The organism is Streptomyces sp. NPDC059828, from assembly GCF_042731955.1.
In the GTDB taxonomy this organism is placed as follows: Bacteria; Actinomycetota; Actinomycetes; order Streptomycetales; family Streptomycetaceae; genus Streptomyces.
Genome location: NZ_JBHWIW010000060.1, coordinates 1 through 45,925 on the forward strand (window position 1 = coordinate 1; position 45,925 = coordinate 45,925).

The following is a 45,925-nucleotide window of genomic DNA, read 5'->3' on the forward strand; positions in this document are numbered from 1 at the left end:
GGTGGACGACACCCACGTGTGGGGATCCGCCGGCGTGGTGGGCTTATTTTGGTTGTTCTGGGCGGGGGTGTTGGTCGTCGTGCCCGCCACCCGGGGCGTTGTGCTGGCCACCCCGCACCCCGCCCCCACCAAGGCGTTCCTGTCCAAGGTGCTCTAGCGGTTCCGTCACCGAGGGCGGGTACCGGCGCGCGATGCGCCGGTACCCGCCCTCGGTGCGTTGCGGGTCATCGGCTCACTTCAGGGCGAGCACCATCGAGTCGGACGGAGACGCCCAGACCCCGCGTGCCTCGGCGAAACCCGCCTCGCGCAGGGTGCGGGCGTGCCAGTCGAGTGAAGGGAACCCGCCGTCGGCATGCTCCCCGTAGATCTCGAACCGGCGGGCGGTCGGGGCGGCGAGCACCGGGTCCTTGGCGGCCAGGGCCCACCACTCGGCCCAGTCGAGCACCCCGGCGGCCTTCTCCCGGTCCATGGCGGCATGGCGCTGGACGTGCTCGGCGGCGTTGATCCGGGGCGTGGTCTCGTCCTTCATGTGATCGGCGTTCATGAAGACCCCGCCATCGCTGACCAGTCCGGCGAGCTGGCCGTACAGGGTGGCCAGCGGGTCCAGGCGCAGCCAGTGCAGGGCGGTCGCGGTGAGCACGGCGTCGTACGAGTCGTACGGCAGTTCCGCGGTCCAGCCGGGGTCGGTGAGATCCGCGGTGACGAAGGTGACGCGTTCGTCGTTCGCGAAGTACCCCTCGGCGATGGTGAGCAGGGCCGGGTCCTGGTCCACCCCGACGCTCACCGCGTTGGGGAACCGGTTGAGCAGCCGGTCCGTGATACTTCCCGTACCGCACGCGAGGTCCAGGACCCTGGGCTCGGGGCCGACCACGGCCTCGACCATGTCCAGCATCACCCGGAAGCGCTCCTCGCGGTCGGGCAGGTACCACTCCTGCTGACGGTCCCAGCTCTCCTGCCAGGCCCGCCAGTCGGTGCTTGTTTCCGCGTTCGCTGCGTCAGACATGGAAACCCCTCCCCTTTGTAATACCCTGTTGGGCGAGGCATCCATTACCTCCCCGACGCCGACACTAGACCCCATCTGTAAGGACTACAAGTGGAACTGGCCTCTTACTCGGACTATGCCGTGCGTCTGGTCAACACCGAAGAGCCTGCCCGCAGCAAGGACTCGCTCACCTCCGTGGAGGCGGTCCGCGAGCTCTTCGGCGCGTCCACCCAGGCCGCCCGCCGCGCCACGGACGCGGACGTGACCCGGTTCCGCTCCGTACGGGCCAGGCTGCGGGCGGTCTTCAACGCGGCCGACGCGGGCGACCACACCCAGGCCGTCGACCTGCTCAACTCGCTGCTGCTGGAATTCCCGGTCAGCCCCCAGGTCTCCGGCCATGACCATTTCGACGACGAGGGCCGGCCGCGCTGGCACATGCACCTGGCCGAGCATCCGTCCAACGCGACCGCGGGCTACGCCGCGATCGCCGCGATGGGTCTGGCCTTCCACCTCACCGAGTTCGGCGTCGACCGGCTCGGCCTGTGCCAGGCCGCACCCTGCCGCAACGCCTATCTCGACACCTCCACCAACCGCTCGCGCCGCTACTGCTCGGACCGCTGCGCGACGCGCGCCAACGTCGCCGCCTACCGCGCCCGCAAGCGTCTGGAGACCGAGCGGTCGCAGAGCACCGGCCGGACGGCGGACACCAACCAGGCCGTACGGGAGCGCAGCGAGCCCTGATCCCCGCCGCGCGGCCGGTAGCGCACCCTGACCCGCCCCAGGAGCAGCTCGTCGGGCACCACGCCGAACAGCCTGCTGTCCCCCTCCGTGTACGGATTGTCGCCCAGCACCCACCAGCCGCCCTCGCGGCGCTCGGCGAGCCGTTTCACGATGAGCAGGTCCTGCTGCAAGGGATGCCGCATCACTGCCACGTCCCCGCCCCGGAGCGCGGCGCCGTAGTGCACCAGCAGCCGGTCGCCGTGCGCCAGCGTGGGGTACATGGAGGGACCCGTCACCTCCGCGACCCCGAAGCGCGCTCCGGGCTCACGCCCCAGGTCGGTCATCGTCCACCTCTCGGCTCTCACCGTACGTTCCGCAAGGTCCCGGCACGCCCCGGACTTTTGACCTAAGCCCCAGGGGCACTCGCAAAAACCCGTCTGCCACGGAGTAATGTCCTACCTGAGAAGACGATCACAAGGAAGGACGGCTCAAATGCTCTCCCGCCTGTTTGCCCCCAAGGTGAAGGTCAGCGCCCACTGCGACCTGCCTTGCGGTGTCTACGACCCCGCCCAGGCCCGTATCGAGGCCGAGTCGGTCAAGGCCGTCCAGGAGAAGATGGCCGCCAACGACGACCCGCACTTCCAGGCCCGCGCGACCGACATCAAGGAACAGCGCGCCGAGCTCGCAAAGCACCACGTGTCGGTGCTGTGGAGCGACTACTTCAAGCCGCCGCACTTCGAGAAGTACCCGCAGCTGCACCAGCTGGTCAACGACACCCTGAAGGCGCTGTCCGCGGCCAAGGCGTCCACCGACCCGAAGACGGGCGAGAAGGCGCTGGAGCTCATCGCCGAGATCGACCGCATCTTCTGGGAGACCAAGAAGGCCTGAAGCCCTTCGTCCCCCTCGCACCACCACCGCACCCGGTCCGCACACGGACGCCGATCATGGCGTCCGCGTCGGTCCGGGTGCGGTCTTTTGCCTCCGGTCCGACTGCCCTTCCGTCAGAAGCCGTCAGGGGCCGAGGACTCTGGCGGTGAAGTCCGCCAACTGCGCCCGCATCGTTGCCCGCGGCACGCGTTCGTCCCCGGCAGATGCTCGACGAGATCGGCCCGGGCCGCGGCCAGCAGGGCACGGGCGGTGAAGTCGGCGCCCGTGAAGCCCGGGATCTGCTCCGGTACGGACCGGAGCAGGCCATGCCACCGCTCGTAGTGCTCCGCCAGGTAGGGGCTGCTGCTGCTTGCGGCGCCTCACCGGCCGGCCCGCGCGAACCTTCCGTGCCCTGCTCGCGGATGAGCGCAAGCGGGCCTGAGACACGCCAGGGCGGGAGCGGGAGGCCGTTCCCGGTCCCGCCCACGGGTGCGTCGCCCGGCACGTTTCGCGGTCAGGCGCGTTCGAGCAGCCGGTGCCCGAAGTCCGCACCGTGGGGCAGCTGGCGCCGGATGCGCACGAGCGCGTCGTCGAAGTCCCCGCCGGCGATTCCGGACGTGTACGCCGCCCCGCCGAAGTGGAGGGTCAGACTCAGGTCGACCCGGTCGGGGCGCCCGTCGGATCCGCGGTCGCCGAGGGTCAACAGGCAGCACAGTGTGGCCTGGTGCTCCGCCCCGGCCAGGGCGACGGGCAGCGGCAGATCCCACTCCAGCACGCAACCGGCGAGCGCCTCGCCCGAGCCCACCGCGGCCAAGGCGGCGAAACCCGAGCCCTGGTACTCGATTCCCCTGATGCGGGTGTGCACGTCCCGCCCGTTCACAGCGACCGCGATCGCTTCCGCACCCTGGCGGTCCCGGTACCAGCCGGTCCATACGTCCGTCGACTCCGATGACATGGCGCGGACTGTAGCGGTATGACTGGCTCCGCCGTACAGCCGGTCACCCCTTCGAATGCATCGAACGCCCGAACGGCCCACCCTCAGGGGTTGCGAGCGGCGGCGAGACGGTCTCCCGGACCCGCCTCACGACCCCTCGGGACGGGACGACTCGGCGCCCAGCGCACAGCCCGCGTTGCGACAGGGGCCCGGCACCCACTCCGGGACGAACGCCCCGAGGACCTTGCGCCGCTTGATGACGGTACCGACAGGCTTCCCGCAGGCCGGGCACAGGTACTCGGCCTCCGGGCGGCGGACGGTCCGACGTACTTCGCTGCCCATGCGTTCAAGGATAGGTCGGCACGCCGGGGACGGACACCGCTCATCCCGGCGCGGTCGGCGCCCCTACCGCCGCCTGGTGTACTGCCGCACGAGCGCGCCGTTACCGAAGGTGCGCACGGTGTCCAGGGTGAAGTCGGCGAGGGTGAATCCGGAGCCGAACATCGGCATCCCCGACCCGTACACCTGCGGATAGGTCTTGATCACGAGCTCGTCGATCTCCTCGAACAGCTCCCCTGCGATCCCCGAGCCCCCGCACAGCCAGATACCGAGCCCGCCATCCTCCGCCTTGAGCTCACGGACCGCGGCGACCAGGTCACCTGACAGGATCCGCACATGCGGATCAGGCGACGCGGCAAGGGTGCGCGAGGCCACGTACTCGCGCAGATGGCCGTACGGGCTGGTCATCCCCGCGTCCAGGCCCACTTGATAGCTTCCGCGGCCCTGGATCACCGTGTCGAAGCGCACGTTGTCGAGTCCGTCCAGGCCCAGCATCCTCCGGCCTTCGGCCGAGATGGTCTCCGGGTACTCGACCTTGAGGAACTCCAGGAACTCCGTGTCCACGTAGGCGAACATGGACGACGCGTCGCCTTTCGGATCGCCGATGAAGCCATCGATCGAGCAGGCGATGAAGTAGGTGAGTCTGCGCAAACCGGTTCTCCGCTTCCCTGGGGGTCTGTCGTAGCTCCCTCACGGAACCACGACAGATAGAGTACTCCGCGTGTAGTGGTTGTGGCAGATGGTTTTCGGACAGAGCAATGGATCGCTGAGAGGTGGCTGAGGGGATGGCCAGAAACCCCGAGCGCAGAAACACCCTGGTGGACGCCGCCATCGAGGTGCTCGCCCGGGAAGGGGCGCGCGGCCTCACCTTCCGGGCCGTCGACACCGAGGCCGGGGTACCGGCCGGGACGGCGTCCAACTACTTCTCGAACCGCGATGACCTGTTCACTCAGGCGGGTGCCCGGATCCATGTGCGGATGACCCCGGACCCCGACCAGGCCGAGGCGGCGATGCGTCCGGCGCCGTCCCGCGAGCTGTACGTCGATCTGATGCGTTGGCTGGTACGCCGCATGGCCGCCGAACGCACCGGCTATCTCGCCCTGCTTGAGCTGCGCCTGGAGGCCACCCGGCGCCCGGCGCTGGCGGCCGAGCTGAACAGGGCGGTCCGTGCCGAGCTCGACGCCAACCGCCTGCTGCATCTCCACTCGGGCCTGCCCGGCGACGCGGACGTCTTCCTGACCTTGTATCTGGCCATGACGGGCCTGATGCTCGAGCACTTCACGCTGCCCGAGGTGCTCGCCGACCGGGAACTCGACTCGCTCGTGGAGACCGTGGTCAGCCGGATCATCCCGGAGAAGTGACCGGCGACCGGCCCCTGGTGGTCCGTCAGCCGCCCACAGGGCTGGTGGCGGGCTCCCGCCACATGGGCCACATGCACGGGCCGTCCGGCAGCTCGACCGGGCGGTCCGTGCAGGCGAAACCGAGGCGCTCGTAGAGCCTGCTGCTGCGGGCGCTGCTGGCCTCCAGGTAAGCGGGTATCCCCTCGCGGTCGCATCGCTCCAGCACCGGGGCGATCAGTGCGGTGCCGAGCCCCTGGCCCTGGCGCTCCGGAGAGACCGCGATGAGCAGCAGATACTCATGGGCTCGGTCGTGCGGGTGAACGGCGCCGGTGAGTCGGCCGACCAGTTCGGCGCGCTCGTTGTCCGGATCCGCCGCCTCGCGCATCCGGGCCGGTGTGTCGTCGTCGGCGTCCGCCGGCCCCGCGGGCACCTGGAGCCAGAGCGCCGCGGCCGTTCCGTCCTCCGTCATGTCCACCCGCCCCTCGGCGAGTGCGGTGTCGAGGAAGACGCCCATGAAGACCCCGTGCACCTTGCGGCGGTGGTTCTCGTCGGGGAACACCCACCTGCTCACCGGGTCGTCGGTGAAAGCCTCGTCGAGCAGCCGCGCCACGGTGTCCCGGTCTGCTGACCCAGCCTGCCGTATCCGTACGTCCATGTCCGGACCTCTCCGCACTCGTCAACAGGTCGTGGAGATCCTAGAGTTGCACCCCCGGCCCGACCCCGTGGCATGGCCGGAAACCGTCCCTGCCCCGGGATCACGCGGCGGGCCGTTCCTCAAGGCCCCGAACAGACCGGGTGCCGTGGCCGGAGATGCCGCGGCACTAGCGATTGCGGCGAGTGACGAACTCGGCGAGGGCCAGGAGATCGCCTGCCGCCGCGAGGTCCGGGACCGCCCGGGACAGCTGCTGCACCGCCCGCGCCATCCGGTCCGCGGCCTCGAGCTGGGCCCAGTCCCTGCCCCCCGCCCGCTCCACGGCGTCGGCCGCGCGGCGGATGGCTTCCGTGTCCATCGGGCGTCCGTACAGCTCGGCCAGCTCCCTGCCCGCCACCGTGCCCGAGCCCAGGGCCGCGACGATCGGAAGGGACTTCTTGTGCGCCACGAGGTCGGCCCCGGCAGGCTTGCCCGTGCGCTCCGGATCGCCCCAGATCCCGATCAGGTCGTCGATCAGCTGGAACGCCAGCCCCGCCTCCCGCCCGAAGGCGTCCATCGCCGCGATCTCCTCCTCCTCCGCCCCGGCATAGAGCGCCCCCAGGGCGCAGGCGCAGCCCAGCAGGGCTCCTGTCTTCGCCGTGGCCATGGCGAGGCACTCGTCGAGGGACACCTCGTGCGGGTCGAGCTCCTCGAAGGCGCAGTCGGCCTGCTGTCCGGCACACAGCTCGATCACACAGGCAGCGAGCCGGGCGGACGCCGCCGCGGCCGCCGAGTGCCGATCCTCGGCGAGCAGCCGCAGGGCGAGGGCGAGCATCGCGTCGCCCGCGATGATGGCGTCGGGTGTGCCGAACACGGTCCAGGCGGTGGGCCGGTGCCTGCGGGTACGGTCCTCGTCGATCACATCGTCGTGCAGCAGGGTGAAGTTGTGTGCGAGCTCGACCGCGGCGGCGGCCCGTACCGCATGCTGTGGATCCCCGCCGAGCGCCTGGGCGGCGGCGAGCACCAGGGCGGGGCGGATCGCCTTGCCGGCCGAACCGGCGGCCGGGCTGCCGTCGGCGTGCTCCCAGCCGAAGTGGTACATCGCGATGCGCCGTATGGATCCGGGAAGGGACTCCACGGTGTCCCGCAGTCGTGGTGTGACGGCGGTCCGGGTGCGTTCCAGAAGTGCCGCGGCCTCATGGCCGTCGGTGCCGGTGTCCGTACTGGTCATCGTCACGGTGTCTCCCTCTGTTCAAGGGTGGGGCGGGGGCGGCCGGCGGGGCGCGGCGGCCGCCCCCGCGGGTGGGGGTGTGGCTCGTGCCTGACCGGTGCGGCGCCTGGGGTCCTCTGCTACCGCGGAGGACCCCGGGGGGACTGCGGGACGCACCGGATGTCCAGCGGGACACCTATCGCCAGCGGCTCACTTCGACGTTCTCCAGCACGCCGAGGGCGTCGGGCACCAGAACGGCCGCCGAGTAGTAGGCCGTGACCAGGTAGGAGATGATCGCCTGCTCATCGATGCCCATGAACCGCACCGACAGGCTCGGTTCGATCTCGTCGGGGATGCCGCTCTGCCGGAGCCCGATCACGCCCTGGTCGTCCTCGCCGGTGCGCATGCAGATGATGGACGTCGTGCGGGAGTCCGAGATCGGGATCTTGTTGCAGGGGAAGATGGGCACTCCGCGCCAGGCCGGGATGCGGTGCCCGCCGATGTCCACGGTGTCCGGGTAGATACCCCGCTTGGTGCATTCGCGTCCGAAGGCCGCGATGGCGCGCGGGTGTGCGAGGAAGAGCTTGGAGCCGCGCCGTCGGGACAGCAGCTCGTCCATGTCGTCGGGTCCGGGCACGCCGTCGTGCGGCTGGAGTCGCTGCCCGTAGTCGCAGTTGGCCAGAAGTCCGAACTGCCTGTTGTTGATGAGCTCGTCCTCCTGGCGCTCGCGCAGCGCCTCCACCGTGAGCCTCAACTGCTGCTCGGTCTGGTTCATCGGCTGGTTGTAGAGGTCCGCGACCCGGCTGTGCACCTTCAGCACGGTCTGAGCGACACTCAGCTCGTACTCACGGGGCGCCGCTTCGTAGTCGACGTAGGTGTGCGGCACGACGGCCTCGCCGACATGACCCGCCGACAGGTCGATGGCGGCCTCGCCGTACCTGTTGGTCCGCTGATGGGGCAGGGACACCAGCGACACCAGATGGGCGGCCAGCGATTCGGACCGGTCGGCGAGGGTCAGCACGTCCTGGCGGGTCAGCTGCAGCACCACACACGAGGTGGCGGCCCTGACCGTCGAGTCCCAGACCGCGTCGCCGTCGACGAGTGACCGGTCGCCGAGATAGGAGCCGTCGGCGAGGACGCCGAGCACCGCCTCGTCGCCATAGGGACCGGTGCCGATCCGCTCCACCCGGCCGTGGGCGATCAGGAACACCCGGTCCGCCGTCTCCCCCTTCGTGGCCAGCACCTCACCGGGCGCGAACTCCCGCTGCCGGCACCGCTGTGCCAGCTCGGCCAGCACGGCCGCGTCGTCGAACCCTCGCAGCGAGGGAAGCTCCCCGAGCTCCGCCGGGATGACCTGGACCTGGCCCCCGGTCTGGATGAAGGTGACCCTCCCGTCGCCCACGGAATAGCTGAGACGGCGGTTCACCCGGTACGCACCGCCCTGAACCTCGACCCACGGCAGCATCCGCAGCAGCCACCTGGAGGTGATCTCCTGCATCTGGGGCGCCGACTTGGTGGTGGTCGCCAGGTTCCGCGCCGCAGCCGTACCAAGACTCTGTTGCGGCAGGGCCGCGTCCTGGCCGCCATCGCGGACCTCGTCACCAACCGAACCGACCGAACCGACCGACATGCGTCCTCGCAATCACGACAATCATGGACTGACCTGCGCGAAGAAGCCTTCCATCACGCAGAGTGGGCGCGCCATTACACAAATGAGTGGGACTAGTCCCGTACCAGCGGGGCATGGCCGGCGCGTTTCCACCCGCCCGGCCCAGCCCGGGAGCGCAGGCTGACGCGGGCGCGACAATGACTGGGTGAACGCGATCGACCTCGGCACCCTCCGCCCCCGGCTCCCGTCCCCTCTGGAGCCGGTCGAGGACGAGCGCTTCGCCCGGCACGGCGTACGCCTGCTGCTCAAGCGCGACGATCTGATCCACCCCGCTCTCCCCGGCAACAAGTGGCGCAAGCTCGCGCCGAACCTGACCGCCGCGGCCGGCCGGCCGGTGCTGACCTTCGGCGGGGCGTACTCGAACCATCTGCGGGCCACCGCTGCCGCCGGCCGGCTGCTGGGCTTCCGCACCGTCGGGATCGTCCGCGGCGAGGAACTCGCCGACCGTCCCCTCAACCCCTCGCTCGCCCGGTGCGCGGCGGACGGCATGCGGCTGCGCTTCGTGGACCGGGGCACGTACCGCCGCAAGGCCGACCCCGACGTACTGGCGTCACTCGTCGAGCGATTCGGAAGCGGGCACGGAGCACCCGGGGACTGCCGCGTCATCCCCGAAGGCGGGAGCAACGCCCTTGCCGCACAGGGCTGCGCGGAGCTCGGCAGGGAACTGCGCGGCGTTTCGGAGGTGGTCGCCGTGGCCTGCGGCACGGGCGGGACCCTCGCCGGGCTGGCCGCCGGACTGGCCCCCTCACCCGAGGCACCGGATGAGAGGCCCGCGAGAGCCCTCGGGATCCCCGTGCTCCGGGGCGGATTCCTGGGCGAAGCGGTCGCCGCCCTCCAGCGGCAGGCCTTCGGCGGCCCCGCGGGCGACTGGTGGCTGGACGAGCGCTTCCACTTCGGCGGCTATGCACGGACCACCCCGGCACTCGACGCCTTCGCCGCGGACTTCGAGCAGCGGCACGGACTGCCCGTCGAACGCCTCTACGTCGCCAAACTGCTGTACGCCCTCGTCACCCTCGCCGACGAGGGCGCGTTCCGGCCCGGAACGTCCGTGACCGCCGTGATCACAGGATGCCCCGACCCGGTGGCACAGCCACCGGAACGGTCCGCTCAGTCCTGACCCTCCCGGTAGGCGGCGGCCTCCTCGAGGTCGAGCCGCCGCAGCAGCGTGCGCATCATCTCGTCATCGATCCGCCGCTGGTCGCGCAGTTGCACGAAGACCGCCCGCTCGGCGTCGATCACCTCCCGCGCGAGCCGCCGGTAGGTGTCGTCGGCGGACTCCCCGGTGATCGGGTTGCCCGCGCCCAGCCGCTCCCACACGGCGTTCCTGCGGCGCTCCAGCACCCCGCGCAACCGGTCGGCCAGCGGACCCGGCAAGGCGTTGCGCTCGTCGGCCAGCAGCGCGTCGAGACGCTCCTCCGCCTTGCGGGACGCCTCGCTCTGCGCTTGGGCCTCGGCGAGTGTCTCGGCCTGCGCGTCGCGATCGGGCAGTTTCAGCGCCCGGATCAGCGGCGGGAGCGTCAGACCCTGCACGACCAGGGTCCCGATCACCGTGGTGAAGGTCAGGAACAGCACCAGATTGCGGGCGGGGAAGGACTCCCCGCCATGGATGGTGAGCGGGATCGAGAAGGCGATCGCCAGGGAGACCACCCCGCGCATCCCGGCCCAGCCCACGATCACGGGGGCCTTCCAGTTCACCCCCGGCTCGCGCTCCCTGATCCGGCTCGACAGCTTCCTCGGCAGGAACGTCGCGGGGAAGACCCAGACGTAGCGGATCACGACCACCATCACGAACACGGCGCAGGCGTACCAGACGGCCTCGGCGACGCTGTAGGACCCGAGCCCCTGGACCACGTACGGCAGCTGCAAGCCGATCAGCAGGAAGACCGCAGACTCCAGGAGGAAGGCCACCATCTTCCACACGGCCTCCTCCTGGAGCCGGGTGGCGAAGTCCACCTGCCAGGCGCGGTGCCCGAGGAAAAGCGCGACGACCACGACGGCGAGCACGCCCGACGCCCCGACCTGCTCCGCGGCGGCGTACGCGACGAACGGGATGAGCAGGGACAGGGTGTTCTGGAGCAGCGCCTCCTTCAGATGCGTGCGCAACCAGTGGATCGGCACCATGAGGATCAGCCCGACCACGATCCCGCCGACGGCCGCGAGCAGGAACTCCCCGATGGCTCCTGCCCAGGTCACCCCTTCACCGATGGCGGCAGCGAGCGCCACGCGGTAGGCGGTGATCGCGGTGGCGTCGTTCACGAGGGACTCGCCCTGGAGGATCGTGGTGATGCGGTGCGGCAGCCGGAGGCGGCGTGCGATCGCGGTGGCGGCCACGGCGTCCGGAGGGGCCACGACGGCCCCGAGCACCAGGGCCGCGGTCAGCGGCAGTTCGGGCACGAGGAGGTACGCGAGATAGCCGACGGCCAGGGTCGCGAAGAGCACGTAGCCGACGGAGAGCAGGGCGATGGGCCGGATGTTGGCCCGGAGATCGAGGTACGAGCTCTCCACCGCGGCCGTGTGCAGCAACGGTGGCAGCACCAACGGCAGCACGATGTGCGGGTCGAGGGTGTACGACGGCACGCCGGGTACGTACGAGGCGGCCAGTCCCACGGCCACCAGCAACAGCGGCGCGGGCACCGGTGTCCTGCGGGCCGAGGCGGCGACCACCGCACTCACCGCGATCAGCGCCACCAGGGGAAGTGCGTCCATATCAGCGGCCTCACGTCGTCACGCTCGTCGTAGTCTGGCAATCATGAGCGAGTGCCTGCATGTTCTCGACCTGCCGCGCCCCGAACCCGCACAGCTGAGCGATACCTGTCGGGAGTGCCTGGTGGACGGAACACACCCCGTGCAACTGCGGCTCTGCCTGAGCTGCGGGCATGTGGGCTGCTGCGATTCCTCGGTCAACCGGCACGCCACACGGCACGCCGAGGAATCAGGGCACCCGATCGTCCGGACCCTGGAGCCCGGGGAGAGCTGGCGGTGGTGCTACCCGGACGGTTCGATCGTCTGACGTCTGGGTACGTCAACCCTCCGCCGAGTTATCTCAATTGGGGGGCGCACACCTCTAGCCACTGTGCGTACCCATGGGCTTACCATGAGTGACAGCGTCGGGTAAGGGTCCCGGCGACACGGCACCATGGATCGCGATAGCGTCGCCAGTCCAGGTAACCGACTGCGTACCGACGCGCAGCAATCGGCTCCGGGACCGTCTACCCGGAGCCTCGATCGACCTTGTGCCACCTTGGAGGTGAGGGTGTCCCAGATCGCAGGCGAGCCCGGGACCCAGGACTTCGTGGAAGTCCGGCTGCCGGCTGCGGGTGCCTACCTTTCCGTGCTGCGTACGGCCACAGCCGGCCTCGCCGCACGCTTGGACTTCACCCTCGACGAGATCGAGGACCTGCGCATCGCGGTCGACGAGGCCTGCGCGATCCTGCTCCAGCAGGCCGTTCCGGGATCCGTCCTCAGCTGCGTCTTCCGCCTCGTCGAGGACTCCTTGGAGGTCACGGTCTCGGCCCCCACCACCGACGGCCGCGCGCCGGAACGCGACACCTTCGCCTGGACGGTGCTCTCGGCGCTGGCCGGCAAGGTGGAGTCCTCCGTGGCCGACGACCGCACGGTGGCCATCAGCCTGCACAAACAGCGCGGCGCGGGACCCGGGCCGGCGTGAGGGACGAGGACGGTCCGGTGCGGGACGAGGAGCGCGTTCCCGGAACGCCGCACGATGGATGTGCGGTTCCGGCCGATCCGGTGTACGCCCCCACGGGCATCCCGGAGCAGCAGGCCAGGCCCCACCCCGCGGTGGATGGCCGTGACGGCGTGTCGGCCGCGGCACAGGCGGCGGAGCAGGCGCAGGCTGGGGGTACCTCCCAGGCGCAGGACTGGGGGAGGGCGGCCCATATGAGCGAGCAGCACGAGCAGCACTCCAAGAACCACGCGGATCCCGCTGGCCAGGCGGTTCACGCGGAGGCGAGTCATACCCACTCCGGGGCGAACGACCGGAGCGAGGCCCGGTCGATGTTCATCACGCTGCGCGAACTGCCCGAGGGCTCCCCAGAACGCGCCGAGCTGCGCAATCAGCTCGTACGCATGCATCTGCCCCTGGTCGAGCACCTGGCCCGCCGGTTCCGCAACCGCGGTGAGCCACTGGACGACCTGACCCAGGTCGCCACCATCGGTCTGATCAAGTCGGTGGACCGGTTCGACCCGGAGCGCGGTGTCGAGTTCTCCACGTACGCGACGCCCACGGTCGTCGGCGAGATCAAGCGCCACTTCCGGGACAAGGGCTGGGCAGTGCGGGTCCCGAGACGGCTGCAGGAGCTGCGGCTGGCGCTCACCACGGCGACCGCGGAGCTGTCCCAGCAGCACGGCCGCTCACCCACCGTGCACGAGTTGGCCGAGCGCCTCGGCATCTCGGAGGAGGAGGTCCTGGAGGGCCTGGAGTCGGCCAACGCGTACTCCACGCTGTCCCTTGACGTGCCCGACACGGACGACGAGTCACCCGCGGTGGCCGACACCCTCGGCGCGGAGGACGAGGCGCTGGAGGGGGTCGAGTACCGGGAGTCGCTGAAGCCACTGCTGGAGGACCTGCCGCCGAGGGAGAAGCGGATTCTGCTGCTGCGGTTCTTCGGGAACATGACGCAGTCGCAGATCGCGCAGGAGGTCGGCATCTCGCAGATGCATGTGTCACGTCTGCTGGCGCGGACGCTGGCACAGCTGCGCGAGAAGCTCCTCGTCGAGGAGTAGGCGGTGCGGGGTGGGCGGGTTTCCCGGCGTGCCGCACCCCGGGAGCCCGTTACCCCCGCCGGAGGCCAAGCTCGCGGGTCGTTGCCGGGTTGAGCAGCACCACCAGACCGATCACCGCCACCAACGCGAGCGCGATCCCCGCGGGGATCAGGGCGCCCGATGAGCGCAGGAGGGTCCAGGCCACGGGAAGGGCCATCAGCTGGGTGATGATCGCCGGGCCACGGCTCCAGCCGCGGCGCAGCAGCAGGCCGCGGGCGGCCAGCAGCGGGATGAGTCCCAGGGCGATCAGCGTGGCGCCGCCCGACTCCGCCTGGGTGGTGCTCTCGGGGGTACCGACGAGTCCGGTCACCAGCAGGTACACACCACCGGCGACGAGCGCCAGGGCTTCCAGCCCGCAGACGGCCGCCGCGGCGGTGAGCCGGGGCGGGCGGGGGCCGGACACGGCCTCGGCGGACTGTTCGGGGGTCTGGTCAGCACTGCTCACCCCTGAAGGGTAGCCGTCGGGCACCGGGGCCGGGCCTGACCGGGTGCCCCCGGCAGGTACGCCGGGTACCCCCCGGTAGGTACTCTGGCGGCCATGCGCGCACTCCTCGTGGTCAACCCGGCAGCAACCACCACCAGTGCCCGCACGCGTGACGTACTGATCCACGCCCTCGCCAGCGAAATGAAGCTGGAAGCCGTCACGACGGAGTACCGCGGTCACGCCCGGGACCTCGCGAGGCGGGCGGCCGAGTCCGACGACATCGACCTGGTCGTGGCGCTCGGGGGTGACGGCACCGTCAACGAGGTCGTCAACGGCCTGCTGCACGCCGGCCCCGATCCGGACGCACTCCCCCGGCTCGCGGTGGTCCCCGGCGGCTCCACCAATGTGTTCGCACGGGCGCTCGGGCTGCCGAACGACGCGGTCGAGGCGACCGGCGCCATCCTGGACGCGCTGAGTCTGCGCAGTGAGCGCACCGTCGGGCTCGGGCTGGTGTCCGGCACGCCGGGGACGGATGACGAGGGAGCCCCGGCCCGCTGGTTCACCTTCTGTGCCGGATTCGGCTTCGACGCCGGAGTCGTCGGGCGGGTCGAACAGCAGCGCGAACGTGGCAGGAAGTCGACGCACGCCCTCTACATACGCCAGGCCGCCCGCCACTTCCTGGACGACCCGCACCGCAGGCGGGGAGCGATCACCCTGGAGCGCCCCGGCATGGAGCCGGTGCGCGATGTGGTGCTGTCGATAGTGTGCAACACCTCCCCCTGGACCTACCTGGGCAATCGCCCGGTGTACGCCGCCCCCGACGCGTCGTTCGACACCGCTCTGGACGTCCTGGCTCTGCGACGGCTCTCGGCCCCCGCGCTGGCTCGTTACGCGACTCAGCTGCTCACCTCGACCCCGGAGCGCGGGCCGCACGGCAAGCATGTGGTGTCGCTTCATGATGTAGCGGACTTCACCTTGCATTCGAAGGCTCCACTGCCCTTCCAGATGGACGGAGACCATCTGGGGTTGCGTACGAGCGTGACGTTCACAGGCGTACGCCGTGCACTGCGTGTGATTGTGTGAGTGGAAGGCCCCGATCTCCTTACAGTCGAACGTTTAGACGCGGGTCCACCCCATGGAAGTACGGCTGTGATCTAGTCGACACCAAGGAATCAAAAAAAACTTTCCGGAAGGGGTTGTATCCGCCGCCGAGGTTTGCGAATCTCTACGTGGCGCTCGGGACGGCCCGCAGGATCGGCCTCCCAGGGAGCCAGAACCCCTCCTCATCTCAGGACAGCAACCAGTTCAGCTGGGCGTTGACCCTTCCCTTGCGGGGGGATTCGTGAAAGCGTTCACATTCACAAGCAATCAGTAAGTCATACCAAGAGAGGTAGCAGCCATGGACTGGCGTCACAACGCCGTTTGCCGCGAGGAAGACCCCGAGCTGTTCTTCCCCATCGGCAACACCGGTCCTGCGCTGCTGCAGATCGAGGAAGCCAAGGCCGTCTGCCGCCGCTGCCCCGTCATGGAGCAGTGCCTGCAGTGGGCGCTCGAGTCCGGTCAGGACTCCGGCGTCTGGGGTGGCCTCAGCGAGGACGAGCGGCGCGCGATGAAGCGCCGCGCTGCTCGTAACCGGGCGCGCAACGCCAGCGCCTGATCGCCACCGCTATGAGCCTGAGGCCGGCGGCGCGTACGGCGAGTACGCATTCACCGCCCCCGAGCCGCAGCGCGCAGCAGTAACTCACAGCGTTCGAGCCCCGGACCGTTGATACGGACCGGGGCTCGCTGCTGTGCGCGCTCGGAAGGGGCGGCTACTTCTCGCTCTGCACCGGGATGTCCAGGACCACATGAGTGCCGCGCCCCGGGGCCGGCTTCATGTCGAAGGAGCCGCCGAGCTCCCCTTCCACCAGGGTCCTGACGATCTGGAGCCCGAGGTTGCCGGCCCGCTGCGGGTCGAAGCCCTTGGGCAGCCCGCGGCCGTCGTCCTGCACGGTGATCAGCAGCCGCTCCGCACCACGCGGGCCGCCGCGTACCGCCGTGACATCGACCGTGCCCTGCTCCCCCGGGGCGAAGGCGTGCTCGAGGGCGTTCTGCACCACCTCGGTCAGAACCATCGAGAGCGGGGTGGCCACCTCGGCGTCGAGGATTCCGCAGCGACCGCTGCGGCGGCAGACCACCTTGCCCGGGGCGATCTCGGCCACCATGGCGAGGACCCGGTCGGCGATCTCGTCGAACTCGACCCGCTCGTCGAGGTTGTGGGACAGGGTCTCGTGCACGATCGCGATGGAGCCGACCCTGCGGACCGCCTCGTTGAGCGCCTCCTTGCCTTGTACGGAATCCATCCGGCGGGCCTGGAGCCGCAGCAGGGCGGCCACGGTCTGGAGGTTGTTCTTGACCCGGTGGTGGATCTCCCGGATGGTGGCGTCCTTGGTGATCAACTCACGCTCGCGGCGCCGGAGTTCGGTGACGTCCCGGAGCAGCACCAGGGAGCCGATGCGCGGCCCCTTGGGCTTGAGCGGAATGGCCCGGAGCTGGATCACGCCGCCGTTGCCCTCGACCTCGGCCTCCCGGGGTGCGTAGCCGCTGGCCAGCTTGACCAGGGCCTCGTCGACCGGCCCCCGGGACGGGGCGAGTTCCGCGGTGATCCGCCCGAGGTGCTGTCCGACCAGGTCGGCGGCCAGACCGAGACGGTGGTACGCGGAGAGCGCGTTGGGCGAGGCGTACTGCACGACCCCGTCCGCGTCGAGGCGGATCAGTCCGTCACCGGCGCGGGGCGAGGCATCCATGTCGACCTGCTGGTCCGGGAACGGGAAGGCGCCCGCGGCGATCATCTGGGCCAGGTCGGACGCGGACTGAAGGTAGGTGAGCTCCAGCCGGCTCGGTGTGCGGACCGTGAGGAGGTTGGTGTTCCTGGCGATCACGCCGAGCACCCGGCCCTCGCGCCGCACGGGGATGGACTCCACCCGGACCGGGACCTCCTCCCGCCACTCCGGGTCGCCCTCGCGGACGATACGGCCCTCGTCGAGCGCCGCGTCCAGCATCGGGCGGCGCCCGCGCGGAACCAAATGGCCGACCATGTCGTCCTGGTAGGAGGTGGGCCCGGTGTTGGGGCGCATCTGGGCGACCGAGACATAGCGTGTGCCGTCCAGGGTGGGGACCCACAGGACCAGATCGGCGAAGGAGAGGTCGGAGAGCAGCTGCCACTCCGAGACCAGCAGGTGCAGCCACTCGAGGTCTGATTCACTCAGGGCGGTGTGCTGGCGTACGAGATCGTTCATGGAGGGCACCTTGTGAGCGTACCCTCGGTGTGAACCGGACAGACGGGGGCTCCGTGATGAAGGATGGACCTCGGACTTCTCTCCATGTGGATGTCTAGTCCACAATGACCGGTAGAGCCTCCGCCCTCCCCGCACAGGAGGGTGGACCTGGGCGCCCGCGCTTTCTGCCCTGACTGCGTGGATGCCCTCCCAACGGCCGCACGGGACCGCACACCCGTCGGCCGGGTAACTCCGGGCTGCGGTGCCGGACGGGCTGAGGGTCCCGTCCCGGCGCCGCGGCCCGCGGGTGTTTTCAGGGGCCCCTCTGGTACATTGGTCTATACCAGATGTCTTTCGTATCTTCCGGCGATAGGCAGGCCCAGCGTGGAAGTTGTCATAGTCCCGGACGCCGAAGCCGGCGGGGAGCTCATCGCCCGGGGCATCGCGGATCTCCTGCGCCGCAAGCCCGACGCACTGCTCGGGGTGGCCACCGGATCGACTCCCCTGCCCGTCTACGAAGCGCTCGCCGCGTTCGTGCGGGCGGGCGAGGCGGATACGTCGAGGGCCAGGATCGCTCAGCTCGACGAGTACGTGGGCCTGCCCGCGGGCCACCCCGAGTCCTATCACTCCGTCCTGCTGCGCGAGGTCGTCGAACCACTCGGACTGCGCCCCGACGCCTTCCTGGGCCCCGACGGCATGGCCCCGGACGTACGGGCCGCCTGCGCGGCGTACGACGCGGCGCTGGCCGAGGCGGGCGGAGTGGACCTCCAGCTCCTCGGGATCGGCACCGACGGGCACATCGGTTTCAACGAACCGTGCTCGTCGCTCGCGTCCCGCACCCGGATCAAGACGCTCACACAGCAGACCCGGGCGGACAACGCGCGCTTCTTCGGCGGCGACATCACCCAGGTGCCGCAGCACGTGATCACCCAGGGCGTCGGCACCATCCTGGAGGCCCGCCACCTGGTGCTGCTCGCCACCGGCAAGGGCAAGTCGGAGGCGGTCGCGGCGACGGTGGAGGGGCCGGTGGCGGCGGTGTGCCCCGCCTCAGCGCTACAGCTTCACCCGCACGTGACGGTGGTGGTGGACGAGGAGGCGGCGTCGGGATTGCGGCTGGCGGGGTACTTCCGGCACGCGTACGCGAACAAGCCTGCGTGGCAGGGGCTGTAGGGGCGGCTTGCACGGTGCCCGTGCCCGCCCCCTGTGCGGCCTCGGTGGCCCGTGGTGGGCGGGGCGTCCGGTGCAGCCGCGCCTCGCAGCGGTGAGCGGGAAGTCTCCGTCAGGGGTGCGGTGCACCGCGAAATCGCGGCCTGGGCCGTGTGTGAGAACTGGTGTCGTCCGCCCGAAGGGCGGGGATCGCTGCGTCCGGTGCGTGCCATCGCAAGGCGGTGGGGGTTCCCCCGCCGGAGGCAGGGGGAGGTCGTCCTCGTACCGGGCGTCCTCGGACGATCCGACAACGCAGCGAGTGCGCGTGCCAGGCGTCGCGAGCCAGACCGGAGTTCTCCATCACGGCCTAGCGGCGACCGCAGATCGCCTCCGCTGCCGCGACACCGCACACCCGCGCCGCTCCGAGTGTCGCCACATGGAGGGCGCCGCGTGGTGGGGCCTGGTTGAGGCCCATCTCGACCACGATCGTGTCCGGCCGGGCGGCCAGCAGGGCGTCGAGCGCCTGCGCCATCCACGGGTGCCGGTGGGCATCGCGCACCACCGCGACCACACGCCGGTCGCCCGCGGCGCTCAGCACCTCGGCGGTCGGAGCGGACTCGGCGTAGGTGTCCGTCCGGGTGCCGGGAAACAGGCGGGCAAGTTCCGCGGCGACGCCCCAAGGTGTCTCGTCGCCCACCGCGATGTTGGCCGCAGCGGTGAAAGCGGCCACATACGGAGTGGAGGCGAGGGGTGTCCGGGGCCCCGCCCCCGGGGTCACGCGTACCGCACGGCGCGCGGCCACGAGGCCGATCTCGGTGCCGGGCGCGGTCCCCTCCTGTGAAGCCGCGCCCGGCTCCGATGCCGCCCCCCTGGCCCCCCTGGTCCAGTCCGCGAGCGCACGCACCCGTGCGGCCGCGTCGGCCAGTCGTTCCTCGGGCAGCTCGCCCTGGCGCACCGCGGTGACGAGCGCGTCGCGCAGCCGCAGCACCGTGTCCTCGTCGGCCAGGCCGCCGCCGACGCAGATCGCGTCGGCACCGGCGGCGATCGCGAGGACACTGCCGCGCTCGATCCCGTACGTCTCGGCGACGGCCTTCATCTCCATACCGTCGGTGACGATGAGGCCGTCGAAACCCAGCTCCTGACGCAGCAGACCGGTGAGGATCCGCGGGCTCAGGGTCGCCGGGTGATCGGGGTCGAGCGCGGGTAGCAGGATATGCGCGCTCATGACCGACTTGGAACCCATTGCGATCGCCGAATGAAAAGGCAGCAGCTCACGGGCATGCAAAGTGGCCAACTCCACATCGATCCGGGGCAGTGCGTGGTGTGAGTCGACCGATGTGTCGCCGTGCCCGGGGAAGTGTTTGGTGCATGCGGCCACACCAGCGGACTGCAGGCCCTCGACATACGCCGCGGTGTGCCGGGCGACAAGCGCGGGGTCCGAGCCGAAGGAACGCACCCCGATCACGGGATTGTTCGGATTTGAATTGACGTCGGCGGACGGCGCCCAGTTCAGGTCGACCCCGCACGCGGCGAGCCGGCGTCCGAGCGCAGCGGCCACCTGGCGGGTGAGGTCGGTGTCGTCCACGGACCCGAGGGCGTAGTTGCCGGGGAAGGACGAGCCGGTGCGGACCTCCAGGCGGGTGACGTCCCCGCCCTCCTCGTCGATGGCGACGAGGACGTCGTCCCGCTCGGCCCGCAGCTGGGCGGTGAGCGCGGAGAGCTGCTCGGGCGAGGCGATGTTGCGGCCGAACAGACCCACCGCCGCGAGGCCCTCCCCGATACGCCGCAGCAGCCATTCGGGAGCGGTGGTGCCGGGGAAGCCGGGCTGGAGGACGGCCAGGGCATCGCGGGTGAGGGTGTCGGTGCGGTGCGGAGTCGTCGTCATTCGGCGTCGTCATCCCTTCACTGCGCCGGCCGTGAGGCCCGCGGCCATCTTGCGCTGGACGAGGAGGAAGAGGATCACGATGGGGACGGCCATCATCGTGGCGCCGGCCATCATCGGGGCGTATTCGGTGCCGTGCTTGGTGGTGAAGTTGCCGAGCCAGACGGTGGCGGTCTGGTTCTGCTGGCTCATGAGCATCAGGGCGTACAGATACTCGTTCCACGCCTGGATGAACGCGTACACGGAGGTCGCCACCATCCCGGGGGCCAGCAGCGGGAAGACCACCCGGAGGAAGGCGCCGGCGCGGGTGCAGCCGTCGACCATCGCGGCCTCCTCCAGTTCCCTGGGGATGTTGACGATGAAGCCGCGCAGCGTCCACACGGTGAAGGGGAGGACGAAGGTGAGGTACGTGATGATCAGACCGGTCAGCCTGTCGTACTGACCGAGGTCGTTCAGCAGCAGGAAGACCGGGATGATCATGGCGACCAGCGGGACCATCTGGACGGCCAGGATGCCCACGATCACGACCTTCCGGCCGCGGAAGGCGAATCGGGAGATCGCGAGCGCGGCGAGCATGCCGACCGCGATCCCGACGGCCACCACGGCCAGCGACACGGCGAGGCTGCGTCCGACGGGGCCCCAGAAGTCGGCCACGTCGAGGGCCCGGGAGAAGTTCTCGACGGTGAGGGTCCGGGGGAAGAAGTGGGGGTCCGGGTCGATCGCGTCCCTGGCGGGCTTGAAGGCCGTGTTGAGCATCCAGTAGACGGGGAATCCGGCAGTGGCGAAGACCAGCAGGCCCAGCAGGTTCCAGCCGAGCCTGCCCCGGGCCGGTCTCCTGGCGGTGCGCACGTCAGTGCGTTTGACCACGGCACTCACTCGACTTCTCCGATCCTGAGCATCTGGCGCATGTAGACCGCGACCACACCGAGCAGCAGGAGCACGGTGACCAGGGCGATCGCGGAGCCGCCCCCGTAGTCGTTGACGACGAAGGCCTTGTCGTACGAGTACGTGGTCAGCAGCTGGAACTCCGCCTCAGGGTGGCCGTTGCGCATCACGAACACCTGCGGGAAGACCCCCATGTCCCAGATCACCGAGAGCGTCGTCAGCATCACGATGATCGGTTTGAGGACCGGCAGGGTGACATAGCGGAACACGCCCCAGGCTCCGGCGCCGTCGAGGCGGGCGGCCTCCTCCAGTTCCCTGGGCACCTGGGTGAGCCCGGCGCTGAGGGTGACGGCGACGAAGGGCACGGCGCCCCAGACCACCAGCAGCATGATGACGGCGAGGCCCTCGGGCCCGCTGGCGAACCAGTTGTGACCGCTCATGTCGACCCCGGGTATCCGGCTGAGCAGCCAGTTGAGCACCCCGTAGTCGGTGTCGAACAGCCACTTGAAGATCGCGGTGGCGACGATGACGGGCATGCCCCAGCTCGCGACCAGCGCGATGTTTATCAGCGTCCTCACCCAGCGGGAAACCCGCTGGAGCAAGAGCGCGATCAGCATCCCGAGCACCATGGTGAGCACCACCGCGCCACCGGTGAAGACCACGGTGCGCACGACCACGGACCAGAACTCGCCGTCGCCCAGGATCCTGGTGAAGTTGGCGAGGCCCACCGACTCGGGCTCCTGGAAGCCCCACAGCTGCGGCTGCCCGAACTTCTGGAAGGAGAGGGTGACCAGCCGGGCCAGTGGATAGCCGAGTACGAGGAGCAGGACGAGCAGGCAGGGCGCGAGCAGCGCCCACGGCACCGCGGTCCCGCCGCCGGTGCGCCGTCGCCGCTGTCCCGGTCCTCCGGCTTCCCCGGCCCCCGGTCCCGCGCCGGGGGGCGTCGACAGCCGCGCGGGCGGCACCTTGGCAGTGGTTGTGTCTGCGGCACTCATCGGGCGCTCCTCGGCGATCCCTCAACTCGTACGGGAGCAGGACCCCGTCGGGCGACCGGCGATCCGGTCGGCCGACGAGGTCCTGCCGGGGGCGGTCACTTGGTGTTGATGACCTTGTCGATCGCCTCGTCCGCGGCCTTGGCGGCCTCCTCGACCGACTTCTTGCCGGTGCCGATCTCCTGGAGCATCGTCTTGAGGATCTGGGCCTTCTCGACCTGGCCCCAGCCCGGTGCCATCGGGACGAACCAGCTGGACTCGGCCGCGGTGGCCGGAACCGCCGTCTTCGGGTCGCTCTTCAGCGGGGCCAGGTCGGTCTTGTTGTTGGGCAGATTGCCCTTGGCGACCAGGCCCTTCTGCCCCTGGGCTCCGGTGAAGGCGTTGATCCACTCGGCGGCCAGGGCCTGTGCCCGTGACTTGACCGGGATGGCGAGGTCGGAACCGCCGAGGAAGACGGGAAGGTTACTGCCGGACGGTCCCGGCATCACGAAGTTCTGAAGGTTGCCCTTGAGCTTGCCGGTCTTGTCGTTCTTCGGGTCCTCGGCGGTCGCGCCCTCCCAGGCCGCGCCGAAGATCATCCCGGCGTTGCCCTGGCCGTACACGATGTAGCGGTCCGACTCGTCCTTGGTCTTGTCGGCCTTCATGTAGGTGTCGAGCACCTTCTTGTACTCGTTGAGGCCCTTGAGCGACTCGGGTGAGGAGAGTCGGGCCTTCCACTGGTCGCCCTCCTTCTTCGCGATCGCCCCGCCCGCGTCGTAGACGAAGGACATCGCGGCGTACCAGTCCGGCGAAGGCTGGTACCAGGCGCTGAACTTGGGACCCTTCTTGGCCTGGATCCGGTCCAGGGCGGCGGTCAGCTCCGTGTACGTCCTGGGCGGAGCCTTCACTCCGGCCTCGGCGGCCACGTCCTTGCGCCAGTTGCCCACGCGGCCGCCGGCGTAGTACGGCACGCCGTAGGTCTTGCCCTCGTAGCCGACGGACTCCTTGAGTCCGTCGAGCCAGGCGTCCGACTGCTCGAACTGCTGGGGGTCGACCTCGGCGAACGCACCCTTGACCACGTAGCCGAGCATCTCGGTGTTGCCCATCTCGACCACGTCGGGGGCCTTGTCGGTGGCGAGGACGGCGTCGAGCTTGGTGTTCTTGTCGGGCCAGCCGTAGTACTCGTGCTTGATGGTGAGGCCGGGGTGCTTCTTGACGACCGCGTCGTCGGCCGCCTTGACCAGCTCCGGCCAGTTGTTCTGGGCGTCGACGGTCAGCCAGACGGTGAGTTCCTTGGCGTCGGCGCCGGCCTTGTCCCCGCCCTTGTCGCTGCCGGAGCCACACGCGGCTATGCCGACCACCATGCCCGCGACGCCGACCGCCGCGATGAGCTTGCGCTTCACGCCACCCTCCTCAGGGATGCTGCAACCCCCACATGGCCCATATTGGTTTAGACCAGTAAGCGGAGCTTGGCCTAGACCTTTAGGGGTGTCAAGGGTGTATAAGGAGGGCTGTCGCGTCCGTTACCGGACCGACACCTGAGGGAGGGCGACGACCCGTGACCGGACCGTGCCACCATGTGATCCGCAACCAACGGAGGAGCCGGTGACGGCAGCAGCACACGAGTCGGGAAGGCGGGCCATGGCCATGGACGGGGGCGGCACGGAGACCGAGAACGGGACGACGACCCGGTCGGCCCGCGTGCCCAAGTACTACCGCCTCAAGAAGCACTTGCTCGACATGACGGAGACGATGCCGCCCGGCACGCCCGTACCGCCCGAGCGCACCCTCGCCGCCGAGTTCGACACCTCGCGCACCACCGTGCGCCAGGCCCTCCAGGAGCTGGTGGTCGAGGGACGCCTCGAACGCATCCAGGGCAAGGGGACGTTCGTCGCCAAGCCCAAGGTCTCCCAGGCCCTCCAGCTCACCTCGTACACCGAGGACATGAAGGCGCAGGGCCTCGAACCCACGTCCCAGCTGCTGGACCTCGGCTATGTCACCGCCGATGACACGCTCGCCGGACTGCTCGACATCGCACCGGGCGGGCGGGTGCTGCGGATCGAGCGGCTGCGGCTGGCGAGCGGCGAGCCGATGGCGATCGAGACGACGCATCTGTCGGCGAAGCGCTTTCCGGCCCTTCGCAGGTCACTGGTGAAGTACACCTCGCTCTACACGGCGCTCGCCGAGGTGTACGACGTCCATCTGGCCGAGGCCGAGGAGACCATCGAGACCTCGCTGGCCACTCCGCGCGAGGCGGGGTTGCTGGGCACGGATGTGGGCCTGCCGATGCTGATGCTGTCGCGGCACTCGCTGGACAGGAACGGCGAACCGGTCGAATGGGTGCGGTCGGTGTACCGCGGCGACCGCTACAAGTTCGTGGCGCGGCTCAAGCGCCCCGAGTCGGACTGACGCCCCGAGCCCACCCCGCCGCGACGAGCGGTCGGTTTCGGGCGCTGAGCGGTCGGTTCCGGCCGCTCGGCGGCTGCGCCGACCGCCCGCCGATTGCCTGTCCGATATCCGGAACGCAGGGTTCCCACACGCGAAGTCATCCCCTAGATTTCCTGCGCGCTACAGCAGCTGAGCGATTCAGCTGACCAGCAAGGCAACCGAGGGAACGGAGTCGCTCATGTCCGAAGTACCCGCGGGGAGCAGACCGGCCGTCACGCCGGTGCGGGTGGTCGTGGCCCTGTGCCTGATCGCACCGTTCGTCGCGATGCTCTGGGTCGGTTCGTACGCGAAGACCGACCCCGCGTTCGCCGGGATCCCCTTCTTCTACTGGTACCAGATGCTCTGGGTGGTCATCTCGACCGCGCTGACGCTGATCGCGTACCAGCTCTGGCAGCGCGACCAGCGCGCGAGGCGGGCTCGGCACGACCTGCCCGCCCAGCGCGCCGACCGCAGCGAGCAGGAAGGGGCGTCGCGGTGAACGACGGTGTGAACGGCGTCGCACTCGCCGTCTTCGTCTTCTTCTTCCTGGCCGTCACGGTCATGGGCTTCCTGGCCTCACGATGGCGCAGGGCGGCGAACGAGAACAGCCTGGACGAATGGGGTCTGGGCGGACGCTCGTTCGGTACGTGGGTGACGTGGTTCCTGCTCGGCGGCGACCTCTACACCGCGTACACCTTCGTCGCCGTACCCGCGGCCATCTACGCGGCGGGCGCCGCGGGCTTCTTCGCAGTGCCGTACACCATCCTCGTCTACCCGCTGATCTTCACGTTCCTGCCCCGCCTGTGGTCGGTCTCGCACCGGCACGGCTATGTGACGACATCGGACTTCGTCCGCGGGCGGTTCGGCTCCAAGGGCCTCTCACTGGCGGTGGCGGTCACCGGCATCCTCGCGACGATGCCGTACATCGCTCTGCAACTCGTCGGTATCCAGGCCGTACTGGACGTGATGGGCGTGGGCGGCGGTGAGAACACCCACTGGTTCGTCAAGGACCTCCCGCTGCTGATCGCCTTCGGCGTGCTCGCGGCGTACACCTACTCGTCCGGGCTGCGGGCGCCCGCGCTGATCGCCTTCGTGAAGGACACGCTCATCTATCTGGTGATCGCCGTCGCCATCATCTACATCCCCATCAAACTGGGTGGTTTCGACGCGATCTTCGCCAAGGCGGGCGACGCTCTGTCCCAGACCAACCCGAAGACCGACAAGCCCTTCGGGGCCCTGGTGCCCGGTGAGATGGGTCAATGGGGCTACGCCACGCTGGCACTCGGTTCCGCGCTGGCGCTGTTCATGTATCCGCACTCGATCACCGCGACGCTGTCCTCGCGCAGCCGTGACGTGATCCGGCGCAACACGACCATACTGCCGCTCTACTCGCTGATGCTGGGGCTGCTCGCCCTGCTCGGGTTCATGGCGATCGCTGCCGGGGTCAAGGTGACCAACGGCCAGCTCGCGATTCCGCAGCTGTTCGAGAACATGTTCCCCGACTGGTTCGCGGGGGTGGCCTTCGCCGCCATCGGTATCGGCGCACTGGTGCCGGCCGCGATCATGTCGATCGCGGCGGCGAATCTGTTCACGCGAAACATCTACAAGGACTTCCTGAAGCCGGACGCGACACCGGAGCAGGAGACCAAGGTCTCGAAGCTGGTGTCGCTGCTGGTGAAGGTGGGCGCGCTGGCCTTCGTCCTCACCATGGACAAGACGGTCGCCATCAACTTCCAGCTCCTGGGCGGCATCTGGATCCTTCAGACCTTCCCGGCCCTGGTCGGCGGGCTGTTCACCCGCTGGTTCCACCGCTGGGCACTGCTCGCCGGCTGGGCCGTCGGAATGATCTACGGCACGGCGGCGGCGTACGGTGTCGCGAGCCCGACCCAGAAGCACTTCGGCGGCTCGTCCACCGAGATCCCGGGCATCGGCGAGATCGGCTACATCGGTCTGACGGCGTTTGTGCTCAATGTGCTGGTGACGGTGGTCCTCACCTTCGTGCTGCGGGCCACGAACGCTCCGGACGGTGTCGACGAGACGTCCCCCGAGGACTACACGGCGGACGCGGGAGACCCCGGAGTCGAGACGGAGGCCCCGAAGCTGACCGCCGCGACCCACTGACACACCGGACACCGCCTGGCCGCTTCCTCCCTCCGGGACAGCGGCCAGGCGCCGCTGTCCCGGTGTGGCATTCCCCCGTGTGCGGCAGACTGCCGGGATGGACGTGATCATCCGACAGGTGGAGCCGCAGGAGTACGACGCCCTCGGCGAGCTCACCGCACAGACCTATCTCGGGGACGGACTGCTGGCCTTCGGGGAGCAGGACCCCTATCTCCCCGTGCTGCGGGACACGGCAGCGAGAGCCGCACAGGCCGAGGTGCTCGTCGCCGTGGACGGCTCGGGGCGCCTGCTCGGCGGAGTGGCGTTCACGGCGGGAGCGAAGCCCTACGCCAATATCGCGGGCGATGACGAGGCCGAGTTCAGGATGCTGGTCGTCGCCACCGAAGCCCGGAAACGGGGTATCGGCGAGGCTCTCGTCATAGCGTGCGTCGAGCGGGCCCGGGGCATCGAAGGCTGCCGCCGACTGGTGCTGTCGACCGATCAGCAGATGCGCGCGGCCCACCGCATATACGAGCGTCTGGGCTTCGTACGGACGCCCGCACGGGACTGGGTGCCGATCGCCGGCCTGGACCCTCTGCTGACGTACGCCCTTGAGCTCTGAGGGCTGAACCCCGGCTCGCCCGAGGGGAGACGCGACACCACCGCGACACAACATGTGGGGGGCGCGGCAACGCCGCGCCCCTACATGTATGCTCGACTCCGTTGCCGCAGCAGGGGAATCCGGTGGAAATCCGGAACTGTCCCGCAACGGTGAGTCGGTCTGCATTCGTTCCTTTCGCGTACCCATGAGGCATGCCCGCGCGGCGTATCCGTGCGTGCGTGCACGGGAGTGAGCGCACACCCACGAGTCCGAGGACCTGTCGGCAACGCACCCGGTCCATCCGGTCCGGGTTCCGAGACGTCCGGGCCTCGCGGATCAGGCTGGTGGACGCGGAGCGTTGTGCTGCCCAGACACACGCCCGCACGCCACTTCCCCGCCGGCCCCGAGCCGAGTGAGGGAGAGCACCCCGTGACCATCGCGCCCCCAGACCCTGCTTCAACGCAGCTCGCCGATGGGCCAGGAACCGCGCTGCTGCGGATCCTGACCGACCTCACCGCGGACCTCCCCGACACCGACCCCGGCAGGGTCGCCGCCGCCGCGCTCCGGGGACGCCACGCCGGTTCGGACGAAGCCGAACTGCGGGAGCTGGCCACGGAGGCGGCCGCGGGGCTGATCGCCGAGGACCCGGCGTACTCCCGGCTCGCGGCCCGGCTGCTCAGCATCACCATCGCCGACGAGGCGGCCTCGCAGGGGGCCAGCGGCTTCGCCTCCTCCGTCGCCGTCGGTCATCTCGAGGGGCTGATCGCGGACCGTACGGCCGCTTTCGTCCAGGAGCATGCCGCCCGTCTCGACGCTCTCATCGACCCGGCCGCCGACGACCGCTTCGGCTACTTCGGACTCCGCACCCTCTACAGCCGCTATCTGCTGCGCCACCCGATCACCCGCAAAGTGGTCGAGACCCCGCAGCAGTTCATGCTGCGGGTCGCCTGCGGTCTCGCCGAGGACGGGTCCGCGCGCGCGGTGGACGAAGTCGCCGCGCTGTACGGGCTGATGAGCCGGCTGGACTATCTGCCGTCGTCGCCGACGCTCTTCAACTCCGGCACCCGGCACCCCCAGATGTCGTCCTGCTACCTGCTGGACTCGCCGCTGGACGAGCTGGACTCGATCTACGACCGCTACCACCAGGTGGCGCGGCTGTCGAAGCACGCGGGCGGTATCGGTCTTTCGTACTCCCGCATCCGCTCCCGCGGTTCGCTGATCCGCGGCACCAACGGACACTCCAACGGCATCGTGCCGTTCCTGCGCACCCTGGACTCCTCGGTCGCCGCCGTCAACCAGGGGGGCCGGCGCAAGGGTGCGGCCTGCGTCTACCTGGAGACCTGGCACGCGGACATCGAGGAGTTCCTGGAGCTGCGCGACAACACGGGTGAGGAAGCGCGGCGTACGCACAACCTCAACCTGGCGCACTGGATCCCGGACGAGTTCATGCGCCGGGTGAACGCCGACGCCGAGTGGTCGCTGTTCTCTCCGGTGGACGTGCCCGGGCTGGTCGACCTGTGGGGCGCCGAGTTCGACGCCGCCTACCGCAAGGCGGAGGAGGCGGGGCTCGCCCGCAAGACGATCCCCGCCCGAGACCTGTACGGCCGGATGATGCGCACGCTCGCCCAGACCGGCAACGGCTGGATGACGTTCAAGGACGCCTCGAACCGCACGGCGAACCAGACCGCGGAGCCCGGCACCGTCGTCCACTCCTCGAACCTCTGCACCGAGATCATCGAGGTCACGAACGACGGCGAGACGGCCGTCTGCAACCTCGGCTCGGTCAACCTGGGCGCGTTCGTCACCCCCGAGGGCTCCATCGACTGGGAGCGGCTGGACGAGACCGTCCGTACGGCCGTGACCTTCCTCGACCGGGTCGTGGACATCAACTTCTACCCGACCGAGCAGGCCGGCCGCTCCAACGCGAAGTGGCGCCCGGTGGGCCTGGGGGCGATGGGCCTCCAGGACGTCTTCTTCAAGCTGCGGCTGCCCTTCGACTCCGCCGAGGCGAAGGCGCTGTCGACCCGGATCGCCGAGCGGATCATGCTGGCGGCGTACGAGGCGTCCTGCGACCTCGCCGAGCGCAGCGGCCCGCTGCCCGCCTGGGAGCAGACCCGCACGGCACGCGGTGTGCTGCACCCGGACCACTACGGGGTCGAGCTCAACTGGCCCGAGCGCTGGGCCGCGCTGCGCGAGCGGGTCAACACCACCGGGATGCGCAATTCGCTGCTGCTCGCCATCGCCCCCACCGCGACCATCGCGTCGATCGCGGGTGTCTACGAGTGCATCGAGCCGCAGGTCTCCAACCTGTTCAAGCGCGAGACGCTGTCGGGCGAGTTCCTCCAGGTCAACTCGTACCTGGTGGACGAGCTGAAGCAGCTGGGCGTGTGGGACGCGCAGACCCGCGAGGCGCTGCGTGACTCCAGCGGCTCGGTGCAGGGCCTCAGCTGGATCCCCGCGGACGTCCGGGAGCTGTACCGCACGGCCTGGGAGATCCCGCAGCGAGGCCTGATCGACATGGCCGCGGACCGCACCCCGTTCCTGGACCAGTCGCAGTCGCTGAACCTCTTCATGGAGACGCCGACCATCGGCAAGCTCAGCTCGATGTACGCGTACGCCTGGAAGCGGGGCCTGAAGACGACGTACTACCTGCGCTCCCGCCCGGCCACCCGGATCGCCCGCGCCGCGTCCGGCACTCCGGCGGCCGTCGCCGCCCCCATCCCCGCCCAGCAGGCCGCTCCCGACGCGGACGCCGTCGCCTGCTCCCTTGAGAACCCCGAGTCCTGCGAGGCATGCCAGTAATGTCCACCGAAGCCACCAGCGCCACGACGGCGCGGGAGAAGAACCTGCTCGACCCCGGCTTCGAGCTGACGCTCCGCCCGATGCGCTACCCCGACTTCTACGAGCGCTACCGGGACGCGATCAAGAACACCTGGACGGTGGAGGAGGTCGACCTCCACTCCGACGTCGCCGATCTGGCCAAGCTCTCCCCCGGCGAGCAGCACATGATCGGCCGCCTGGTCGCGTTCTTCGCCACGGGCGACTCGATCGTCGCCAACAACCTGGTGCTCACCCTCTACAAGCACATCAACTCCCCCGAAGCGCGGCTGTACCTCTCCCGCCAGCTCTTCGAGGAGGCCGTGCACGTCCAGTTCTATCTGACCCTGCTGGACACCTACCTGCCTAACCCGGAGGACCGGGCCGCCGCGTTCGACGCGGTCGAGAACATCCCCTCGATCCGCGAGAAGGCCGCGTTCTGCTTCAGGTGGATGGACTCGGTCGAGAAGCTGGACCGCCTGGAGACCCAGGCCGACCGCCGCCGTTTCCTGCTGAACCTGATCTGCTTCGCGGCGTGCATCGAGGGCCTGTTCTTCTACGGGGCGTTCGCGTACGTCTACTGGTTCCGCTCCCGCGGTCTGCTGCACGGTCTCGCGACCGGCACCAACTGGGTGTTCCGGGACGAGACCATGCACATGAACTTCGCTTTCGAGGTCGTGGACACGGTCCGCAAGGAGGAGCCTGAGCTCTTCGACGACGAGCTCCAGCACCAGGTCACGGAGATGCTGAAGGAGGCCGTCGCCGCCGAGCTCCAGTTCGGCCGCGACCTGTGCGGTGAGGGCCTGCCGGGCATGAACACCGAGTCGATGCGCGAGTACCTGGAGTGCGTCGCCGACCAGCGCCTGGTCCGCCTCGGCTTCGCCCCGGTGTACGGCTCACAGAACCCGTTCGCCTTCATGGAGCTCCAGGGCGTCCAGGAGCTGACCAACTTCTTCGAGCGCCGCCCGTCCGCGTATCAGGTCGCGGTCGAGGGCTCGGTGGACCTGGACGAGGACTTCTGACCGCTCAGGCGCCCGCACACGATCGATGGCTCGGCCCGCACCGCGGTCCGGGCCATCGGCCTTTCCGCATCACGCAGTTGCCGGTCGATCGCACGGTCGCGCAGATGGCCGACGAACGAGGGCAGTCCCACGACGACAAGGATTCCGAGGACTACGACATAGCTGAGGAACGTACTCATGACGTTCACTCTCGTCCCGGGACGCCGAGAAGAGCAGTGGCAGGACTGTCGACAACCATCGAATTACTGCCACACTCGCGGCATGCTCAAGAACGTGGCGGCCGTACTGCTCGACGGCGTGCATCCCTTCGAACTCGGTGTGCTGTGTGAGGTCTTCGGCCTGGACCGCAGCGACGACGGGCTCCCCGTCTACGATTTCGCCGCGGTCTCCGCCGAGGGGCGCCGATTGCGCACCCATGCCGGTTTCACGCTTGAGGTGGAGCACGGACTGGAACGGCTGGACGAGGCCGACCTGATCGCCGTGCCCACCGGCAGCGACTACACGCGGCGCGACTATCCCGAGGCCCTGCTGGAAGCACTGCGGGCGGCCGTCGGCCGGGGTGCGCGGGTGCTGTCCGTCTGCACCGGGGCGTTTGTGCTGGGGGCTGCTGGTCTGCTCGACGGCCGGTGCTGCACCACCCACTGGCGGCACACCACGGCGCTTGCACGCAGGTATCCGCGGGCGCGGGTCGATCCGGACGTGCTGTACGTAGACGAGGGATCGGTGATCACCTCGGCCGGGACCGCCGCCGCGATCGACGCCTGTCTGCACCTCGTACGCCGTGAGCACGGCCCCGAGGTCGCCAACACCATCGCCCGGCGCATGATCGTGCCCCCGCACCGCGACGGCGGGCAGGCGCAGTACATCGAACGGCCCCTGCCGCGCCATCGGTGCGACACGGTCGGAGAGGTGCTGGCCTGGATGGAGCGGCACCTCGATCGGGAGATGACCGTGGAACACCTGGCAGCACGGGCCCATATGTCTCCCCGTACGTTCGCCCGCCGCTTCCAGCAGGAGACCGGCACGACGCCGTACCGCTGGCTGCTGCGCCAGCGGGTGCTGCTGGCGCAGGAGCTGCTGGAGGCGACGGACGAGACGGTGGACACGATCGCGGGCCGTGCGGGCTTCGGGAACGCGGCTGCGCTGCGCCATCACTTCCTGCGCACGCTGGGGACGACCCCGAACACCTACCGGCGCACGTTCCGCGGCCCGGTGCGGGTGGGCCCGACCGGCGCGGCGGCTGCTCAGTCGTTCGGCACGGTCTCGTAGCGCGCAGTGCCCTCCGCCATCTGCCGCAGCGCTTCCTTGCGCTCCCGCTTCGACAGCCGGTCGATGTAGAGGCGCCCGTAGAGGTGGTCGGTCTCGTGCTGGAGGCAGCGCGCGAAGTAGCCGGTGCCGCGGACCTTGACCGGGTTGCCCTGGGGGTCCTGACCGTGGACCTCCGCGTAGTCGGGGCGGGCCAGCGAGGCATAGGCCGTCGGGACGGACAGGCAGCCCTCGTTCGAGTCGTCGAGCACGCGCAGCTCAGGCGACAGCTCCTGGATCACCGGGTTGCAGACCACGCCGGTGTGGCGCACGCCCTCGTCGTCCGGGCAGTCGTAGACGAAGACCTTCAGGTCCACACCGATCTGGTTGGCCGCCAGGCCCACGCCCTCCGCCGCACGCTGGCTGGCGAACATGTCGTCGATCAGCGCCGCGAGCTCGTCGTCGAACTCGGTGACGTCCTGGCACTCCTTGTGGAGCACCGGGTTGCCCACGACGGTGATGGGGCGGGCCGTGCCGCGCACGCGGTACGCCTGCTCGCGCTCCTCGCAGTCCTCCGTGTCGACGACGAAGCCGTCGTTGATCTGCTCGTCCGTCTGCTGCGCCATGCCGCCGTAAGCCTTCCTGCAAACCCTGTTCGGTGTCCCGTACAGCCTAAGGCCCTGCCGCAGTGGTCAGCAGACTTCCTCGAGATCCCGCCACTCACGGGTGTCCGGGCTGTCGGCGACCCAGCCGTCGAGCAGCCCCCGCACCAGTCCGGCGGGCGCCGCGATACCGCATTCGCGCTCAGGCACCCACAGGTCGCCGGCGGTGCGGTGGCCGAGCGGCCCGGGATGGCCGGGCTCACTGTGGTCGTGCGGGTCCAGGTGTTCGCCCTCGCCCTCGGCGCTCGGCATCTGGCTCTCGGAACAGGCCCGGCACAACAGCCGCACCGACGAGGACCAGTCCTCCGCGGCGTATCCGGCGTCGGCCGCGAGCCGCTCCAGGGCGTCCCGGTCCTCCTCCGCGGCGGCTTCGAGCAGCACGACCCAGGTGGGGACGGGCGAAGGCGCCCAGAGCTCGATCTCGTCGAACACCGGAAAGCTGTGGCCCGCGGCGGTGGTGCGCTCGCCGTGCGGGACGCCGTCGTGCAGCACCACCTCGCCCCAGCGGCGACCGGATGACGGCAGGGGGATGGACAGCACTTCTATCCGGGCCGGATCGAGCCGCTTGCCCCACACCACCTCGGCCTCGCCCTCGGGCGACAGCCTTACGGCGGCGCTGCCGAGCTGCATGCCGAGGGGCTCGCCGCCGGTCGCGGCCTCACCTGGGACCCGTAGCCCGTAGGCCTGCCAGGCACGGCGGGCGAGCGGCCAGTCCTGGAGGGCGGTGGCGGCGATACCGACGTTCCACCAGTCGGGGGCTCCGGTCTCCTTGTCGAGCAGGGCCACGGCACGCAGTCCCGCGGCGCGTGCCTGCTCCCAGTCGTGCCGGAACTTGTGCAGCAGCGCCAGATTGAACCAGGACTCCGAGAGCCAGGGCTCCAGATCCGCCGCGCGGGTCAGCAGCGCGCCCGCGTCCTCGTAACGGCCGTCACCGATCAGCGTGAACGCGCGGTCGGTGGCCTGCCGCCATGAGGCGGACGGCCGATGCCGTACCTTCCCGAAGATCCTCACGATTCCCGCCTGCCGGTCGCTCGGGTCACTTCCCCCGGACACGAATGTCGTCCTGTGTCTGTGTTGCCAGTCTCGCCGTGTCGCTTGTGTCTGCCGTCATTCGCATCCAACCATGCCCGGTCGGACGCTCGCTCATTACCCATGGGTTACCCAGACCGGAGGGGATCCACAGCCCCGGCACAGCACCCGTGCGAGAGACTCCACGACTTCCGGCTGGTAGTCGCGGGCCGTGCGCAGGCGCAGCCGCTCCAGCGCTCTCAGCGCGCCCATCGCGGTCCGTGCGTCTCCCGCGCGGGCACCGCTGAGATCGTCGTAGGCGTTGACGGCGCGGACGATCCGGGCGGCGAGCGGCTGCTCACGGTACGGATCCGCCTGCCGCTCCACCACCGCCGCCACGGCGGCGGGCGCACCGGTCTGGCGCACCACGGCCCCGCCGAGCAGGGCGATACGGCGCTGCTCCGCCTCCGGCAACAGGGCGGTCGCGCCTTCCGGTACGGGGTCGACCAGCGAGAGCTGCCCGATGTCGTGCATCAGGGCCGCATGCTCCAGGACGGCGAGATCGGGCCCGGCGAGACCCATCTCACGACCGACGGCGGTGCTGAGCGCGGCGACCCGGCGGGCATGGCCGCGGGGCGTGTAGCCGGCGATCTCGGTGGCGCGGGCCAGTGAGGCGATCGTCTGCCGGTAGGTGGCGCGGACACCGGCGTGGCGGCGGAAGGCGAGCTGAGCCAGCAGCAGGGGCACGCACAGCACGGGGAGCGCCCACAGTCCGCCGACTGCGGCCCCGAGTGCCATCACCGCGCCGGTCGCGCAGACGGCGGAGCTGACACCGGGGAGCGCCCGCAGCTCGTCGCGGAGCAGCGGGCCGAACGGCGTGGGGGCGGCCTCCTCGCAGCGCGCGCAGTGGGGGACTGCGCGGACGCGCCGGATCAGGGCGGCGAGCACGGCGTCACAGAGCGCGGTGAGGACGAGGACGAGCAGCAGGTAGAGCGCGTAGGCCGGGCCCTTGCCTATTCGCCCGACCAGTTCGCCCGAGTTGTAGAGCGGCTGGAAGCAGGCGGCGGCGAAACCCAGGGTGAGCACCCGGCGGGCCATGCGATCGGGGGCCGGACCCCGTCCGCCGCGGGCGAGGCGCACCACGGCTCCGGCCAGCGTTCCGGTGACCACGACCGCGACGACCTGGAGGGCGCCGTGGCTGGTGACGCGGCCCGCGCACTCGCCGAGCAGCGCATAGCCCAGTGCCCCGGCCGCCCCGATCGGTGCGGGTTCCCGTCCCCAGGGCTCGTCGGCCACGAGCGGGGGGCCCGCGAGCCGGGCCCGGGGGGCGCCTCCGCGGTGCGCGGGGCCTCGGCGGGCGAGCTCGCCGAGGGCGGTGAGCAGCGCGAACGCGCACGCGATGTCCGGGTCCTCGACGCCGTGCCACAGCGTCCAGACGAATCCCGTCCCCGCCAGCACCGCCGCGGCCCCGTACACGGCGACGACGGTGACCGGGACCCTGAAGCGGGTCATGCGCCGTGCCCGTCGGCGTTATGGGCGGCCGGCGCCGTCGCCCGGGGCTGCGGGGCGGACCGCGACGGCGGTACGGCTGCGGAGTCCCGCCCATGGGCCTCGTCCGCGGTGACCTCCGTCTGCCAGCCGTGGCGGGACAGGGCGCGGACGAGCGCGCTGACCATACGGGGGTCGAAGTGGGTGCCCGCACAGCGTTCCAGCTCCCCGACGGCCACGGAGACCGGTCTGGCCCTGCTGTACGAGCGGGACGACGTCATCGCGTCGAAGGCGTCGGCGACGGCCACGACACGGGCCGACTCGGGAATCTGGTTCCCGGCCAGACCGTAGGGGTAGCCGTTGCCGTCCATCCGTTCGTGGTGATGCAGGATCGCCGCCCTGGCCTCCCCGAGGAAGCCGATGCCGCGGACCATCTCGTGCCCGTACTCGGGGTGGAGCTCGATCACCCGGCGCTCGTCGGGAGTGAGGGGACCGTCCTTGCGCAGCACCCGGGTGGGGACACCGAGCTTGCCGACGTCGTGCAGGATCCCGGCGAAGCGGATGACCTCGAGCCGCTCCTCGTCCATCCCCAGCTCACGAGCGATCAGCATGGACGCCCGTCCCACGCGCTCGCTGTGCCCGCGGGTGTACTCGTCCTTGATGTCGACGGCCTGGACCAGGGCGCGGATGGTGGCGCGGTGCGCGCCGCGTTCGTGGTGGTACTGGGCGAACACCCACGAGGAGATGTACACCGGGAGCAGCACGAACAGCGCGGAGACCGGCCCATAGGGGCTGTGCCACAGCACGGCCGCCGTCGCCGCGGCGAGCCCGTGCACCAGGTGCGGGGCCAGCGAGCGGGGCAGCAGCCCGCCCCAGGTGGCGACCGGTGGCGAGCGCTCGGCGGTGGCCAGGATCGCCGCGTCAAGGGCGGTGAGCACCAGGCAGAACGTCAGCGCGGACGCCAGCGCCACCGGCACCGCCCGGGGAAACGCCGGGGCGGTGCCGAGCCCTCCGCACAGGACAGTGGCCCAGGAGGCGGCCCATGCCGCCAGGGCGAGTGCGGCAGCCCGCCACAGCCGCCTTACGCCCACGGGGGTGCGGTCCACAGGTGCGACGAGCGCACCCGGGATCGCGGCCAGCGCGGCGGCGGGCGGTGGCAGCACGAGGGCCGCGGCGAGCAGTACGGGGAAGAACGATCCGGTACCGGCCGGCGGAACCCGGTCAGCGGGCCGGCCCCGTATGAGCCCCAAGAGCCGGCGGAGAGGGATCTCGCCCACCGCGCAGGCCCCGGCGAGCAGGGCGAGATCGGCCCAGGGGACCCGTGCGCCGGGGCGCAGGGCGGGCAGCGCACTCGCGACGGCGCACAACGCGGCGCACAGAATCAGCACGCGTGCTCTGCCTGCAATGCCTCTCACCCGCCCGGGCCCTCCTCGGCTCCCCCGGCTGCCCACAAACAGAGCGCCAGGCTAGCGAGTTGACCGGCGGGTGAGGGGGGAAGAGCAAGGGTTCGCACCATCGGGTGACACCGGGCACGCGTGAGGGGCGCACCCCACAGGTGCGCCCCTCACGGAAGTCGAATGCCGAACCTGCGGCGGCTACTGCGCGGTCGCACCCGGCAGATCCGTCCCGACCGTCAGCTCCTGCTCCGGCACCGCCTCACCGGCCCTGATCAGCTCGATCCGGCCCATGACCTTCGCCCGCAGGTCGGACGGCACGTCGTCATGCCCGCAGCAGCGCTTGACGAGCTTCTTCACCGCCTGCTCGAGCCCGTACTTCTCCAGGCACGGCGAGCACTCCTCGAAGTGCGTCTCGAACTTGGTGCAGTCGGCGTCGGGCATCTCACGGTCGAGGAACTCGTACAGATGGCCGAGTACCTCTGCGCAATCCGTCTCATGCGGCTCTCCGCAGCTCATGAGCCCGAGCCCTTCCGATCGTTCGTCGACTCCCCGGCGCCCGCGGGCACCAGCCCGCGCTCACGGGCGTAGTCCTCCAGCATTCCGCGCAACTGGCGACGGCCGCGGTGCAGTCGGGACATCACCGTACCGATGGGGGTACCCATGATGTCCGCGATCTCCTTGTAGGCAAAGCCCTCGACATCCGCCAGGTAGACCGCGATGCGGAACTCCTCGGGGATCTCCTGGAGCGCTTCCTTCACATCGGAGTCGGGCAGGTGGTCGAGCGCCTGGGACTCGGCGGAGCGCAGACCGGTCGACATGTGCGACTCGGCACGGGCGAGCTGCCAGTCCTCGATCTCCTCCGCCGCACTGCGCTGAGGCTCGCGCTGCTTCTTGCGGTACGAGTTGATGAAGGTGTTGGTGAGGATGCGATACAGCCAGGCCTTGAGGTTGGTGCCTTCACGGAACTGGTGGAACGAGCCGTACGCCTTGGCATACGTCTCCTGCACGAGGTCCTCGGCATCGGCCGGATTGCGTGTCATGCGGAGCGCGGCCGAGTACATCTGGTCGAGGTAGCCGAGAGCGTCCCGCTCGAATCGTGCGTTGCGCTCGGCGGCCGTCTCTTCCGTGCGGCCCTCGTCGGTCCCAGTGACCGGACCCACCTCCTCCAACGCTGGGGCGGGGCCGAAAGCGGACCCGCTCGAATCGGAGGATAGACGACCAACCCCTCCGCCCGCCGCCTGAATAGCCCCGCTCCTGGGCGTCGAAAGCACAGTCCAGTGCAGGTCAGAGGCGTGCGGGAGGCTCGGGCAGATGGTCGAACCCATGTGGCGGTCTTCCTCTCCAAGCTCGTGTGGTGACGTGCAGGTCAACGGAGGCAACGCCCCGGGTATTCCCGCGCCCGCACGGCGTTCCCCGCCGTTCCCAGCGGCCGCGCCTCACCGCAGAGCCGTGATCCACTTCCGTACGCCGCCGACCACCGCGGCCAGCGCTTCCTCCTGGCTCAACGCCGCCCGCTTGGGTACGGACAGTCCATGATCGGCGGAGTCCACCTCGACCAGCTCGTACTCCCCCGCGGGGAACTCCTCCGGTCTGCCGAAGGGGTCGTTCCCGCCCTGGACGACCAGCACCGGCACACCGGCGCCGAGCAGCTCATCGGCCCTGGACTTCTCGGGGCGGCCCGGAGGATGCAGCGGGAAGCTCAGCGCGAGCACGGCACGGGCCCCGAGCTCACTCGCCGTACGGCAGGCCACGCGCGCCCCGGCGCTGCGCCCGCCCGCGACGATCGGCAGCCCCGGCTTCTCCAGCGCGGGCCACAGCCCCCGCCAGCCGGTGTCCAGGGTCTTCGGCGCGGGCGCGACCTTCTTGCCCGCCACCCGCCAGGGTTGCTCCACCAGAGCGACGCTCACGCCGGAAGCGGGCAGCGCGGCGGCGAGCGCCTGCAAGTCGCTCGCCCCGATACCGCCGCCCGCGCCGTGGCTCACGGCCAGCACGAGCCGGGCCGCGCCCTGTGCGGGGTGCCAGGTGATCCGGGCGTCCCCGGCCGGTGTCTCGACGATCTCGCTCTGTGTCACGGAAGTCACGGACGCAGTCTCACATCAGTGCACGCCGTACGGCTGAAGGCCCGGGCCTTCACAAGGCGCGGGCCTTCGATGAAAGCGTCCCAGGGCTTCGAGGTCAGTCAGCGCTCAGAAGAGCGTGCCCACCTCGGGCGCCGCCAGCTCCTCCAGCAGCTCGGGGCCGTTGTTCCGTACGTTGCTGACGGACGTCGCCACCGGATACGCCCGCATCAGCCCGGTCGGCGGCGGCGCGAGCAGCTCCCGCAGCTCGTCCACGTCCGTGCGCGACGGGTCGAGCCAGGCATCCCAGCGGTCCTGCGTCAGCATCAGCGGCATCCGCGGATGGATGTCGGACAGCGAGTGCGGGCCGTCGGCGGGCGCGACCGCCAGTGGGCCCGTCTCCGCCTCGGTCGTGATCACCGAGCAGGTCACCCACCACGACTGCGGATGGTCGTCCGGGAGGGTCCGGTCCCGCCAGAACTCGTAGAGGCCGGCCATCGCGAAGACCGTCCCGTCGGCGGGCGTGACGAAGTACGGCTGCTTGCGCGGCCTCTTCTTCTTGCCCTGGACCTCCAGGTCCCGCTCGTCGGACCCGGTGACCCACTCGTAGTAGCCATCCGCGGGGAGGATGCAGCGGCGGGCGGCGAACGGGCGCCGGAACGAGGGCTTCTCGTGCACGGTCTCCGCACGGGCGTTGATCATCCGGGCCGCGCCCTCGGGGTTCTTGGCGAAGGACGGGACCAGGCCCCACTTGAGTTTTCGCAGCTGGCGAACCGGATGGCGGTCCTCCGCGTCCTTCAGAGGACGTTCGAGTACCGCGTAGACCTCCTTGGTGGGAGCCACGTTCCAGTCGGGGGCCAGGGTCTCCGCCGGCTCCCACTTCTCGATCTGGAAGAGCCCCGTGAGGTCCTCGGGCCTGCGACTCGCTGCATACCGTCCGCACATAAGTGCCACACTGCCACGACCCCCAGCGCCCCGAGGAGCCTCCCCGAAAATGGCCACCACCGAAATCTTCGGCACCCAGCCGGCCCCGGACATGTGGCTGGTCATAGGCACCGCCGCCCTCGCCCTCGCCGCGGTGGCCCCGCGCGTGGTGTGGCGGCTGTCCCGGAACGCGATCACGATCGCCCACGAGGGCGGGCACGGGCTGATCGCCCTGGTCACCGGGCGCAGGCTGGACGGCATCCGGCTGCACTCCGACACCAGCGGACTCACCGTCAGCCGGGGCAAGCCGACGGGTCTCGGCATGATCCTCACCGCCGCGGCCGGTTACACCGCCCCGCCGCTGCTCGGGCTGGGCGGCGCCTGGCTGCTCGCCGCGCACCGGATCACGCTGCTGCTGTGGGTGGCGACCGCGCTGCTGGTCGCGATGCTGGTGATGATCCGCAATGCCTACGGGGCGCTCACCGTGATCCTCACCGGAGCCTCCTTCCTGCTGGTGTCCTGGCTGACCGGCCCGCTGGTGCAGGCGGGGTTCGCGTACACAGCGGTGTGGTTCCTGCTGCTGGGCGGGGTGCGGCCTGCCTTCGAGCTCCAGTCGAAGCGGCGGCACGGCGGTGCGCCCGACTCGGACGCGGACCAGCTGGCCCGGCTGACGCATGTGCCGCCCGCGATGTGGTTCTTCCTCTTCCACGCCGTGTCACTGTGCTCGCTGATCGGGGGCGGTCGCTGGCTGCTCGGCCTGTGAGCCGCGTACGTCCCTGAGCTGCGTATGCGACCAGCGCATGTGGCCGTAGTCCACGACCGGCGGAGGAACGGCTCCCGCTGCCGCGGACCACTAAAGTGATGGCCATGACCGACAGCTCCGTGCACCCCGACCCCTGGCCCGCCCCTCACGCAAGCGGGCCCGTCCGTGCGACGGTCACCGTGCCCGGATCCAAGTCCGTCACCAACCGCGCGCTGGTGCTCGCGGCGCTGGCCGCCGAGCCGGGCTGGCTGCGCCGCCCGCTGCGCTCACGCGACACCCTGCTGATGGCCGAGGCCCTGCGGGCGATGGGTGTCGGCATCGAGGAGCAGGTCTCCTCCAGCTCCACCTCGACCGGCGGCCCCGACAGCGGCGAGGCCTGGCGGATCATCCCGGCCGGGCTGCACGGCCCCGCCACCGTCGACGTCGGCAACGCCGGCACCGTGATGCGCTTCCTGCCGCCCGTGGCCGCCCTGGCCGACGGGCCCATTCGCTTCGACGGCGACCCGCGGTCGTACGAGCGTCCGCTCGGCGGTGTGATCGACGGTCTGCGCGCCCTCGGCGCCCGGATCGACGACGACGGCCGCGGTGCCCTCCCGCTGACCGTGCACGGCGGCGGTGCGATGGACGGCGGACCGGTCGAGATCGACGCCTCGTCGTCCTCCCAGTTCGTGTCCGCCCTGCTGCTGTCCGCGCCACGCTTCAACCAGGGCGTGGAAGTGCGGCACACCGGCTCCACGCTGCCCTCGATGCCGCACATCCGGATGACCGTCGACATGCTGCGCGCGGTCGGGGCGCAGGTCGACGAGCCGGAGACCGGTGGCGAGCCCAATGTGTGGCGGGTCCGCAGCGGTGCCCTGCTCGGCCGCGATCTGACCGTGGAACCGGATCTGTCCAATGCCCAGCCGTTCCTGGCCGCGGCCCTGGTGACGGGCGGCAGGGTCACCATCCCCGACTGGCCGGAGCGGACCACCCAGCCCGGTGACGCACTGCGGGAGATCTTCACGGCGATGGGCGGTTCCTGTGAGCTGACGGACTCCGGTCTGACGTTCACCGGCACCGGCAGGATCCACGGCATCGACGTCGACCTCGGCGAGGTGGGCGAGCTGACCCCGGGCATCGCCGCGGTGGCGGCTCTCGCCGACTCCCCCTCCACTCTGCGCGGTGTCGCGCATCTGCGACTGCACGAGACCGACCGTCTCGCCGCGCTCACCAAGGAGATCAACGAGCTCGGCGGCGATGTCACGGAGACCGCGGACGGGCTGCACATCCGGCCCAGGCCGCTGCACGACGGGGTGTTCCACACCTACGACGACCACCGGATGGCCACCGCGGGTGCGATCATCGGGCTCGCCGTCCCCGGGGTTGAGATCGAGAACGTGGCGACGACGGCCAAGACCCTGCCTGACTTCCCGAGGATGTGGACCGACATGCTCGCGGGCAACTGAGCGGGGACGGCAGGACATGCGCCGCTACGGAAAGCACACCGACGAGGACGACGTCCGCGTACGCCCCAACCGCAAGGGCAACCGCCCGCGTACGAACATCCGGCCCAAGCACGAGGACGCCGCCGAGGGCATGGTCCTCACCGTGGACCGCGGCCGGCTCACCTGCCTCGTCGACGGACGCACCATCATGGCGATGAAGGCCCGCGAACTGGGCCGCAAGGCGGCCGTCGTCGGTGACCGGGTCAGCCTGGTCGGCGACCTTTCAGGAGGCAAGGACACCCTCGCCCGTATCGTCCGCATCGAGGGGCGCGCCTCCGTACTGCGGCGCACCGCAGACGACGACGACCCGTACGAGCGGGTGGTCGTCGCCAACGCCGACCAACTCGCCATCGTCACGGCACTCGCCGACCCCGAGCCCCGGCCCCGGCTGATCGACCGCTGTCTCGTCGCGGCCTACGACGGCGGTCTGGAGCCGCTCCTGGTGCTGACCAAATCGGATCTGGCCGGGCCGGAGAAGCTGCTGGAGCTGTACGGGGCACTGGACATCCCCTATGTCGTGACCTCGCGCGAGGAGCTGTACGGAGGAGACGCGGCCGACCGGGTCCGCGAGCATCTGGGCGGGCGGACCACCGCGTTCGTCGGGCATTCGGGCGTCGGCAAGACCACGCTGGTGAACGCACTGGTGCCGGAGGAGCGGCGGCGTTCGACCGGCCATGTCAACGCGGTCACGGGCCGCGGCCGGCACACCACGACATCGGCCCTGGCACTGCCGCTCGCGGGCGTGGGCGGGGCCGCCCCGGCCGAAGGACTCGAGGGATGGGTCATCGACACCCCCGGAGTGCGTTCCTTCGGGCTGCACCACATCGACCCCTCCCGGGTCATCCACGCCTTCCCGGACCTGGAGCCGGGCACGGAGGGCTGTCCGCGCGCCTGTTCGCACGACGAGCCCGACTGTGCGCTCGACGAGTGGGTGGAGCAGGGACATGCCGATCCCGCGCGCCTGTACTCCCTGCGGCGACTGCTGGCCACCCGCGAGCGGCGCGACGGCGACTAGGCCGTATTGAGAACTCCCGCCTGGCTCGCGAGGCCAGTTCTCAACCACGGCCTGGGCCCGGACAGGACCTGGGTCCGGTCCGGGCGTGTGCTGCCGAAGAGGCGGCCACACCGTGCGTTGCCGGCGATCGGACGGGCGACGCGCGGATGATCATGGCGTGCACGTTTGCGGGTGACCGCCGCTGGTAAGTGCATAATCGCACCAAGTGACACGAAGCAGTCACCGACGCGGGAGGCACACACGATGGCGTGGCTGCTCGTAGTGGTTGCCGGGCTCCTGGAGACGGGATTCGCGGTCTGTCTCAAGCTCTCGCACGGTTTCACGCGGTTGTGGCCGACGATCGCGTTCGCGGTGTTCGCCCTGGGCAGCTTCGGCCTGCTCACCCTCTCCCTGCGCAAGCTCGACGTGGGTCCCGCGTACGCGGTGTGGACCGGTATCGGCGCGGCCGGGACGGCGATCTACGGCATGATCTTCCTGAACGAGGTCACCTCCACACTCAAGATCGTCTCCATCACGCTGGTGATCGCCGGGGTCATCGGCCTCCAGCTCTCGGGTTCGAGCCAATGACGCCGTTGGCGCCACCACCGGCCATGTGACGGATCAGTGGACCGACGCCTGCGACACCCCCGGATGGTGGTGCGACGACACAGGACAGCGCGAGCCTGATGGCCAGCTCACAGCGTCGCGCCAGCTGCGCGGGCTCCTCCCTGCCACGTCCCCTGCCTTCATGCTCGAACACGGCGACGATGCGGTCCCGTACAGAGGCGACCAGCTCCCCGGGTGCCGGATGGCCGGCGTCGGCCCGCCGCTGTGCGGGCACGATGGCGCGCGACACGGGCCGGGCGGCGCGAGGCGCGGGAAGGTGTTCGCCCCAGCAGCCGGTGAGCAGAGCGCGCAGCAGCGGCCTGGAGCGGGCCTCGCCCACAGTCCACTCGGCGATCGCCGCCAGCCGCTCGGCGCAGTTCGCCGCCCGGTCCCGACCCAGGAGCCGGTCCACTCCATGGAGATAGCCATCGGCCTCGCGCCGTATGAGAGCGCGAGCGAGGCCGTCCTTGCTGCCGAACTCGTTGTACAGCGTCTGCCGGGACACTCCGGCGGCAACGGCGACATCGACCATCCGGATCCCCGACCAGGGCAGCTCGGACAGCGCGGTCAAGGCGGCGTTCAGTAGTGCTTCGCGGGTTGTGGGCATCGTGGCCTCCCGGGCGGGGCCTCGCGGGCCTCGCGTACCTGCGGCTCTGGGCCCAGAGTTGACGTATCGCCACACATCGTCAAGAGGGCCTCCGAATCCCGCCTGTCCACCACGGCAGTAGAGTGCGGCCATGGCCGACTACCACGATGATCTGCGTCTTGCCCATGTCCTGGCGGACGCCGCGGACGCGGTGACGATGGACCGGTTCAAGGCCCTTGACCTCAAGGTCGAGACCAAGCCGGACATGACACCCGTGAGCGAGGCCGACAAGGCGGCCGAGGAGCTGATCCGCTTCCAGCTCCAGCGCGCCAGGCCGCGTGACGCGGTCCTCGGCGAGGAGTACGGCATCGAGGGCACGGGACCTCGGCGCTGGGTCATCGACCCCATCGACGGGACCAAGAACTACGTTCGCGGCGTGCCCGTCTGGGCGACCCTGATCTCGCTGATGGAGGCCGGTGAGGGCGGCTACCATCCGGTCGTCGGAGTGGTCTCCGCACCTGCGCTGGGACGTCGCTGGTGGGCGGCGAAAGGCGCCGGCGCCTTTTCGGGCCGCAGCCTCCTGTCGGCGACACGGCTGAGTGTCTCCAAGGTCTCCGGGCTCTCCGACGCCTCCTTCGCGTACTCCTCGCTGAGCGGCTGGGAGGAGCGCGGCAGGCTGGACGGCTTCCTGGATCTGACCCGTTCGGTGTGGCGCACCCGTGCGTACGGTGACTTCTGGCCGTACATGATGGTCGCCGAGGGCTCGGTGGACATCTGCGCCGAGCCGGAGCTGTCCCTGTGGGACATGGCGGCCAACGCGATCATCGTCCAGGAGGCGGGGGGTAGGTTCACCGGGCTCGACGGCACTCCGGGGCCCCACAGCGGCAACGCGGCAGCGTCGAACGGACTGCTGCACGACGAACTGCTCGGCTTCCTCAACCCGCATCACTGAGAACTTCCGACGGCGACTTCGCCCACGCGCCCCCGCACGCCCCTGACGGGCCACGCGCCACCCCTTGTTGGCATCCGGAATCACTGCGACTCTGAGAGTCCCCCCACTTGTGAACTTGTGAAAGATTTCTCAGGCGCCCGTCGGGGCGCCGAGTCCCGTCCACCCCGGGGGGTTCACCAAGGAGGTGGCTCCATCCATGCTCGTCCGTGACGCCATGAGCACGGTGGTTCTCAGCATCGGCCCCGCCCACACCCTCCGGCAGGCAGCACGGCTGATGGCCGGCCGCCGCGTCGGAGCGGCCATCGTCTTCGACCCCGACACCAGCGGCCTCGGCATCATCACCGAGCGCGACATCCTGAACTCGCTCGGCGCGGGCCAGGACCCCGACCACGAAGCATCAGGCGCCCACACGACCACCGACGTCGTCTTCGCCGCCCCCTCCTGGACACTGGACGAGGCCGCAGAAGCCATGACCCACGGCGGCTTCCGCCATCTCATCGTGCTCGACGGCGGCGAGCCCATCGGCATCGTCTCCGTACGTGACATCATCCGCTGCTGGGCACCGACGCGGCAGCGCACGACGACGCTCACGGGGTAGGCGCGGCCGAAGACGGTTGGACGACCAAGCCGCAGCAAACCGGCGCATACGAGAGGGCCGGGGCCCCCCCCGGGGGCCCGGCCCCCACCCGAAATTGGTCGAAACAAAAAAATGCAAAGTCTAAGTAACCCCCCAGACAGTTTTGGTGATACCGA

At 70.1% G+C, this 45,925-nt stretch carries 48 protein-coding genes, 1 pseudogene and 1 riboswitch; of the genes and pseudogenes, 23 read left to right on the plus strand and 26 right to left on the minus strand.

The window, feature by feature from the left end; genetic code table 11:
* Positions 1–232: 232 nt before the first annotated feature.
* The gene (locus tag ACFV6V_RS27695) at positions 233–1,003 is read right to left on the minus strand and encodes a class I SAM-dependent methyltransferase (RefSeq protein ID WP_385570202.1); all 771 of its coding nucleotides are present in this window, start codon (positions 1,001–1,003) and stop codon (positions 233–235) included.
* A 90-nt stretch (positions 1,004–1,093) separates the two neighbouring features.
* Between ACFV6V_RS27695 and ACFV6V_RS27700 the strand changes: the two genes are divergently transcribed.
* Complete coding sequence (locus ACFV6V_RS27700; protein ID WP_385570204.1) at positions 1,094–1,723, plus strand: CGNR zinc finger domain-containing protein; 630 nt, start codon at positions 1,094–1,096, stop codon at positions 1,721–1,723.
* Here ACFV6V_RS27700 and sodX read toward each other — a convergent pair.
* Positions 1,627–2,046, minus strand: a complete 420-nt coding sequence (sodX, locus tag ACFV6V_RS27705) for a nickel-type superoxide dismutase maturation protease (protein ID WP_361279055.1) — start codon at positions 2,044–2,046, stop codon at positions 1,627–1,629. The genes ACFV6V_RS27700 and sodX overlap by 97 nt on opposite strands.
* 148 nt (positions 2,047–2,194) lie before the next feature.
* Here sodX and sodN point away from each other — a divergent pair, with 148 nt between their 5' ends.
* Positions 2,195–2,590: a superoxide dismutase, Ni gene (gene sodN / locus ACFV6V_RS27710; RefSeq protein ID WP_361279053.1), complete on the plus strand. Its 396-nt coding sequence runs from the start codon at positions 2,195–2,197 to the stop codon at positions 2,588–2,590.
* A gap of 123 nt (positions 2,591–2,713) precedes the next feature.
* On the opposite strand, the pseudogene ACFV6V_RS27715 reads toward sodN, so the two are convergent.
* The 4 genes and pseudogenes from ACFV6V_RS27715 to ACFV6V_RS27730 form a co-directional block, all read right to left on the minus strand.
* A pseudogene (locus ACFV6V_RS27715) lies at positions 2,714–2,937 on the minus strand (TetR/AcrR family transcriptional regulator); the annotation flags it as partial.
* 146 nt (positions 2,938–3,083) lie between these two features.
* Positions 3,084–3,524: a DUF6304 family protein gene (locus ACFV6V_RS27720; RefSeq protein WP_385570207.1), complete on the minus strand. Its 441-nt coding sequence runs from the start codon at positions 3,522–3,524 to the stop codon at positions 3,084–3,086.
* A 126-nt stretch (positions 3,525–3,650) separates the two neighbouring features.
* Entirely contained in the window at positions 3,651–3,845 is a 195-nt protein-coding gene (locus tag ACFV6V_RS27725) for a hypothetical protein (RefSeq protein WP_385570210.1), read from the minus strand.
* A 63-nt stretch (positions 3,846–3,908) separates the two neighbouring features.
* Positions 3,909–4,493 carry a dihydrofolate reductase family protein gene (locus ACFV6V_RS27730; protein WP_385570212.1) on the minus strand — a complete coding sequence of 195 codons (585 nt, stop codon included), beginning with the start codon at positions 4,491–4,493 and terminating at the stop codon, positions 3,909–3,911.
* Positions 4,494–4,627: 134 nt separating this feature from the next.
* Here ACFV6V_RS27730 and ACFV6V_RS27735 point away from each other — a divergent pair, with 134 nt between their 5' ends.
* Positions 4,628–5,203: a TetR/AcrR family transcriptional regulator gene (locus tag ACFV6V_RS27735; RefSeq protein WP_385570215.1), complete on the plus strand. Its 576-nt coding sequence runs from the start codon at positions 4,628–4,630 to the stop codon at positions 5,201–5,203.
* 25 nt (positions 5,204–5,228) lie between these two features.
* On the opposite strand, the gene ACFV6V_RS27740 is transcribed toward ACFV6V_RS27735, so the two are convergent.
* From ACFV6V_RS27740 to ACFV6V_RS27750, 3 genes are all read right to left on the minus strand, one after another.
* Positions 5,229–5,837 carry a GNAT family N-acetyltransferase gene (locus ACFV6V_RS27740; RefSeq protein WP_385570217.1) on the minus strand — a complete coding sequence of 203 codons (609 nt, stop codon included), beginning with the start codon at positions 5,835–5,837 and terminating at the stop codon, positions 5,229–5,231.
* A gap of 166 nt (positions 5,838–6,003) precedes the next feature.
* The gene (locus tag ACFV6V_RS27745; protein ID WP_385570220.1) at positions 6,004–7,044 is read right to left on the minus strand and encodes a family 2 encapsulin nanocompartment cargo protein polyprenyl transferase; all 1,041 of its coding nucleotides are present in this window, start codon (positions 7,042–7,044) and stop codon (positions 6,004–6,006) included.
* Between the two features lie 175 nt (positions 7,045–7,219).
* Entirely contained in the window at positions 7,220–8,653 is a 1,434-nt protein-coding gene (locus ACFV6V_RS27750) for a family 2B encapsulin nanocompartment shell protein (RefSeq protein WP_385570223.1), read from the minus strand.
* 184 nt (positions 8,654–8,837) lie between these two features.
* Between ACFV6V_RS27750 and ACFV6V_RS27755 the strand changes: the two genes are divergently transcribed.
* A complete protein-coding gene (locus tag ACFV6V_RS27755; protein WP_385570225.1) occupies positions 8,838–9,809 on the plus strand; it encodes a 1-aminocyclopropane-1-carboxylate deaminase/D-cysteine desulfhydrase in 972 nt (323 codons plus the stop codon).
* Here the strand turns inward: ACFV6V_RS27755 and ACFV6V_RS27760 are convergent.
* Positions 9,800–11,398 (minus strand): Na+/H+ antiporter, encoded by a 1,599-nt coding sequence (locus ACFV6V_RS27760; protein ID WP_385570228.1) that lies wholly within the window; start codon positions 11,396–11,398, stop codon positions 9,800–9,802. The genes ACFV6V_RS27755 and ACFV6V_RS27760 overlap by 10 nt on opposite strands.
* Before the next feature lie 43 nt (positions 11,399–11,441).
* Between ACFV6V_RS27760 and ACFV6V_RS27765 the strand changes: the two genes are divergently transcribed.
* From ACFV6V_RS27765 to ACFV6V_RS27775, 3 genes are all read left to right on the plus strand, one after another.
* Entirely contained in the window at positions 11,442–11,702 is a 261-nt protein-coding gene (locus tag ACFV6V_RS27765) for a UBP-type zinc finger domain-containing protein (protein ID WP_385570230.1), read from the plus strand.
* Positions 11,703–11,945: 243 nt separating this feature from the next.
* Entirely contained in the window at positions 11,946–12,359 is a 414-nt protein-coding gene (locus ACFV6V_RS27770; protein WP_361279032.1) for an anti-sigma regulatory factor, read from the plus strand.
* Positions 12,356–13,435, plus strand: coding sequence for an RNA polymerase sigma factor SigF (locus ACFV6V_RS27775; RefSeq protein WP_385570233.1), 1,080 nt, complete (start codon positions 12,356–12,358; stop codon positions 13,433–13,435). Before ACFV6V_RS27770 ends, ACFV6V_RS27775 begins: the two co-directional genes overlap by 4 nt.
* A gap of 49 nt (positions 13,436–13,484) precedes the next feature.
* On the opposite strand, the gene ACFV6V_RS27780 is transcribed toward ACFV6V_RS27775, so the two are convergent.
* A complete protein-coding gene (locus tag ACFV6V_RS27780) occupies positions 13,485–13,919 on the minus strand; it encodes a hypothetical protein (protein ID WP_385570235.1) in 435 nt (144 codons plus the stop codon).
* A 93-nt stretch (positions 13,920–14,012) separates the two neighbouring features.
* On the opposite strand from ACFV6V_RS27780, the gene ACFV6V_RS27785 reads away from it, so the two are divergent.
* Complete coding sequence (locus tag ACFV6V_RS27785) at positions 14,013–14,981, plus strand: diacylglycerol/lipid kinase family protein (RefSeq protein WP_385570236.1); 969 nt, start codon at positions 14,013–14,015, stop codon at positions 14,979–14,981.
* 316 nt (positions 14,982–15,297) lie between these two features.
* Positions 15,298–15,555 carry a WhiB family transcriptional regulator gene (locus ACFV6V_RS27790; protein WP_003953983.1) on the plus strand — a complete coding sequence of 86 codons (258 nt, stop codon included), beginning with the start codon at positions 15,298–15,300 and terminating at the stop codon, positions 15,553–15,555.
* 154 nt (positions 15,556–15,709) lie between these two features.
* Here the strand turns inward: ACFV6V_RS27790 and ACFV6V_RS27795 are convergent, their stop codons facing one another.
* A complete protein-coding gene (locus tag ACFV6V_RS27795) occupies positions 15,710–17,176 on the minus strand; it encodes a sensor histidine kinase (RefSeq protein ID WP_385570238.1) in 1,467 nt (488 codons plus the stop codon).
* A 363-nt stretch (positions 17,177–17,539) separates the two neighbouring features.
* Between ACFV6V_RS27795 and nagB the strand changes: the two genes are divergently transcribed.
* The gene (gene nagB / locus ACFV6V_RS27800) at positions 17,540–18,325 is read left to right on the plus strand and encodes a glucosamine-6-phosphate deaminase (protein ID WP_385570240.1); all 786 of its coding nucleotides are present in this window, start codon (positions 17,540–17,542) and stop codon (positions 18,323–18,325) included.
* Positions 18,326–18,668: 343 nt separating this feature from the next.
* Here the strand turns inward: nagB and ACFV6V_RS27805 are convergent, their stop codons facing one another.
* The 4 genes from ACFV6V_RS27805 to ACFV6V_RS27820 all read right to left on the minus strand — a co-directional run bounded on the left by ACFV6V_RS27805 (position 18,669) and on the right by ACFV6V_RS27820 (position 23,442).
* Positions 18,669–20,186, minus strand: a complete 1,518-nt coding sequence (locus tag ACFV6V_RS27805; RefSeq protein WP_385570243.1) for a glycoside hydrolase family 3 protein — start codon at positions 20,184–20,186, stop codon at positions 18,669–18,671.
* A 9-nt stretch (positions 20,187–20,195) separates the two neighbouring features.
* Complete coding sequence (locus tag ACFV6V_RS27810) at positions 20,196–21,050, minus strand: carbohydrate ABC transporter permease (protein ID WP_385570245.1); 855 nt, start codon at positions 21,048–21,050, stop codon at positions 20,196–20,198.
* Between the two features lie 5 nt (positions 21,051–21,055).
* Entirely contained in the window at positions 21,056–22,063 is a 1,008-nt protein-coding gene (locus ACFV6V_RS27815; protein WP_385570247.1) for a carbohydrate ABC transporter permease, read from the minus strand.
* 95 nt (positions 22,064–22,158) lie between these two features.
* Complete coding sequence (locus ACFV6V_RS27820) at positions 22,159–23,442, minus strand: extracellular solute-binding protein (protein WP_385570250.1); 1,284 nt, start codon at positions 23,440–23,442, stop codon at positions 22,159–22,161.
* A gap of 238 nt (positions 23,443–23,680) precedes the next feature.
* Here ACFV6V_RS27820 and ACFV6V_RS27825 point away from each other — a divergent pair, with 238 nt between their 5' ends.
* The 6 genes from ACFV6V_RS27825 to ACFV6V_RS27850 all read left to right on the plus strand — a co-directional run bounded on the left by ACFV6V_RS27825 (position 23,681) and on the right by ACFV6V_RS27850 (position 31,006).
* The gene (locus tag ACFV6V_RS27825) at positions 23,681–24,448 is read left to right on the plus strand and encodes a GntR family transcriptional regulator (protein ID WP_385570298.1); all 768 of its coding nucleotides are present in this window, start codon (positions 23,681–23,683) and stop codon (positions 24,446–24,448) included.
* Between the two features lie 217 nt (positions 24,449–24,665).
* The gene (locus ACFV6V_RS27830; protein ID WP_385570252.1) at positions 24,666–24,965 is read left to right on the plus strand and encodes a DUF3311 domain-containing protein; all 300 of its coding nucleotides are present in this window, start codon (positions 24,666–24,668) and stop codon (positions 24,963–24,965) included.
* The gene (mctP, locus tag ACFV6V_RS27835) at positions 24,962–26,587 is read left to right on the plus strand and encodes a monocarboxylate uptake permease MctP (RefSeq protein WP_385570254.1); all 1,626 of its coding nucleotides are present in this window, start codon (positions 24,962–24,964) and stop codon (positions 26,585–26,587) included. Before ACFV6V_RS27830 ends, mctP begins: the two co-directional genes overlap by 4 nt.
* Before the next feature lie 97 nt (positions 26,588–26,684).
* Positions 26,685–27,188 carry a GNAT family N-acetyltransferase gene (locus ACFV6V_RS27840; protein WP_385570256.1) on the plus strand — a complete coding sequence of 168 codons (504 nt, stop codon included), beginning with the start codon at positions 26,685–26,687 and terminating at the stop codon, positions 27,186–27,188.
* 82 nt (positions 27,189–27,270) lie between these two features.
* Positions 27,271–27,467, plus strand: a riboswitch (cobalamin riboswitch).
* 129 nt (positions 27,468–27,596) lie between these two features.
* Positions 27,597–29,969 (plus strand): ribonucleoside-diphosphate reductase subunit alpha, encoded by a 2,373-nt coding sequence (locus ACFV6V_RS27845; RefSeq protein ID WP_385570258.1) that lies wholly within the window; start codon positions 27,597–27,599, stop codon positions 29,967–29,969.
* Positions 29,960–31,006, plus strand: coding sequence for a ribonucleotide-diphosphate reductase subunit beta (locus ACFV6V_RS27850; protein WP_361279004.1), 1,047 nt, complete (start codon positions 29,960–29,962; stop codon positions 31,004–31,006). Before ACFV6V_RS27845 ends, ACFV6V_RS27850 begins: the two co-directional genes overlap by 10 nt.
* Here the strand turns inward: ACFV6V_RS27850 and ACFV6V_RS27855 are convergent.
* Positions 30,961–31,185, minus strand: coding sequence for a hypothetical protein (locus tag ACFV6V_RS27855; RefSeq protein ID WP_385570261.1), 225 nt, complete (start codon positions 31,183–31,185; stop codon positions 30,961–30,963). The genes ACFV6V_RS27850 and ACFV6V_RS27855 overlap by 46 nt on opposite strands.
* 82 nt (positions 31,186–31,267) lie before the next feature.
* On the opposite strand from ACFV6V_RS27855, the gene ACFV6V_RS27860 reads away from it, so the two are divergent.
* Positions 31,268–32,275, plus strand: coding sequence for a helix-turn-helix domain-containing protein (locus ACFV6V_RS27860; RefSeq protein WP_385570263.1), 1,008 nt, complete (start codon positions 31,268–31,270; stop codon positions 32,273–32,275).
* Here ACFV6V_RS27860 and def read toward each other — a convergent pair.
* The 8 genes from def to ACFV6V_RS27900 form a co-directional block, all read right to left on the minus strand.
* Positions 32,251–32,877, minus strand: a complete 627-nt coding sequence (def, locus tag ACFV6V_RS27865; protein WP_385570265.1) for a peptide deformylase — start codon at positions 32,875–32,877, stop codon at positions 32,251–32,253. The genes ACFV6V_RS27860 and def overlap by 25 nt on opposite strands.
* A gap of 66 nt (positions 32,878–32,943) precedes the next feature.
* Positions 32,944–33,924 carry a hypothetical protein gene (locus ACFV6V_RS27870; protein WP_361279414.1) on the minus strand — a complete coding sequence of 327 codons (981 nt, stop codon included), beginning with the start codon at positions 33,922–33,924 and terminating at the stop codon, positions 32,944–32,946.
* A gap of 135 nt (positions 33,925–34,059) precedes the next feature.
* Positions 34,060–35,433, minus strand: coding sequence for an HD-GYP domain-containing protein (locus tag ACFV6V_RS27875; RefSeq protein ID WP_385570268.1), 1,374 nt, complete (start codon positions 35,431–35,433; stop codon positions 34,060–34,062).
* The gene (locus ACFV6V_RS27880; protein WP_385570270.1) at positions 35,430–36,824 is read right to left on the minus strand and encodes an HD-GYP domain-containing protein; all 1,395 of its coding nucleotides are present in this window, start codon (positions 36,822–36,824) and stop codon (positions 35,430–35,432) included. Before ACFV6V_RS27880 ends, ACFV6V_RS27875 begins: the two co-directional genes overlap by 4 nt.
* Positions 36,825–37,004: 180 nt before the next feature.
* Positions 37,005–37,322: a mycothiol system anti-sigma-R factor gene (rsrA, locus tag ACFV6V_RS27885; protein WP_385570272.1), complete on the minus strand. Its 318-nt coding sequence runs from the start codon at positions 37,320–37,322 to the stop codon at positions 37,005–37,007.
* Positions 37,319–37,966 (minus strand): sigma-70 family RNA polymerase sigma factor, encoded by a 648-nt coding sequence (locus tag ACFV6V_RS27890; protein ID WP_385570275.1) that lies wholly within the window; start codon positions 37,964–37,966, stop codon positions 37,319–37,321. The genes rsrA and ACFV6V_RS27890 overlap by 4 nt, the downstream gene beginning before the upstream one ends.
* Before the next feature lie 276 nt (positions 37,967–38,242).
* Positions 38,243–38,878, minus strand: coding sequence for an alpha/beta family hydrolase (locus tag ACFV6V_RS27895; RefSeq protein WP_385570300.1), 636 nt, complete (start codon positions 38,876–38,878; stop codon positions 38,243–38,245).
* A 114-nt stretch (positions 38,879–38,992) separates the two neighbouring features.
* A complete protein-coding gene (locus tag ACFV6V_RS27900) occupies positions 38,993–39,808 on the minus strand; it encodes an SOS response-associated peptidase (RefSeq protein WP_385570277.1) in 816 nt (271 codons plus the stop codon).
* Between the two features lie 49 nt (positions 39,809–39,857).
* On the opposite strand from ACFV6V_RS27900, the gene ACFV6V_RS27905 reads away from it, so the two are divergent.
* From ACFV6V_RS27905 to ACFV6V_RS27920, 4 genes are all read left to right on the plus strand, one after another.
* Entirely contained in the window at positions 39,858–40,550 is a 693-nt protein-coding gene (locus ACFV6V_RS27905; protein WP_385570280.1) for a M50 family metallopeptidase, read from the plus strand.
* A gap of 104 nt (positions 40,551–40,654) precedes the next feature.
* On the plus strand, positions 40,655–41,995 hold the full coding sequence (gene aroA / locus ACFV6V_RS27910) for a 3-phosphoshikimate 1-carboxyvinyltransferase (protein ID WP_385570282.1): 1,341 nt from the start codon (positions 40,655–40,657) through the stop codon (positions 41,993–41,995).
* Between the two features lie 16 nt (positions 41,996–42,011).
* Positions 42,012–43,049 (plus strand): ribosome small subunit-dependent GTPase A, encoded by a 1,038-nt coding sequence (gene rsgA, locus ACFV6V_RS27915; RefSeq protein WP_385570284.1) that lies wholly within the window; start codon positions 42,012–42,014, stop codon positions 43,047–43,049.
* Between the two features lie 243 nt (positions 43,050–43,292).
* Positions 43,293–43,616, plus strand: coding sequence for a DMT family transporter (locus ACFV6V_RS27920; RefSeq protein ID WP_385570287.1), 324 nt, complete (start codon positions 43,293–43,295; stop codon positions 43,614–43,616).
* Here ACFV6V_RS27920 and ACFV6V_RS27925 read toward each other — a convergent pair.
* A complete protein-coding gene (locus ACFV6V_RS27925) occupies positions 43,582–44,241 on the minus strand; it encodes a TetR/AcrR family transcriptional regulator (RefSeq protein WP_385570290.1) in 660 nt (219 codons plus the stop codon). The genes ACFV6V_RS27920 and ACFV6V_RS27925 overlap by 35 nt on opposite strands.
* Before the next feature lie 130 nt (positions 44,242–44,371).
* Between ACFV6V_RS27925 and hisN the strand changes: the two genes are divergently transcribed.
* Positions 44,372–45,172, plus strand: coding sequence for a histidinol-phosphatase (gene hisN / locus ACFV6V_RS27930; RefSeq protein WP_385570292.1), 801 nt, complete (start codon positions 44,372–44,374; stop codon positions 45,170–45,172).
* A 196-nt stretch (positions 45,173–45,368) separates the two neighbouring features.
* On the plus strand, positions 45,369–45,770 hold the full coding sequence (locus ACFV6V_RS27935) for a cyclic nucleotide-binding/CBS domain-containing protein (protein WP_385570295.1): 402 nt from the start codon (positions 45,369–45,371) through the stop codon (positions 45,768–45,770).
* Positions 45,771–45,925: the final 155 nt, after the last annotated feature.

What these genes read in the sequence shown, in the direction of transcription:
- ACFV6V_RS27695 (WP_385570202.1), bottom strand. Translation starts at nt 1,003, where the DNA reads ATGTCTGACGCAGCGAACGCGGAAACAAGCACCGACTGGCGGGCCTGG.
- sodX (WP_361279055.1), bottom strand. Translation starts at nt 2,046, where the DNA reads ATGACCGACCTGGGGCGTGAGCCCGGAGCGCGCTTCGGGGTCGCGGAG.
- sodN (WP_361279053.1), top strand. Translation starts at nt 2,195, where the DNA reads ATGCTCTCCCGCCTGTTTGCCCCCAAGGTGAAGGTCAGCGCCCACTGC.
- ACFV6V_RS27720 (WP_385570207.1), bottom strand. Translation starts at nt 3,524, where the DNA reads ATGTCATCGGAGTCGACGGACGTATGGACCGGCTGGTACCGGGACCGC.
- ACFV6V_RS27725 (WP_385570210.1), bottom strand. Translation starts at nt 3,845, where the DNA reads ATGGGCAGCGAAGTACGTCGGACCGTCCGCCGCCCGGAGGCCGAGTAC.
- ACFV6V_RS27735 (WP_385570215.1), top strand. Translation starts at nt 4,628, where the DNA reads ATGGCCAGAAACCCCGAGCGCAGAAACACCCTGGTGGACGCCGCCATC.
- ACFV6V_RS27740 (WP_385570217.1), bottom strand. Translation starts at nt 5,837, where the DNA reads ATGGACGTACGGATACGGCAGGCTGGGTCAGCAGACCGGGACACCGTG.
- ACFV6V_RS27745 (WP_385570220.1), bottom strand. Translation starts at nt 7,044, where the DNA reads ATGACCAGTACGGACACCGGCACCGACGGCCATGAGGCCGCGGCACTT.
- ACFV6V_RS27750 (WP_385570223.1), bottom strand. Translation starts at nt 8,653, where the DNA reads ATGTCGGTCGGTTCGGTCGGTTCGGTTGGTGACGAGGTCCGCGATGGC.
- ACFV6V_RS27760 (WP_385570228.1), bottom strand. Translation starts at nt 11,398, where the DNA reads ATGGACGCACTTCCCCTGGTGGCGCTGATCGCGGTGAGTGCGGTGGTC.
- ACFV6V_RS27765 (WP_385570230.1), top strand. Translation starts at nt 11,442, where the DNA reads ATGAGCGAGTGCCTGCATGTTCTCGACCTGCCGCGCCCCGAACCCGCA.
- ACFV6V_RS27785 (WP_385570236.1), top strand. Translation starts at nt 14,013, where the DNA reads ATGCGCGCACTCCTCGTGGTCAACCCGGCAGCAACCACCACCAGTGCC.
- ACFV6V_RS27790 (WP_003953983.1), top strand. Translation starts at nt 15,298, where the DNA reads ATGGACTGGCGTCACAACGCCGTTTGCCGCGAGGAAGACCCCGAGCTG.
- ACFV6V_RS27795 (WP_385570238.1), bottom strand. Translation starts at nt 17,176, where the DNA reads ATGAACGATCTCGTACGCCAGCACACCGCCCTGAGTGAATCAGACCTC.
- ACFV6V_RS27805 (WP_385570243.1), bottom strand. Translation starts at nt 20,186, where the DNA reads ATGACGACGACTCCGCACCGCACCGACACCCTCACCCGCGATGCCCTG.
- ACFV6V_RS27815 (WP_385570247.1), bottom strand. Translation starts at nt 22,063, where the DNA reads ATGAGTGCCGCAGACACAACCACTGCCAAGGTGCCGCCCGCGCGGCTG.
- ACFV6V_RS27825 (WP_385570298.1), top strand. Translation starts at nt 23,681, where the DNA reads ATGGCCATGGACGGGGGCGGCACGGAGACCGAGAACGGGACGACGACC.
- ACFV6V_RS27830 (WP_385570252.1), top strand. Translation starts at nt 24,666, where the DNA reads ATGTCCGAAGTACCCGCGGGGAGCAGACCGGCCGTCACGCCGGTGCGG.
- ACFV6V_RS27840 (WP_385570256.1), top strand. Translation starts at nt 26,685, where the DNA reads ATGGACGTGATCATCCGACAGGTGGAGCCGCAGGAGTACGACGCCCTC.
- ACFV6V_RS27850 (WP_361279004.1), top strand. Translation starts at nt 29,960, where the DNA reads ATGCCAGTAATGTCCACCGAAGCCACCAGCGCCACGACGGCGCGGGAG.
- ACFV6V_RS27855 (WP_385570261.1), bottom strand. Translation starts at nt 31,185, where the DNA reads ATGAGTACGTTCCTCAGCTATGTCGTAGTCCTCGGAATCCTTGTCGTC.
- ACFV6V_RS27860 (WP_385570263.1), top strand. Translation starts at nt 31,268, where the DNA reads ATGCTCAAGAACGTGGCGGCCGTACTGCTCGACGGCGTGCATCCCTTC.
- def (WP_385570265.1), bottom strand. Translation starts at nt 32,877, where the DNA reads ATGGCGCAGCAGACGGACGAGCAGATCAACGACGGCTTCGTCGTCGAC.
- ACFV6V_RS27875 (WP_385570268.1), bottom strand. Translation starts at nt 35,433, where the DNA reads ATGACCCGCTTCAGGGTCCCGGTCACCGTCGTCGCCGTGTACGGGGCC.
- rsrA (WP_385570272.1), bottom strand. Translation starts at nt 37,322, where the DNA reads ATGAGCTGCGGAGAGCCGCATGAGACGGATTGCGCAGAGGTACTCGGC.
- ACFV6V_RS27900 (WP_385570277.1), bottom strand. Translation starts at nt 39,808, where the DNA reads ATGTGCGGACGGTATGCAGCGAGTCGCAGGCCCGAGGACCTCACGGGG.
- ACFV6V_RS27905 (WP_385570280.1), top strand. Translation starts at nt 39,858, where the DNA reads ATGGCCACCACCGAAATCTTCGGCACCCAGCCGGCCCCGGACATGTGG.
- aroA (WP_385570282.1), top strand. Translation starts at nt 40,655, where the DNA reads ATGACCGACAGCTCCGTGCACCCCGACCCCTGGCCCGCCCCTCACGCA.
- rsgA (WP_385570284.1), top strand. Translation starts at nt 42,012, where the DNA reads ATGCGCCGCTACGGAAAGCACACCGACGAGGACGACGTCCGCGTACGC.
- ACFV6V_RS27920 (WP_385570287.1), top strand. Translation starts at nt 43,293, where the DNA reads ATGGCGTGGCTGCTCGTAGTGGTTGCCGGGCTCCTGGAGACGGGATTC.
- ACFV6V_RS27925 (WP_385570290.1), bottom strand. Translation starts at nt 44,241, where the DNA reads ATGCCCACAACCCGCGAAGCACTACTGAACGCCGCCTTGACCGCGCTG.
- hisN (WP_385570292.1), top strand. Translation starts at nt 44,372, where the DNA reads ATGGCCGACTACCACGATGATCTGCGTCTTGCCCATGTCCTGGCGGAC.
- ACFV6V_RS27935 (WP_385570295.1), top strand. Translation starts at nt 45,369, where the DNA reads ATGCTCGTCCGTGACGCCATGAGCACGGTGGTTCTCAGCATCGGCCCC.